This is a genomic window from Allobosea sp. CCNWLY174 (assembly GCF_037120455.1).
Taxonomy (GTDB): Bacteria; Pseudomonadota; Alphaproteobacteria; order Rhizobiales; family Beijerinckiaceae; genus Allobosea; species Allobosea lupini.
Map to the genome: position 1 here is coordinate 1 of NZ_JBBBBQ010000016.1, position 57671 is coordinate 57671.

Annotated in this window: 50 protein-coding genes and 1 pseudogene (1 of these 51 running past the window's edge); 24 read left to right on the plus strand and 27 right to left on the minus strand. The window is 65.2% G+C overall.

Translation table 11 applies throughout. The features are described from left to right. The coding region (locus V7S63_RS27505; protein ID WP_442896530.1) for an alpha/beta fold hydrolase at positions 1–263 on the plus strand (263 nt) is incomplete at its 5' end. Between the two features lie 158 nt (positions 264–421). Here V7S63_RS27505 and V7S63_RS27510 read toward each other — a convergent pair. Then, positions 422–2290, minus strand: coding sequence for a sigma 54-interacting transcriptional regulator (locus V7S63_RS27510; RefSeq protein ID WP_100962241.1), 1869 nt, complete (start codon positions 2288–2290; stop codon positions 422–424). Positions 2291–2473: 183 nt separating this feature from the next. On the opposite strand from V7S63_RS27510, the gene V7S63_RS27515 reads away from it, so the two are divergent. The 10 genes and pseudogenes from V7S63_RS27515 (at position 2474) to V7S63_RS27560 (ending at position 12420) form a co-directional block, all read left to right on the plus strand. Then, positions 2474–3850, plus strand: coding sequence for a CmpA/NrtA family ABC transporter substrate-binding protein (locus tag V7S63_RS27515; protein ID WP_100962363.1), 1377 nt, complete (start codon positions 2474–2476; stop codon positions 3848–3850). Between the two features lie 23 nt (positions 3851–3873). Further along, entirely contained in the window at positions 3874–4716 is an 843-nt protein-coding gene (ntrB, locus tag V7S63_RS27520; protein ID WP_091836883.1) for a nitrate ABC transporter permease, read from the plus strand. 8 nt (positions 4717–4724) lie between these two features. Next, complete coding sequence (locus tag V7S63_RS27525; protein WP_336532665.1) at positions 4725–5624, plus strand: ABC transporter ATP-binding protein; 900 nt, start codon at positions 4725–4727, stop codon at positions 5622–5624. 48 nt (positions 5625–5672) lie between these two features. Beyond that, the gene (cynS, locus tag V7S63_RS27530; RefSeq protein ID WP_091836888.1) at positions 5673–6161 is read left to right on the plus strand and encodes a cyanase; all 489 of its coding nucleotides are present in this window, start codon (positions 5673–5675) and stop codon (positions 6159–6161) included. A 4-nt stretch (positions 6162–6165) separates the two neighbouring features. Further along, positions 6166–6394, plus strand: a pseudogene (locus tag V7S63_RS27535) (DUF1348 family protein); the annotation flags it as partial. A 143-nt stretch (positions 6395–6537) separates the two neighbouring features. Beyond that, positions 6538–7536, plus strand: coding sequence for a BMP family protein (locus tag V7S63_RS27540; RefSeq protein ID WP_336532666.1), 999 nt, complete (start codon positions 6538–6540; stop codon positions 7534–7536). Beyond that, on the plus strand, positions 7533–9086 hold the full coding sequence (locus V7S63_RS27545) for an ABC transporter ATP-binding protein (protein ID WP_336532667.1): 1554 nt from the start codon (positions 7533–7535) through the stop codon (positions 9084–9086). The genes V7S63_RS27540 and V7S63_RS27545 overlap by 4 nt, the downstream gene beginning before the upstream one ends. Further along, the gene (locus V7S63_RS27550; RefSeq protein ID WP_336532668.1) at positions 9083–10144 is read left to right on the plus strand and encodes an ABC transporter permease; all 1062 of its coding nucleotides are present in this window, start codon (positions 9083–9085) and stop codon (positions 10142–10144) included. Before V7S63_RS27545 ends, V7S63_RS27550 begins: the two co-directional genes overlap by 4 nt. After that, positions 10141–11085 carry an ABC transporter permease gene (locus V7S63_RS27555; RefSeq protein WP_336532669.1) on the plus strand — a complete coding sequence of 315 codons (945 nt, stop codon included), beginning with the start codon at positions 10141–10143 and terminating at the stop codon, positions 11083–11085. The genes V7S63_RS27550 and V7S63_RS27555 overlap by 4 nt, the downstream gene beginning before the upstream one ends. 24 nt (positions 11086–11109) lie before the next feature. Next, entirely contained in the window at positions 11110–12420 is a 1311-nt protein-coding gene (locus V7S63_RS27560) for an amidohydrolase family protein (RefSeq protein WP_336532670.1), read from the plus strand. Between the two features lie 267 nt (positions 12421–12687). On the opposite strand, the gene V7S63_RS27565 is transcribed toward V7S63_RS27560, so the two are convergent. The 6 genes from V7S63_RS27565 to V7S63_RS27590 all read right to left on the minus strand — a co-directional run bounded on the left by V7S63_RS27565 (position 12688) and on the right by V7S63_RS27590 (position 20646). Then, positions 12688–14349 (minus strand): hydantoinase B/oxoprolinase family protein, encoded by a 1662-nt coding sequence (locus V7S63_RS27565; protein ID WP_336532671.1) that lies wholly within the window; start codon positions 14347–14349, stop codon positions 12688–12690. A gap of 12 nt (positions 14350–14361) precedes the next feature. Then, on the minus strand, positions 14362–16413 hold the full coding sequence (locus V7S63_RS27570; RefSeq protein ID WP_336532672.1) for a hydantoinase/oxoprolinase family protein: 2052 nt from the start codon (positions 16411–16413) through the stop codon (positions 14362–14364). A 52-nt stretch (positions 16414–16465) separates the two neighbouring features. Then, positions 16466–17824 (minus strand): TRAP transporter large permease, encoded by a 1359-nt coding sequence (locus V7S63_RS27575; protein WP_336532673.1) that lies wholly within the window; start codon positions 17822–17824, stop codon positions 16466–16468. Continuing rightward, positions 17821–18450: a TRAP transporter small permease subunit gene (locus V7S63_RS27580; RefSeq protein ID WP_336532703.1), complete on the minus strand. Its 630-nt coding sequence runs from the start codon at positions 18448–18450 to the stop codon at positions 17821–17823. Before V7S63_RS27580 ends, V7S63_RS27575 begins: the two co-directional genes overlap by 4 nt. Positions 18451–18455: 5 nt before the next feature. Beyond that, on the minus strand, positions 18456–19520 hold the full coding sequence (locus V7S63_RS27585) for a TRAP transporter substrate-binding protein (RefSeq protein ID WP_336532674.1): 1065 nt from the start codon (positions 19518–19520) through the stop codon (positions 18456–18458). 145 nt (positions 19521–19665) lie between these two features. Beyond that, a complete protein-coding gene (locus V7S63_RS27590) occupies positions 19666–20646 on the minus strand; it encodes a LysR family transcriptional regulator (RefSeq protein ID WP_336532675.1) in 981 nt (326 codons plus the stop codon). A 606-nt stretch (positions 20647–21252) separates the two neighbouring features. Here V7S63_RS27590 and V7S63_RS27595 point away from each other — a divergent pair. The 5 genes from V7S63_RS27595 to V7S63_RS27615 all read left to right on the plus strand — a co-directional run bounded on the left by V7S63_RS27595 (position 21253) and on the right by V7S63_RS27615 (position 27618). Then, on the plus strand, positions 21253–22356 hold the full coding sequence (locus V7S63_RS27595) for an ROK family protein (protein WP_336532676.1): 1104 nt from the start codon (positions 21253–21255) through the stop codon (positions 22354–22356). A 12-nt stretch (positions 22357–22368) separates the two neighbouring features. Further along, positions 22369–23934 carry an ABC transporter substrate-binding protein gene (locus V7S63_RS27600; RefSeq protein WP_336532677.1) on the plus strand — a complete coding sequence of 522 codons (1566 nt, stop codon included), beginning with the start codon at positions 22369–22371 and terminating at the stop codon, positions 23932–23934. Between the two features lie 107 nt (positions 23935–24041). After that, the gene (locus tag V7S63_RS27605) at positions 24042–25532 is read left to right on the plus strand and encodes a carboxylesterase/lipase family protein (RefSeq protein WP_336532678.1); all 1491 of its coding nucleotides are present in this window, start codon (positions 24042–24044) and stop codon (positions 25530–25532) included. 275 nt (positions 25533–25807) lie between these two features. Further along, positions 25808–26818, plus strand: coding sequence for an ornithine cyclodeaminase family protein (locus V7S63_RS27610; protein WP_336532679.1), 1011 nt, complete (start codon positions 25808–25810; stop codon positions 26816–26818). Then, on the plus strand, positions 26815–27618 hold the full coding sequence (locus tag V7S63_RS27615; protein ID WP_336532680.1) for a phosphate/phosphite/phosphonate ABC transporter substrate-binding protein: 804 nt from the start codon (positions 26815–26817) through the stop codon (positions 27616–27618). Before V7S63_RS27610 ends, V7S63_RS27615 begins: the two co-directional genes overlap by 4 nt. A gap of 20 nt (positions 27619–27638) precedes the next feature. Here V7S63_RS27615 and V7S63_RS27620 read toward each other — a convergent pair whose 3' ends face one another. The 7 genes from V7S63_RS27620 to V7S63_RS27650 all read right to left on the minus strand — a co-directional run bounded on the left by V7S63_RS27620 (position 27639) and on the right by V7S63_RS27650 (position 33632). Continuing rightward, positions 27639–28592, minus strand: a complete 954-nt coding sequence (locus V7S63_RS27620; protein ID WP_336532681.1) for an ABC transporter ATP-binding protein — start codon at positions 28590–28592, stop codon at positions 27639–27641. Continuing rightward, positions 28589–29224 carry an ABC transporter permease gene (locus V7S63_RS27625; protein WP_091836925.1) on the minus strand — a complete coding sequence of 212 codons (636 nt, stop codon included), beginning with the start codon at positions 29222–29224 and terminating at the stop codon, positions 28589–28591. Before V7S63_RS27625 ends, V7S63_RS27620 begins: the two co-directional genes overlap by 4 nt. Next, the gene (locus V7S63_RS27630; protein WP_100962224.1) at positions 29224–29853 is read right to left on the minus strand and encodes an ABC transporter permease; all 630 of its coding nucleotides are present in this window, start codon (positions 29851–29853) and stop codon (positions 29224–29226) included. The genes V7S63_RS27625 and V7S63_RS27630 overlap by 1 nt, the downstream gene beginning before the upstream one ends. Further along, the gene (locus V7S63_RS27635; RefSeq protein WP_336532682.1) at positions 29850–31397 is read right to left on the minus strand and encodes an HAL/PAL/TAL family ammonia-lyase; all 1548 of its coding nucleotides are present in this window, start codon (positions 31395–31397) and stop codon (positions 29850–29852) included. The genes V7S63_RS27630 and V7S63_RS27635 overlap by 4 nt, the downstream gene beginning before the upstream one ends. Before the next feature lie 22 nt (positions 31398–31419). Then, a complete protein-coding gene (locus V7S63_RS27640) occupies positions 31420–32298 on the minus strand; it encodes a glycine betaine ABC transporter substrate-binding protein (protein WP_336532683.1) in 879 nt (292 codons plus the stop codon). Positions 32299–32425: 127 nt separating this feature from the next. Further along, the gene (locus V7S63_RS27645) at positions 32426–33094 is read right to left on the minus strand and encodes a DUF1684 domain-containing protein (RefSeq protein ID WP_336532684.1); all 669 of its coding nucleotides are present in this window, start codon (positions 33092–33094) and stop codon (positions 32426–32428) included. Positions 33095–33251: 157 nt separating this feature from the next. Beyond that, positions 33252–33632: a DUF427 domain-containing protein gene (locus tag V7S63_RS27650; protein ID WP_336532685.1), complete on the minus strand. Its 381-nt coding sequence runs from the start codon at positions 33630–33632 to the stop codon at positions 33252–33254. 936 nt (positions 33633–34568) lie between these two features. Between V7S63_RS27650 and V7S63_RS27655 the strand changes: the two genes are divergently transcribed. Both V7S63_RS27655 and V7S63_RS27660 read left to right on the plus strand, forming a co-directional pair. After that, positions 34569–34733: a DUF2256 domain-containing protein gene (locus tag V7S63_RS27655; RefSeq protein WP_199777459.1), complete on the plus strand. Its 165-nt coding sequence runs from the start codon at positions 34569–34571 to the stop codon at positions 34731–34733. Next, the gene (locus V7S63_RS27660; RefSeq protein ID WP_336532686.1) at positions 34679–36295 is read left to right on the plus strand and encodes a cryptochrome/photolyase family protein; all 1617 of its coding nucleotides are present in this window, start codon (positions 34679–34681) and stop codon (positions 36293–36295) included. The genes V7S63_RS27655 and V7S63_RS27660 overlap by 55 nt, the downstream gene beginning before the upstream one ends. Before the next feature lie 24 nt (positions 36296–36319). Here the strand turns inward: V7S63_RS27660 and V7S63_RS27665 are convergent, their stop codons facing one another. The 7 genes from V7S63_RS27665 to V7S63_RS27695 form a co-directional block, all read right to left on the minus strand. Then, positions 36320–37036, minus strand: coding sequence for an SDR family NAD(P)-dependent oxidoreductase (locus V7S63_RS27665; RefSeq protein WP_336532687.1), 717 nt, complete (start codon positions 37034–37036; stop codon positions 36320–36322). Between the two features lie 36 nt (positions 37037–37072). Beyond that, positions 37073–37588 carry a 2'-5' RNA ligase family protein gene (locus tag V7S63_RS27670; protein ID WP_336532688.1) on the minus strand — a complete coding sequence of 172 codons (516 nt, stop codon included), beginning with the start codon at positions 37586–37588 and terminating at the stop codon, positions 37073–37075. Positions 37589–37718: 130 nt separating this feature from the next. Then, the gene (locus tag V7S63_RS27675; protein WP_336532689.1) at positions 37719–39482 is read right to left on the minus strand and encodes a glycoside hydrolase family 2 protein; all 1764 of its coding nucleotides are present in this window, start codon (positions 39480–39482) and stop codon (positions 37719–37721) included. Then, positions 39482–40618, minus strand: a complete 1137-nt coding sequence (locus V7S63_RS27680; RefSeq protein WP_336532690.1) for a hypothetical protein — start codon at positions 40616–40618, stop codon at positions 39482–39484. Before V7S63_RS27680 ends, V7S63_RS27675 begins: the two co-directional genes overlap by 1 nt. Positions 40619–40623: 5 nt before the next feature. Then, on the minus strand, positions 40624–41478 hold the full coding sequence (locus V7S63_RS27685) for a carbohydrate ABC transporter permease (protein WP_336532691.1): 855 nt from the start codon (positions 41476–41478) through the stop codon (positions 40624–40626). Further along, the gene (locus V7S63_RS27690) at positions 41475–42365 is read right to left on the minus strand and encodes a carbohydrate ABC transporter permease (protein WP_336532692.1); all 891 of its coding nucleotides are present in this window, start codon (positions 42363–42365) and stop codon (positions 41475–41477) included. The genes V7S63_RS27685 and V7S63_RS27690 overlap by 4 nt, the downstream gene beginning before the upstream one ends. 74 nt (positions 42366–42439) lie before the next feature. Continuing rightward, positions 42440–43723 (minus strand): ABC transporter substrate-binding protein, encoded by a 1284-nt coding sequence (locus V7S63_RS27695; RefSeq protein WP_100962211.1) that lies wholly within the window; start codon positions 43721–43723, stop codon positions 42440–42442. Between the two features lie 84 nt (positions 43724–43807). Between V7S63_RS27695 and V7S63_RS27700 the strand changes: the two genes are divergently transcribed. From V7S63_RS27700 to V7S63_RS27720, 5 genes are all read left to right on the plus strand, one after another. Beyond that, positions 43808–44890 (plus strand): LacI family DNA-binding transcriptional regulator, encoded by a 1083-nt coding sequence (locus V7S63_RS27700; RefSeq protein WP_336532693.1) that lies wholly within the window; start codon positions 43808–43810, stop codon positions 44888–44890. Between the two features lie 192 nt (positions 44891–45082). Next, positions 45083–46588 carry an ABC transporter substrate-binding protein gene (locus V7S63_RS27705; RefSeq protein ID WP_336532694.1) on the plus strand — a complete coding sequence of 502 codons (1506 nt, stop codon included), beginning with the start codon at positions 45083–45085 and terminating at the stop codon, positions 46586–46588. Between the two features lie 2 nt (positions 46589–46590). Beyond that, positions 46591–47526, plus strand: a complete 936-nt coding sequence (locus V7S63_RS27710) for an ABC transporter permease (RefSeq protein ID WP_336532695.1) — start codon at positions 46591–46593, stop codon at positions 47524–47526. Then, a complete protein-coding gene (locus V7S63_RS27715; RefSeq protein ID WP_336532696.1) occupies positions 47523–48350 on the plus strand; it encodes an ABC transporter permease in 828 nt (275 codons plus the stop codon). Before V7S63_RS27710 ends, V7S63_RS27715 begins: the two co-directional genes overlap by 4 nt. Next, positions 48347–49756 (plus strand): ABC transporter ATP-binding protein, encoded by a 1410-nt coding sequence (locus tag V7S63_RS27720; RefSeq protein ID WP_336532697.1) that lies wholly within the window; start codon positions 48347–48349, stop codon positions 49754–49756. Before V7S63_RS27715 ends, V7S63_RS27720 begins: the two co-directional genes overlap by 4 nt. A 450-nt stretch (positions 49757–50206) precedes the next feature. Here V7S63_RS27720 and V7S63_RS27725 read toward each other — a convergent pair whose 3' ends face one another. The 6 genes from V7S63_RS27725 to V7S63_RS27750 form a co-directional block, all read right to left on the minus strand. Then, on the minus strand, positions 50207–51214 hold the full coding sequence (locus V7S63_RS27725) for an HAD family hydrolase (protein WP_336532698.1): 1008 nt from the start codon (positions 51212–51214) through the stop codon (positions 50207–50209). Between the two features lie 66 nt (positions 51215–51280). Further along, positions 51281–52975 (minus strand): arylsulfatase, encoded by a 1695-nt coding sequence (locus V7S63_RS27730; protein WP_336532699.1) that lies wholly within the window; start codon positions 52973–52975, stop codon positions 51281–51283. 238 nt (positions 52976–53213) lie between these two features. Next, a complete protein-coding gene (locus tag V7S63_RS27735) occupies positions 53214–54128 on the minus strand; it encodes a formylglycine-generating enzyme family protein (protein WP_100962741.1) in 915 nt (304 codons plus the stop codon). Positions 54129–54239: 111 nt separating this feature from the next. Continuing rightward, entirely contained in the window at positions 54240–55649 is a 1410-nt protein-coding gene (locus V7S63_RS27740) for a DUF1254 domain-containing protein (protein WP_100962513.1), read from the minus strand. Positions 55650–55674: 25 nt separating this feature from the next. Beyond that, positions 55675–56610 (minus strand): HlyD family secretion protein, encoded by a 936-nt coding sequence (locus tag V7S63_RS27745; protein ID WP_100962512.1) that lies wholly within the window; start codon positions 56608–56610, stop codon positions 55675–55677. Then, complete coding sequence (locus V7S63_RS27750) at positions 56607–56912, minus strand: DUF3302 domain-containing protein (protein WP_336532700.1); 306 nt, start codon at positions 56910–56912, stop codon at positions 56607–56609. Before V7S63_RS27750 ends, V7S63_RS27745 begins: the two co-directional genes overlap by 4 nt. Before the next feature lie 56 nt (positions 56913–56968). On the opposite strand from V7S63_RS27750, the gene V7S63_RS27755 reads away from it, so the two are divergent. Further along, positions 56969–57671 carry the 5' portion of an AraC family transcriptional regulator gene (locus tag V7S63_RS27755; protein ID WP_336532701.1) on the plus strand. It continues 368 nt past the right edge of the window, so the window shows 703 of its 1071 coding nt (coding positions 1–703); its start codon is at positions 56969–56971; its stop codon lies off the right edge, out of view.

Genomic DNA, 57671 nt, shown 5'->3' on the forward strand with positions numbered 1-57671 from the left:
TCGTGAGGGGCGCATCGTCCGTCTCCGTGAGTGACGGACTCTACTCCAATCTGGAGGAAGATCAGGATCTCAGGTCACGCGGTGCTACCGATCATGTCAGGCAAATCGAGTGTCCCGAGAAGTCGTTCGGCGCCGCGATGGCGGCGGTGATGCGGGCTGCAGCGAGCCACGTGACCGAAGGCGTCATCCCCGATTCCGGCCACTGGATCATGGCAGAGAAACCGGCTGCCACGGTGGCCACGATCCGCGCCTTCCTCGACTAGGGACGATAGTCGTGCCTCGTCCGAGGCGGATTGACGGGACTGCCTCGGGAGGCTCGGACGCCAATCCCGCGCCATGAGCGCTGGGGTCGGCGTGCGCTATCGGACGGGGCGCCAAAGTCGGCGAATGGCGCGAATGGCCCAAATTGACGCTGGTCGCATCACTCGATACGCCTTCTGACAATTCCAAGCGCCTTCATTCTCGACGCGAGTGTAGTAGGCCTTATCCCCAAAAGCTCGGCAGCCCCGAGCTTTCCGCTAACCTGCCAACCCGTCATGCTCAACGCAGTCAAGATGGCTTGACGATCGCGGTGCACACGCTCGGCCTCGGTCATGATCAAGGTGTTCGTGGAGGCTTCGGCTGGAACCAGGGGCGATCGCGGTTTAGAAGAAGGGAGATCGATCACAAGGCGGCCATTGCGTGCCAGAATGGTCGCGCGCTCGATGACATTCTGCAGTTCGCGAACATTGCCGGGCCAGCCATAGGCCAGCAGTCGGGCGACATCTCCCTCGCTCAACGTCAGGCCTTCGACCTTAAGTTTGCGTCGTGCGCCTTCAAGGAAATGCATGGCCAGGAGCGGGATGTCGTCCGGCCTGTCACGCAGCGGGGTCGAGGCGATCGGAAAGACGTCGAGACGGAAATACAGGTCCTCTCGGAAACGACGGGCATCGACCTCTCGCCGCAGATCCTTGTTGGTCGCCGCGATGATGCGGACATCGACCCGCCTCGTCCGCTCTTCTCCGACACGTTCGAACTGTCCCTCCTGCAGGATGCGCAGCAACTTGCCCTGCAGTTCGATCGGGATCTCGCCGACCTCGTCCAGGAACAGCGTGCCGCCATCGGCCAGCTCGAACCGCCCGACCCGGTCCCGCAGGGCGCCGGTAAAGGCGCCTTTGGCATGGCCGAAGAACTCGCTCTCGAACAGCTCTCGCGGGATCGCGGCACAATTGACGCGGATGAGGGGCCTCGCGCTGCGTCGGCTCGCCTCGTGGATGGCATTGGCGATCAGCTCTTTCCCGGTGCCGGATTCGCCCGTGATCAGCACGGCCGCATCCGTCTTGGCGACGAGCTCGACCTGGCTGAGCACGCGCCGGATCGCGGCCGAGCGGCCGATGACGCCGCCATGGTTGCGCTCGATGCGCATCTCCTCCTGCAGATAGGCGTTTTCATGCTGCAGCCTTTCGCGCAGCGTATCCACCTCGGCCAGGGCGGCGCGCAGCCGCTCGTCGGCGGCATGGCGCTCGCTGACGTCGCGGAAAATGATCACGGCCCCAACGAGGCGGCCGCGGTCGCGGATCGGGGTCGAGGTGTATTCCACCCAGAACCCGGACCCGTCCTTGCGAAAGAACATCTCGTTCTCGACATGGTGGACGGCGCCGTCCCGGAAGGCGGCGTAGATCGGGCATTCTTCATGGGGGTAATGACTGCCGTCCGGGCGGTGGTGATGCACCATCGCATGCATGTCGCGCCCGACGAGGTCTCCGGTATCCCAGCCGAGCATCTTTTCCGCTGCCGGATTGACGAAAGTGGTCTTTCCATCGGTGCTGACGCCGAAGATTCCTTCTCCCGCCGCGCGCAGGATCAGCTGGTTGCCGCGCTCGATATCTTGAAACAGGCGCTCGCTGCGCAGCCATTCCGACAGCCCGCCGCGCTGATAGGCCTCCGCTTCCGCATCGAGGTCGCGTTTGTGGCGCGCCTCCAGGTCGAACAGGGTCAGCAGCATCACCGGCGGAGATGTCAGGGCCAGCATCGTCCCGGCGCATTCCACAGCCAACCGGCGGCCGGATGGATGCGCCGGGACGAGATCGCGCGTCCACCACTGCTTCTGCGCCGATACGGCGTCGCTGAAGACGGTGACCGCCGGCCGCTGGTCGACGAAGACATCGAATATGCCGAGGGTGCAGAGCGATGGAACGCTCCGCCCCAGCAACTGTGCCGCCCCCCGGTTCGCAGCCAGGATCGCCCCGGAGCCGAGATCGATCTGGAGGAGCGCTTCGGGGAAGGTATCGAACACCGGATTCTGCCCCACTCTATCCGCTCCGGATTCACGAAATTTCGTCACAGGCGCACGATATTTCGTAATTCACGATATATCGTCAAACCTCATCAGGCTGCAAGCCGCTGATTTCATTGCATCGAGCCTCATGGCCGGAGTTGGCCCGAAGGTTGCTGGATCGACACTGAAGATCCAATCCAGCCGGAGGGCATGCAGATGGCTTTGTTCAAGGACGCTTTCGACGCGACGCGCCGACTGGTCCGCGGCTGCGCCTGCGGGCGGCATGACAGCGAGGCGGCTCACAATCAGGCGATGCGCGCCGAGACTGTCGCCGCGCCTTCGGAAGAGACGACCTATCGCCGCGTCGTCGAGAACGCGCTGATGAGAGCGGTTTTCCCGCAGGACGAGGCTAGAAGGCTGTTCATCAAGACGCTGGGCGCCTCCACCGCCGCCGCCGCGATCGCCTCCGTCTTTCCGATCGGGTTCGCCACGGAGGCGCTCGCCCAGACCGGCGGCATCGAAAAGAAGGACCTCAAGGTCGGGTTCATTCCGATCACCTGCGCGACCCCGATCATCATGGCCTCGCCGATGGGCTTCTACGCCAAGCACGGGCTGAACGTCGAGGTCATCAAGACCGCCGGATGGGCCGTCATCCGCGACAAGACCATCAACAAGGAATACGACGCCGCCCATATGCTGGCGCCGATGCCGCTGGCGATCTCGATGGGCGCGGGATCCAATCCGATCCCGTACACGATGCCGGCCGTCGAGAACATCAACGGCCAGGCGATCACGCTGTCGATGAAGCACAAGGACAAGCGCGATCCGAAGAGCTGGAAGGGCTTCAAATTCGCGGTGCCCTTCGACTATTCGATGCACAACTACCTGCTGCGCTATTATCTGGCCGAGCATGGGCTCGACCCCGATACCGACGTCCAGATCCGCGCCGTGCCGCCGCCGGAGATGGTCGCCAATCTCCGCGCCGACAACATCGACGGGTTCCTGGGGCCGGACCCCTTCAACCAGCGTGCGGTCTTCGACGGCGTGGGCTTCATCCATCTGCTGACCAAGGAGCTGTGGAACGGCCATCCCTGCTGCGGCTTCGCGGCCAGCCAGGAGTTCGTCACCAGCCAGCCCAACACCTATCGCGCCCTGCTCAAGGCGATCATCGACGCGACCGCCTTCGCCTCGAAGCAGGAGAACCGGAAGTCGATCGCCGAGGCCATCGCGCCGGCGAACTATCTCAACCAGCCGGTGACGGTGCTGGAACAGATCCTGACGGGCACCTATGCGGACGGGCTGGGGCAGGTGAAGCGCGACGCCAACCGCATCGACTTCGATCCGTTTCCCTATGACAGCTTCGCCGTCTGGATGCTGACGCAGATGAAGCGCTGGGGCCAGATCAAGGGCGACGTCGATTATGCCGGCATCGCCTCCAAGGTCTATCTCGCAACCGATACCGCCAAGCTGATGCAAGAGGTCGGGCTGACCCCGCCGGCTCCGGGTTCGAAGACCATCGTGATGATGGGCAAGACCTTCGACGCCGCAAAGCCCGAGGACTACCTCAAAAGCTTCCCGATCAAGCGCAGCTGACGCGTTGGCGACGGAGCCTTAGCATGACGATCAGCCCCAATCTTCGCGCCTCGGTCCTGTCGCTGACGATTCTCCTCGTCTTCCTGGCCGCCTGGCAGATCGCCACGCTGGGCGGGAGCGGGCCAGCGTCCAACATCGATCCGGAATACGCCAAGCTGATGGGCCAGCAGGTCACGCAGGGCAAGTCCGCGATGCCCGGACCGCTCGATGTCGCCAAGACGATCTGGGGGCATCTGAAGGACCCCTTCTACGACAAGGGTCCCAACGACAAGGGGCTCGGAATCCAGCTCGCCTATTCGCTCGGACGGGTGCTGCTCGGCTATGCGCTGGCGGTTCTGCTGGCGATCCCGCTCGGCTTCCTGATCGGCATGTCGCCGCTGATCTCGAAGGCGCTCGACCCTTTCATCCAGGTGCTGAAGCCGATCTCGCCTTTGGCCTGGATGCCGCTGGCGCTCTACACGATCAAGGACTCTGGCATTTCGGCGATCTTCGTCATCTTCATCTGCTCGGTCTGGCCGATGCTGCTGAACACCGCCTTCGGCGTATCGGCCGTGCGGAAGGAATGGCTGAACGTGGCGCGCACCCTCGAGGTCGGCCCGGTCAGGCGCGCCTTCACCGTCATCCTGCCGGCCGCGGCCCCGACGATCCTGACCGGCATGCGGATATCGATCGGCATCGCCTGGCTCGTCATCGTGGCAGCCGAGATGCTCGTGGGTGGCACCGGCATCGGCTACTTCGTCTGGAACGAGTGGAACAACCTTTCGATCACCAATGTGATCGTCGCCATCTTCGTCATCGGCGTGATGGGCATGCTCCTCGACCAGACCCTGGCGCGGTTCCAGCGCGCCGTCACCTATCCGGATTGAGCGGCGCCATGCAGGATCTGTCGGCCAACCCCAAATTCATTTCGATCGAGGGCATTTCCCGGCGCTATCCGAAGAGCGGGGGCGGAACCACGACGATCTTCGAAGATCTCTGGTTTTCGATGAGAAAGGGCGAGTTCGCCTGCGTCATCGGCCACTCCGGCTGCGGCAAGACCACGGTCCTCAACATCCTGAACGGGCTCGATGCGCCCGATGACGGCGCAGCGATCGTCGACGGCAAGGCGATCGAAGGCCCGTCGCTGGATCGCGCCGTGATCTTCCAGGGCCACTCCCTGCTGCCGTGGCGCACCGTGCTCGGAAACGTCGCCTATGCAGTCGCGGCCCGGCACCGCGACTGGCCGAGGGCGAAGGTGCAGGCCCATGCGATGGCCTTCATCGAGAAGGTCGGCCTCAAGGGGTCCGAACTGAAAAAGCCGTCCGAGCTTTCGGGCGGGATGAAGCAGCGCGTCGGCATCGCACGCGCACTGTCGATCGAACCCAAGATGATGCTGATGGACGAGCCCTTTTCGGCGCTTGATGCCCTGACACGCGGAACGCTGCAGGACGAGGTCCGGCGCATCTGCCTGGAGACCGGTCAGACCGCCTTCATGATCACCCACGACGTCGACGAGGCGATCTATCTCGCCGACCGCATCGTGCTGATGACCAACGGACCGCAGGCGATGGTGGCCGAGATCGTCGAGAACCCCCTCCCGCGCAACCGCGTGCGTACCGAGATCCATCATCACCCCGACTATTACGCCATCCGCAACCACTTGATCGACTTCCTGGTCTTCCGCTCGAAGACGTTCAAGGACGCGATCCCGGCGGGTTACGACCGCAGACACCCCCCCGTGGTGCGGCCGGCCGCCAGCGGAAGCACGGCTCCCTCAGGCTCGCGCGCGGCCTGAGCTCTCCCCAGGCGCCAAAGATCGATCTTTATCGAGAGGATGCAGACCATGAAACGTGAAGAGCTGACCGAGAAGATCCTCGACATCAAGCGCGAGAAGGGCTGGACCTGGAAGCATATCACCTCGGAGATCGGCGGGATGTCCGAGGTGCTGATCGTCGGGGCGCTGCTGGGCCAGATGAAGCTGGTCAAGCCGCTCGCCAGGGCCGCGGCCGAGCTGTTCGGCCTGACCGAGATGGAAGAGCGCATGCTCAACGAAGTGCCTTATCGCGGCACGGGCACGCCGATGCCGCCGACCGACCCGCTGATCTATCGCTTCTACGAGATGGTGATGGTCAACGGGCCGGCCTGGAAGGCGCTGATCGAGGAAGAGTTCGGCGACGGCATCATGTCGGCCATCGACTTCAACATCTCCTTCGAGCGCGAGCCGAACCCGAAGGGCGACCGCGTCAAGATCGGGATGTCGGGCAAGTTCCTGCCGTACAAATACTACGGCAACGGGCAGGGCATCCCGGAATACGGCTTCAAGGAAGCCTGAGCCGATCACGCGGCCGCCGCTGCCGCCGTTCACACGCGTTCTCCACCATCCAGAAAGTCCGGATGGCGGAGAACGCTTGGAACCAGCGTTCTCCGGAGCGCGTCGCTCTCGCCTATCCGCCGGACAGTATCTGGCGGAACCGCTCGCAGTTCTTCCCAGGGCGCGAGGCCATCGTCGCGTTCCTGGCGCGCAAATGGGAGCGGCAGCTGGAATACCGGCTCATGAAGGAACTGGCGCCGGGGTAACGTGGCGATCACCGGTCGACAGTCCCGTGACCGAGCCGCTAGTCAGGTTGTCGACCGCGCTGGCACAACCTTTGCTCAGCCTTCCGCGTAAGCCTAAGCTCATGACGAACATGTTGTCGGGGAGGAGATCGATGGTGCTGATGGTGAACCGGCGCAGGGCGCTCGGACTGGGTGTGGGTCTCGCTTCGACGGCGCTCGCGCAGGGCGGCTTCGCTCAGGGCAAGAGACCGTTGAGCGTAGCCGCCATCTATACGGTCCCGGTCGAGCAGCAATGGGTCTCACGCATCCACAAAGCGCTCAACGCTGCCAAGGAGCGCGGCGACATCACCTATAAATTCTCCGAAAACGTCACCAATACCGACTACGAGCGCGTCATGCGCCAATATTCGACCGAAGGCGCCGACCTCGTCGTCGGCGAGGTCTTCGGCGTAGAGCGCGCGGCGCGCAAGGTCGCGACCGACTTCCCCAAGGCCGCCTATCTGATGGGCTCCTCGTTCCAGCCCTCAAAGCCGAATTTCTCGGTCTTCGACAACTTCATCCACGAACCCTCGTTCCTGACCGGCATGGTGGCAGGCAAGGCGACCAAGTCAAACGTCATCGGCCTCGTCGGCGGCTATGCCATTCCGGAGGTCAACCGGCTGATGAACGCCTTCATGGAAGGCGCGCTTTCGGTCAATCCGCAGGCGAAGTTCCTCGTGACCTTCATCAACTCCTGGTACGACCCGCCGAAGGCCAAGGAAGCCGCCTTCGCGATGATCGACAAGAAGGCGGACGTTCTCTACGCCGAGCGCTTCGGCGTCACGGACGCGGCCAAGGAGCGCGGCGTCAAGGCGATCGGCAACGTCATCGACACGGCCTCCCAGTATCCGGGCGTGGTCCTGGCCTCGGCGCTTTGGCACATGGAGCCTACGATCGACCGGGTCATCAAGAACGTCGCCAGCGGCACCTACGAGCCTGCCGATTACGGCGTCTACAGTTACATGGCCCATGGCGGCGCGAGCCTGTCCCCGCTCGATCCCAAGCTCGTGCCCCAGGACGTCATCGACGCCGTGAAGGCAAAGGAGAAGGACATTCTCGACGGCGCCTTCCGCGTGAACGTCAACGACGCAGAGCCGAAGTCGACCGCTTGAGCGCCGAGGGGCCAGCCTTCGCGCCCGTCCTGGCGCTGCGCGGCATCACCAAGCGCTTCGGCGCGCTGACGGCGAACGACGCGGTCGATCTCACTTTGCACGGCGGCGAGATCGTCGCGTTGCTCGGCGAGAACGGCGCGGGCAAGACCACGCTGATGAACATCCTCTTGGGCCATTATCTGGCCGACCAGGGGGAGGTCTCGGTCGCTTCCCCCGAAGGCGAGCTGCGGCCGCTGCCGCAGGGCTCGCCGCTGGCGGCGCTCAACGCCGGCATCGGCATGGTGCACCAGCATTTCACCCTGGCCGAGAACCTGACCGGGTTCGAGAACATCGTGCTCGGGCTCGAACCGCTGTTTGGGCTGGCGCGCGGGCGGCGCGCCATGCGCCGCACCGTCGAGGCCCTGATGGCGCGCACGGGACTTGTCGTGCGGCTCGACCTTCGCGTCGCGGAGCTCGGCGTCGGCGAACGCCAGCGCATCGAAATCCTCAAGGCGCTCTCGCGCCGCACCCGCATCCTCGTGCTCGACGAGCCCACGGCCGTGCTGACCCCGCAGGAGGCAGAAGGTCTCTTCGCGGCGCTGCGGGCCTTGGCTGCCGACGGGCTGGGCATCGTGTTCATCAGCCACAAGCTCGACGAGGTGCTGGCACTGTCGCAGCGGCTCGTCGTGCTGCGCGCCGGCCGCAAGGTCGCCGACCGGCCGACCGTGGGCGCCGATCGGGCCCTGATCGCACAGCTGATGGTCGGCGAAGAGGTCGAGGTCGAGCGCCCGGCGCCCGCCCAACTCGGCCCGGCCGCACTGGAGCTCCAGCGCGTCTCGGCGGGCTCCGGCCGCACGCGGCTGATCGAGGCCACACTGATCTTGCGACAGGGTGAGATCGTCGGCATCGCCGGCGTGTCCGGCAACGGTCAGTCGAGCCTTGCCGGGCTGGTCGCGGGCCTGCTCGGACCCGACAGCGGCATCATGACGGTCTTGGGCCGGCAGGGCGGTGCTAGCCCGGCCGAGCGGCGGCGCGACGGCGTCGGGCGGCTCGCCGAAGACCGCCATCGCGACGGCATGGTCGGCGACATGACGGTCGCGGAGAATCTCGTGATCGAGCGGCGCGGCGAACTGCCGTTCAGCCATCTCGGCCTGTTGCGGCCGAAGGCGATCCGCGCGGCGGCGCAGGACGCCATCGCCTCCTACGACATCCGCTGCCCCGGCCCGGATGCCCCGCTTCGGCTGCTCTCGGGCGGCAATATCCAGAAGCTGCTGCTGGCGCGGGTGCTGGCGGGCGCACCCCGCCTCATCCTCGCCAACCAGCCGACGCGCGGCCTGGATATCGGCGCGACGGTCAGCGTCCATCGCCGGCTGCGCGAGGCGGCGGAGGCCGGTGCGGCCGTGCTGCTGATTTCGGAGGATCTCGACGAGCTTTTCGCGCTGAGCCATCGCATTGCGGTGATCCATGGCGGACGGCTGACGCCCACAGCCGACGCCGAGCGGCTGAGCGCGGCCGAGATCGGGCTCGCCATGGCAGGCGAAGCCTTCTCCGCCTTCGGAGCCGCGGCATGATCCGCTTCGAGCCGCGCGCGCAGCCTTCCCTGCTGCTCAGGATCGCGATCCCAATTGCCTCGGCGCTGTCCGCGCTGCTGCTGTCGCTCGTCATCCTGGCGCTGACCGGCACCCCGGCCTCCCGTGCCATCGGCCTGCTGCTCGCTGGCGCCGCAGGTTCGGTCTTCGCGCTCACGGAGACATTGACGCGGGCGACGCCGCTGATCCTCACCGGGCTCGCCGCAGCCATCGCCTTTCGCTCGCGGCTCTGGAATATCGGCGCGGAGGGGCAGCTCTATGCCGGAGCGCTCGCGGCCGTCGCCATCGGTTCCGGGGCGATTGAAGGGCCGCCCTGGCTGATGCTGCCGCTGGTCTGCCTGGCCGGAGCGCTGGCGGGCGGGCTCCTGATGCTCGGGCCGGCGCTGCTGAAGGCGAAGCTCTCGGTCGACGAGGTGGTAACGACCCTTCTCCTCAACTTCGTTGTGCTGCTCTTCGTGCAGATGATGCTGGAAGGACCACTCAAGGATCCGATGGGCATGGGCTGGCCGCAGTCGGCGCCTATCGTCGACGAGGCGGCCCTGCCAAAGCTGGTCGCGCAGATGCGGCTGCATGCCGGGCTGATCATCGCGCTCGTCGCGGCCCTGCTCGTCGCCTTCCTGCAGCGTGCGACGGTGCTGGGTTTCGAGATGCGGGCGGTCGGCGGCAATGCCAGCGCCGCCGGCTTCGCCGGCATCCCGGTCGCGGCGACGCTGGTCAAGACCGGCTTCATCTCCGGCGCGCTCGCAGGCCTCGCCGGGGCCGGCGAGGTGGCGGGGCTGAAGGGCTATCTGACCAGCGACCTCTCGCCCGGCTTCGGCTATGCCGGCATCGTCGTCGCCATGCTGGCGGCGCTGGAGCCGCTGGCCGTGGTCCCGGCCGCGATATTCATCGCCGGCATCTTCGTCGGCGCCGACACGATGAGCCGCAGCCTCGGCGTCTCCAACTATTTCGCCGATCTGGTCGTGGCGCTCTCGCTGCTCTGCGTCCTCGTCGGCTCGCTGTTCCTGCGCTATCGGCTGCGCCGGGTGGAGACGGCATGAGCGAGGCATTCGAGATTCTGCTGCAGGCCAATTTCTGGGCGGCGGCGATCCGGATCGCGACGCCGCTGATCTTCGGCGTGCTCGGCGCGCTGATCTGCGAGCGGGCGGGCGTGCTCAATCTCGGCATCGAGGGCATCTTCGTCGCCGGGGCCATGGCGGGCTGGCTTTCGGTCTATCTTGGCCTGCCGCTTTGGCTCGGCGTCACTGTGGCGGCGATGGCGGGGGCGTGCCTCGGCCTGCTGCATGGCTGCCTGACCGTGGTCCTCGGCCTCTCCCAGCATGTCGCCGGCATCGGCATCACGCTGTTCGCGACGAGCGCCGCTTATTTCGGCTACCGCGTCGCCTTTCCCGCCGTGACGACGCCGCCGCGCATCGAACCCTTCCAGCCGCTCGGCCTCGGCTTCCTCGACTCCGTGCCGATCCTCGGCCCTGCCCTGTCGCAGCAGACGGCGCTGACATGGCTCGCCTTCGCGGCCGTCGGCCTCACCGCCTTCGTGCTGGCGAAGACGCCGCTCGGTCTCGCGATCCGCGCCGTCGGCGACAATCCGGCTTCGGTCGACGCACAAGGGCTTTCCGTCGCCGGGCTGCGGATGGGCGCGCTGGCTGCCGGCTCGGCGCTGATGGCGATCGGCGGCGCCTTCCTGACCATGTCGGCGTTCAACGCCTTCTTCTTCGGCATGATCAACGGGCGCGGCTGGGTCTGCATCGCCCTCACCGTCTTCGCTTCCTGGCGGCCGGGCAAGGCGCTGCTCGGCGCGCTGCTCTTTGGCGCCTTCGACGCCTATCAGCTCAGGCTCCAGACGCTCGCCGGCGGCGTGGTGCCGAGCCAGCTCTTCCTGATGCTTCCCTATCTGCTCTCGATCGCGGCCTTGATCCTGGTCGCACGCAAGGCTGACTATCCGCGCGCCCTGATGAAGCCCTACATCAAGGGCGAACGCTGATCCTTTCGCGAGCGACGACCTGCCATGCAACCCGATTTGCTCATTCGCCAGGCCAATCTTCCCGAGGGCGGTGCACCGGTCGACATCGCCATTGCGGATGGGACTATCGTAGAGATCGCGCAGCGCATCACGATAGAGGCACGCGAGACCATCGATGCGACCGACCGGCTGGTCAGCCCACCCTTCGTCGACCCGCATTTCCATATGGATGCGACGCTTTCGCTCGGCCTGCCGCGGCTGAACCGCTCGGGCACGTTGCTGGAAGGCATCGCGCTGTGGGGCGAGCTCAAACCGCTGCTGACCCATGAAGCCGTGATCGAGCGTGCCTTGCGCTATTGCGACCTCGCAGCGTCGCAGGGGCTGCTGGCCATCCGCAGCCATGTCGACATCTGCGACGATCGGCTGCTGGCCGTCGAGGCGTTGCTGGAGGTGAAGAAGCGCATAGCGCCCTATATCACGCTGCAGCTCGTCGCCTTCCCGCAGGATGGCTATCTGCGCAGCCCCGGCGCCGTCGACAATTTGAAGCGCGCGCTCGATCTCGGCGTCGACATCGTCGGCGGCATCCCGCATTTCGAGCGCAGCATGGCCGATGGCGCAGAATCCGTGCGCCAGCTTTGCCGCATCGCGGCCGAGCGCGGCCTGCCTGTCGACATGCATTGCGATGAGACTGACGATCCGATGTCGCGCCATGTCGAGACGCTTGTGCAGGAGACGTTGCGCCATGGCTTGCAGGGTCGCGTCGCCGGCTCGCACCTGACCTCGATGCACTCGATGGACAACTACTACGTCTCGAAACTCATCCCGCTGATCGCAGAGGCGAAGCTTCACGCCATCGCCAACCCGCTTATCAACATCTGCATTCAGGGCCGGCACGACACCTACCCCAAACGCCGAGGCCTCACACGCGTACCCGAATTGATGGCGGCCGGCGTCAACGTCGCCTTCGGCATGGATTGCGTGATGGACCCCTGGTACTCCCTCGGCGCGGCCGACCCGCTCGATGCCGCCCATATGGCGGTGCATGTCGGGCAGATGACCTCACTGGCCGCGATGAAGCAATGCTTCGACGCGGTAACGGTCAATGCCGCCGCCGCGATGGGGTTGGCGGATTACGGTATCGCCGTCGGCAAGCCGGCCGATCTCGTGGTGCTCGATGCGCGCGATCCGATCGAGGCCATTCGCCTGCGACCACCACGGCTCGCAGTCCTCAAGGGCGGGCGAGTGATCGCGAAGGCCAGGCCACGCGAGAGCATGCTCGAAATCGCGGGCCGGCCGAGCAGTGTAGCGGCAGCCCACTACGCGCCGCGTCCCCCGAAGGGTGGAGCTGTGGCGTGAGCCCCATTGCCGTGCGCGACCGAAGGCGCGGAACGGCACTGCGACCGGATGTGCCACATCGACAGGTCGAACACATTGCCGGACCGACCAGCATTGCCGCAATCCAACTGAACCCTTGCCAACGGAGAGCCGTCCACACATGGCGCGAAGTGGATGAAGCCAGGCCGACCAAGAGGCAAGCGCCTTAGGAGAGCCGGACCTTCCGCATGAAATACGAGCCAGAACTCACCGGAGAATCGCCGAGACGTTCGCGCTCGATACTCGCGATCAGCAGGCGTAGCGACAGAGCCGGTCATGGTCTACCGCTGACGGCATTCGCTCCTCCACCGCGCCATAGCCGCCACCGCCGGAGGTTTCCAGCCGGATGATGTCGCCCTTCACCAGCGGCAGATTGTTGATCTTGGAGCCGAGCGCCTGCCGCTCGCCGTCGCGGATGAGGTAGAGATGTCCCTCGCGGCCGGGCTCGCCGCCTTCCAGCCCATAGGGCTTGAACTTGAAGCGTTCCAGATTGGCGGTAAACACCGCCGCAGGACTGTCGACGCGCCATTCGCGGAACAGGCCGAGCCCACCGCGCTGGCGTCCAGCGCCGCCCGAGCCGTCGATCAGACCGTAAGCGGTGATCGTCAAAGGCACGTCAGCCTCGATCATCTCGATCGGGATCGAGGCGTTGTTGTGCATGCCGTAGGAATAGGCGTTGAGCCCGTCCTGGTCGTCGTAGGCGCCGGTGCCGCCGATCTCGATCTCGACAAGTACGCCGCGCTCGCCCTGCTCGCCGATGGTCTGGAAGGAGCAGACATAGGAGACGCCGTAGTAGGCCGCCGGCACGCGCCCGGGCACCGCCTGATGCAGTGCGCCGAACATGGTGGTGGCGAGCCGGTGCCCGACCGCGACCCGGTTCGCCACCGGAGCGGGATGACGCGGATTGACGATCAGCCCTTCCGGCACGATCAGCGAGACCGGCCGGTAGCAGCCGGCATTGGCAGGGATCTCCTTGTCGGCGATCGCCATCACCGCATAGTAGACCGCCGAGCCGGAAGAGGCGACGGTGGCGTTGATCGGCCCCGACGCCTGCTTGCCGCAGCCGGAGAGGTCGACGACCATCTCCTCGCCCTTGACCTCGATTTGCGCATGGATGCGGATCGGATCGGGCAGGATGCCGTCGTCGTCGAGGAAATCCTCGAAGGAATAGCACCCGTCGGGAATCCGCCCGATCATCGCGCGCATCGCCCGCTCGGAGCCGTCGAGCAGCCGCGTGCAGGCCTCGACGATGGTATCGGCGCCGAAACGCGTCGCGAGACGCTGCATCGTGCCGTGGCCGACGGCGAGCGAGGCGAGCTGTGCCTGCAGATCGCCCAGCAGCATGTCGGGCCGGCGCACGTTCTGCAGCATCATCGCCAGGACGTCGTCGTTCATCACGCCGCCGCGCAAGAGCTTCAGCGGCGGGATGCGCAGGCCCTCCTGGAAAATTTCGGTGGCACTCGCGGCATAGGAGCCTGCCGCCATGCCGCCCATGTCGAGATGGTGGCAGAGCGTGCCGACGATCGCGATGCGCCGCCCCTCGGCATAGACGGGTCGGTAGGCGAGGATGTCGGGGATGTGCTGACCGCCGCAATAGGGGTCGTTGGTGATGACGACGTCGCCCTCCTGCCATTGGTCGAGCGGCAGGAAGTCACGGACGATGGTGATCAGGCCAGCGCTCATCGAGTTGAGGTGCCCCGGAATGCGGGCCGACTGCGCGACATTGTAGCCGTCCCGGTCGAAAACGGCGGTGGAATAGTCGAGCATCTCGCGCACGATAGTCGAGCGGCTGGTGCGCCAGACCGTGACGTCCATCTCATTGGCGGTGGCTGTGAAGGCGTTGCGTAGCACTTCGAGCGTGACGGGGCCGAGATCGGTCTTCGCTGCTGCGGTTCTTGTCATGGCGGTCATGGTTCGTCTCGCTCAAATCTTGCGGGCGATCAGCGCGCCCATCGGGCCGGGCGCGCAGGCCCAGCCTGCGGTGAGCAGGATCGTGGTGTATTCCTCCTCGACGAGCGCCGGCCCGGCGATCTCGCCGGCGAGCGCCGGGCGCCGATAGACCGGCACCTCCGCGAAGGCGCCGTCGAGCAGGACGGGCCGCGATTCCATCGGCTCGCTCTTGCCACCGGCCGACGTCGCCGCGGCCGTCGCGGTGCCGGTCGACAGCACGCCGACCGCCGCGAGCCGCAGCGCCACCAACTCCACCGCCGCCTTCGGATCGGAATAGGAGAAGCGCTGGGCGTGGCCGGCGTGGAAATCGGCCACGACGCGGGCAAGCGCCTCCGGCGTCGCGCTCGCCTCGGTCCAGGGCACCACCAGCTCCGAGGCTTGGCCGCGATAGCGCAAATCGGCCGAGACGAGGTAGCGCCGGCTGGAAGCCGGCACGCCGTCCTCGTCCAGCAGCGCAGCGCCCTGCGCCATCAGCTCCGCGAGCATCGTCCTGACATGCGGCAGGTTGGCATCGGTCGTCGGCATCACTCTGCTGCGGGCGAGATCGTGGACGATGTCGGAATGCAGGATGCCGTAGGCCGAGAAGGTCGAGGCGTCGGCAGGGAAGATCACCTCCGACACGCCGAGTTCCTCCGCGACGGGGATGGCGTGAAGTCCGCCCGCCCCGCCGAAGGAGACGAGGCTGAAGTCGCGCGGGTCGAGGCCCTTCTCGAACAGGCTCAAGCGCGCGGCGGCGGCGAGGCTCGTATTGGTCACGGTCATCATGCCGTCGACCGCTGCTTCCATGGACAAACCCAGCGGCGCGCCGACTTTTCCGAGGATGGCCGCGCGCGAGGCGTCGAGATCGAGCTTCATCGCGCCGCCGAGAAAATAGCGCGGGTCGAGCCGGCCCATGACCAGATTGGCGTCGGTGACGGTCGGCTCGGTGCCGCCGCGCCCGTAGCAGACCGGCCCCGGCCGCGAGCCGGCGCTGCGCGGGCCGACGCGCAGGCGCCGGGCCTCGTCGATCGAGGCGATCGAACCGCCGCCCGAGCCAATGGTGCGGATCTCGATCATCGGCAGGCGCACCGGCAGTTCGTCGATCTCGCCCTGGGTCATCTGCGTGACTGTTCCCTCGCGCACCACGCAGACGTCGAAGCTGGTGCCGCCCATGTCGACGCCGAGCAGGTTCGGCCGCGCCAGCGCCTGCGCCATGCGCAGAGTCGCGAGCGCTCCGCCCGACGGACCGGAGAGCAGTAGCCGCGCCGGCTGGCGCTTCGCCACCTCGGCGCTGCAGACGCCGCCATTGGACTGGACGAGCAGCAATCGCGCGGCGACGCCGGCCTCGGCCAGGCGCGTCCTCAACCGGTCGAGATAGGTGCCGACCGCGGGCAGCAGCAGGGCGTTGAGAACGGTTGTCGAGGTCCGCTCGAATTCGCGGATCTCGGGGCTGATATCGGATGAGAGCGAGATCGGGATGTCGGGAAAGCGCTGGCCCAGCCATTCGGCCAGCGCCTTCTCGTGCCGGTCGCTGCGATAGGCGTTGAGCAGCGAAACGGCGATAGCACCGGGGGCGGCTGCCGCGATCTTCTCCGCCAGCGGCTCCAGCGCCGCAACATCGAGCGGCGTCTCGACGCTGCCATCGGCGCGCATGCGCTCGACGACGCCGAAGCGCCGTTCGCGGCCGACCAGCGGAGCCTGCCGCTTCTGCCGGGCGCTGTAGATGTCGCGGCGATTGTGTCGGCCGATCTCCAGCACGTCCTCGAAACCGGCCGTGGTCAGCAGAACGCCCTTCGCCAGCTTGCGCTCCAGCACCGCATTGGTCGCGATCGTGGTGCCGTGCAGGAGGATCCGGATATCGGCCAGCGCGAAACCGTAGCGCTCCCCGGCCTCGCGCAGGCCCGTCAGCAGGCCGATCGAGGGATCCTCGGGCGTGGTCGGGGTCTTGAGGCTGGAGAGGCCTTGGGTCTTTTCGTTCAGGATCTGGAGATCGGTGAAGGTGCCGCCGATGTCGATGCCGATGCGGATGAAAGGAACGGAAGTCACGAAAGCTCCGGTCGTCGTCTCGAAGGTGGGAAATGTGATGAAGTTCGCGGGCTCAGCGCATCAGGGCCGGCAGCCACAGTGCCGTCTCCGGCCAGAGCAGCAGCACGCCGACCGCCAGGAGATAGGCGAACAGGAAGGGCATCACGCCGGCGAAGACGTCGGTGATCGGCCCGCCTTTGGGTCGCATGCCCTGGAGGACATACATCACAGTGCCGTCCGGCGGGCTGATCTGCGCGATCTCGACCAGCATGGTGACGATCACGCCGAACCAGATCGGATCGTAGCCGAGCCCGACGACGATGGGGAAAACCACCGGCACCGTCGTGATGATCATGGAGAAGCCTTCCATGAAGGTGCCGAGCGCGAAATACATGCCGATGATCGCGAGCATGATCGCCCAGGGCGGGATCGGCAGATGCGCGATCATCTCGGCGACCGCCTGCGGCACGTTGATCAGCGTCAGCACATAGTTGAGCAGATAGGCGCCCATGATGATGAGGCCGAGCAGCGCCGTGTTGCGCGCCGTCGTCAGGGCCGAGGCGTGCAGCATGGCGAGGGAGAAGCGACGCTCGATCACCGCGAAGACGGCGGACCCGACGACGCCGAGCGCGGCGGCCTCCGTCGGCGTGGCGAAGCCGGCATAGATCGAGCCGAGCACGAGCACGATCAGGACGAGCGTCGGCACGAGATCCCACAGCGCCCTGATCTTGGTCATCAACGGGGCCGGCGGAGGCTTCTCCATCGGATGGCGCAGGCCATGCGCCACGATGATCGCGATGAAGAAGGCCGTGACGATGACGCTGGGAATGATCGCTGCGATATAGAGCGCGCCGACAGACGTCTCGGTGATCAGGCCGTAGACGATGAAGGTGATGCCCGGCGGAATCAGATTGCCCATGGCGCCGCCGGCGGCGAGCGAACCCAGCACCATGCGCTGGTTGTATTTCGTGCCCTCGAAATAGGGCAGCGCGACCGATCCCATCGTCGCGGCGGTGGCGACCGACGAGCCGGAGATCGCGGAGAATAGCGCGCAGGAGGCGATGTTGGTGTGTAGCAGCCCGCCCGGCATCCGGTTCAGCCAGACGTTGAGCGCCTTGTAGAGGCGCTCGGACAGGCCCGCCCGCAGCAGGATTTCGCCCATCAGCAGGAAGAGCGGCACCGCGATCAGCACGAAATTGCTGGACGGTCCCCAGAAGGTCTGGCCGGCGAAGGCCCAGAACGGCCTGTCCGAGAACATGAAGCCGGTGAGCAAGGCGAGGATGCCGAGCACGGCCGCGACATGCACGCCCGCGCCGAAGAACACGGCGAAGATCGCGACGAGCGCCAGGATTTCCGCGACGGGGAGCGCCTGGGCTCCGGCCGCGAAGACCACGACGCCCATCATGACGAGGAGGAAGGCGACCGCGATCATGCCCCGGTCTCCCGGCGCGCCATGGCGACGGCTTCGAGCGCTTCCTCTGCCTCGTCGTCGATGCTGCGCGAGCCGAGCAGCGCGGCGATCTCGTCATAGCGGCCGCAGAACAGCCCGAGCAAGGCTTCCAGCAGGAGGGCCGCGATCATCACCAGGAAGGCGCCGAGCCCGAAAGCCCATATGCCCTGCGGCCATGCCATCGGAATGTGCAGGGCGCTGTTGTCATGGGCGTCGAACATCACGGATTCATCCAGAAGCTGCCACCCTGCCCAAGCGAGAAAGGCGGCGAAAAGCCCGAGCAGAACGAGCGCGAAGAGATGCAGGAACGCGCGGATCTTCAGCGGCATGCGGTTGATCAGCACGTCGACCCTGATATGCGCCCGCTCCGCCAGCGTATGCGCCAGCAACCAGGAGATGCCGCAGGCGAGCATGTAGCCGCTGATCTCGACGGTGGCGGCGCTGGACACACCGAAGAAGGAGCGGCCGACGATGTCGGTGGTGATGAAGAGCGCGCAGAGCACGTAGTTCCAGCCCGCCGCATAGGCCATCCAGCTGGCTGCCCCCTCGATCATCCGGCGCAGTGTCCGGGCGATCCGCAGCGCAGCCGGGGCGTCGGCCCCGGCCACGGGGCTCAAGGCTTGAACTCCACCTTGGAGATCGGGGCGATGACGTCGTTGTAGACCGTGCCGCAACGCGCGCCGCAGCGCTTGACGAAGCCAGGCAGCACCGTGCTCTGCATGATCTGCCGCACCAGCGCCTTGTCAGCCTCGGTCGCCTTGGCCTCGGTCATCGGCTTGGCGGCGAGCGAGTGGATCTTGCAGGCGTCCTTTGCCCCGATATTGCAGTCGATGCCATCGCGCGTCGCGGCGTCGCCGAGCTTCCAAAGCGCATCGGTCATGTCGGCGAAGGTCTTCTCCAGCAGGCCCTTGGTGCCGGCATCGAGCTTGTTCCACCAGGCGAGGTTGACCATGTAGCCGGCGACCGCCCAGGAGAGCGGCAGGTCGGAGATGTGGCTCGCCACTTCCGGCCAGCGCGCTGCCGCGCCCGAACCCGTGCCGGTGACGGCACAGTCGACGACACCGCGTTCCAAGGCGCTGTAGACCTCCGGGAAGCCGATCGAGACCGGCTGGCCGCCGATGGTCTGGACGAGATCGACCAGCGAGTTGCCGAAGGTGCGGATCTTGCGGCCCTTGAGATCGGACAGGCTGGCGAAGGGCTGGCGGCAGAACAGCACCTGCGCCGGGAACGGGTAGGTGACGACGAGGCGGGTGTTGAAGCGCTCGAGTTCCTTGTTGGCGACCGGCAACATCGCATCGGCGATCTTGCGGGCCATGCCGATGTCGGGGCTCAGGCCCGAAAGGTCGATGCCGTCTAGCAGCGGTACGTCGCCCGACAATGTCGAGAGCGTGCCGGCGCCGATATCGACCTGACCGGAGCGGACGAGGCGGACGATCTCGTTGCCGCCGAGATTGCGCTCGCTGTGGGAGCTGAGCTGGACGGTGATCTGCCCGTTGGACGCTTTCGGCAGGCCCTCGCGGAGAAATGGAACGTCGACGAGCGTGAACTGGGCGCTGGTCGGCAGCGGCTGCGTCACCGCCGAGATGGTCTGCTTCGGGATCGGCGCCTGCGCGGACGCGACACCGGATGCGGCCAGTGCTGCAAGCAGCGCCGTGCCGGCCGTAATGCACTTGATCATCGCTTTGAGCCTCGGTTGTTCGTGTTCCCCTTGGTGGCCCTCGCGTTGCGGCTGTTTCCTCCGTCCGCCGTGATCGACGGCTTCTATCGTTTCTCGACACTCCTTCTGACGTCTTTTCCTGCGACAGGCCTTTGGCCGCCGGCCTTCAGGGCTGAAATTCAAGGCGATCGGGCGCCCGGTGTCGAATTGTGTTTTTGGATCGGGCCGATCGGGATTCCTGATCGGGCCGCGCCTCGTGTTCGAGCACCCTGCCGATTTGGCAGGCATGGCGCGCGACCAGCGCCGCGAGGAAATTGTTCGATTTTCGCAGATATGAGATCTGGAAGCCGTTGGGTGGTAACGTCACCCCTTCGACCGAAAGCCGCCGCAGGCGGCCGCAAGCCAGATCCTCCCGCACGAGCGCCAGCGGTAGGATGCAGCTTCCCATGCCGTCGAGGGCCATGCGGGTCATGATCGTCAGCGAGGCGCTGCCCCAGAGGCGGACTTGCTCGCGCCCCTCTCCCCCGAGCGCGCGCTTGATCTCCTCCGCCAGCGGGCTGCCATGAGAGAAGCTGATGATTGGCCACTGTGCCAGCCGGGCCAGCGTCAGCGGCTCATCGCCCAGCGGCAGCTCCGGGCTCGCAACCCAGCCGAGCGGCAGGTGACACAGGCGCTGGTTGACCGCGCGCGGGTCGGCGACAGGGCCAACCTGCATGCCGACATCGATCTGCCCGCGCAGCAGATGCTCGGTCAGGACGTTCGTCGTATCGACGATCATGTCGACCACGAGGTCGGGATAGCTGGTGTTGATGACCTCGATCAGCCGCGGCATCAGGCTGTGCACCAGCGTCTCGGCCACGCCGAGCCGCAGCACGCCGCGCACCGCATCGGCCCGCGAGACGACGGTGCGCGCCTCCGTCATCGTCGCGAGGATGCGCTCGGCGTATTCGAGAAGGACGGTGCCTTCGCGGGTCAGCGTGCTGCGCTTCAGAGGCGGGCCAAACAGCGTCACGCCAAAATGCTGCTCGAGCTGGTCGATGCGGGCGGAGATTGACGGCTGCGTCGTGTTGAGCTGGGCGGCGGCGGCCCGGAACCCGCCCAGCCGCGCCACCCACACGAAGGTCTCCAGGCATTTCAGATCGTTCAAACGCCGCTCCGTCGCCCCAACACTGTCATGCGCACCGAAGACCTCGGACGAACGCGGCCGCCGGAACGAGCGAGATCTGCGATATGTCGGCACCGTTATGCAGGATCCGGCAAGCATCAACCGTGCCGCTGCTGAATCAGACGGCCGCAATGGCCTTTGCGGTTCTTGGGCCGTTGAACTTGGCTGAGCGCCAAGACCGCTGTTCAGCCCATCATCGCCATGTCTGCGTCCTCGCCATCGACCAGAGTCGGCTTCTGGCGCCGAGGGAACGAGCCCGGTCGATGGCGATGCGCCTCGGTCACGCAGAGATGGAAAGCCTGTAGACGCTGGCAACTTGCCCGGACGAGTCATCGGCGCATTTGGTGCAACCGGGACCCACCAGCGCGGCTGACCAAACTATTCCCGAGCCTTTAACGATTGCTCTGAACTGACAGGGCGATGGCGGACCCCGTCTGACGTGTTGACAGGCCTGCCGCCTCGGATCAGGATTATTACATAAAGTAAAAATAGGAGGGCGGGGACGTGGGAGCACCAAGAAGTCGGCGGGAGACGCGATCAGCGATCCTGCGCCATCTCTGGTGCACCGGCGGCTCATTTCGTCCGACTTTGTCCAGCAAAACGGGCCTTACGGACGCGAGCATCTCGCGCATCGTCGCGGACCTGAAAGCCGAAAATCTGGTCCAGGAGACAAGACTTACAGCGCCCTACCAAGGCGGGCCGAGCGCATTTCTAACTCTTAGCAAAGATCGCCATGTCGGCGCGGTCGAGTTCTCCAGCGGCCGGGTGCATGTCGGCGTCGGATCGCTGACCGGCGAGATCCGTTTCTCCGAATGGTTGGATCTGCGCGACGATGCCGACCTCGAAACCGTCAGGGCTACCTATCGCCGCGCCCTGCTCCAACTCACTGACTATGTTCATCGGGCTGGGATTCAGCTTCGCCAGATTGCGGTATCGATCCCGGGCTATCACGAGGATCTCCGGATCAACCCGATCATCGCCATTGATCCGGCGAACATCCTCGCGGATATCCAGACGGCACAGCCGGGCGTTGCGCTGCTCGCCGCCAATTCGATCATGACTAGGGCCGTCGCCCACCAGCTGAAACTGGGCGTCGCCCTTGCCGATGGCCCCTATCTCTACGTCTTCGTCGGTCACGGCGTTGCCGCGGCTCTGATTGACGACTTCGCCGCGAGCGGCGACGTCTCGCCCTGCGAGATCGGCCATATGGTGCTTGATCCGCGCGGGCCTCGCTGCCGGTGCGGCCATTCGGGTTGCCTCGAGGCCTATGTCTCGACGGCGGCCGTCGCGCAGGCCATCGGCCTACGCGAGCAGGATCTGCTGTCGATGGGCGGGCGGCAGGCGGGCCGGCTCAAGCTGTCGGCGCGCGCCCGTGGCGACCTCGCGACACGCCTGGTCAGATTGGGGCACGCGCTTGGCAATGCCCTGAATTTCACGCCGGTCCGGCGCGTGGTGGTGGCCGGCTGGCCGGCCGAGCTCGGCGATCAGGCGCATGGCGTGGTGCTCGGCGGGATCGACGCCAGCCTGTTCGGCGGGGCGACGACGGTGAACCTCGCCTTCTCGAACGCGGAATTGGGACGAGAACCCGCCGCCGGCCTGGCGCTCGCCACCTACGCCTACCTGCAACGGGGTGCGATGCGAGCAGAGGAGCTGGCCGCCGACATCGTCACAGACAACCCAGCCCAACGATAAAGGGGAGGAATCATGGATATCAGAGCAATTGCGGCAGCGCTTCTGGGTGGTGCCATGCTCGTCGCCGCCGGGCCGGTCAAAGCCGAGAGCCTGCTCAAGGTCAAGCCGTCTGGGGACGTCAAGATTCTGGATCCGATGCTCGGCTCGGATTCGATGGCCCGCAATTTCGGCTACATGATCTACGACACGCTGTTCGCGGTCGACGACAAACTGGCGATCAAGCCGCAGATGGTCGAGGCCTGGGAGACGTCGGCGGACGGCAAGGTCTGGACCTTCGTGCTTCGCGGCGGGCTCACCTTCAGCGACGGCCAGCCCCTGACGGCGGACGACGTGATCGCCTCGCTGAAGCGCTGGAGCGTCAATGACAGCCTTGGACAGCAACTCAACCAGCGCGGTGCCGCCTGGCAGGCGGTGGATGCCAGGACGTTCCGCCTGACGCTGACATCGCCTTGGGGAATGGTGCTCGATGCTCTCGGCAAGCCTGGCGCTCCGGTGCCGTTCATCATGCCCGCACGCATCGCCTCGACAACGCCACCCAACCAGCCTGTCACCGACCACACCGGCTCCGGACCCTTCGTCTTCAAGAAGGACGAATGGATGGCAGGCGCGCGACTGGTCTTCACCAAGAACCCCGCCTATGTCCCCCGCGCCGAGGCGCCCGCCGGATTCTCTGGCGGCAAGGTCGCCAAGGTCGACCGCGTCGAATGGCTGATCATTCCGGACCAGCAGACGGCGCTCAACGCCCTCCTGAAGGGCGAGATCGACATCAGCGAGGAGCTGTCCGGCGACCTCATTCCGCTTGCCAAGAAGTCGAAGGAGATCGTGCTCGCACGCCAGGACGAGATCGGCGTGGCCCAGCAGATCCGGATCAACTCGATCCAGCCGCCGTTCGACAACCCGAAGCTGCGGCAGGCCCTGCTCCACGCTGTGGACGGTGCGGATTTCCTCGCCGCCGTCATCGATGATCCAGACCTCGGCAGACCATGCCGCTCGTTCTATGTCTGCTCGTCGCCCTATTTCACCGAGGCCGGATTCCCCAAATTCGACCTCGCCAAAGCCAAGGCACTCTTAAGGGAGGCCGGCTATGACGGAACGCCGGTGGTGCTGCTCGATGCTGCCGAGAACCCGAACATCCATGCCTTCACGACCGTCGCCGACGAACTGCTGAAGAGCATCGGCTTCAAGACCGATCTGCAGGCGATGGACTGGGCAACGGTCGTCGCCCGTCGGGCCAGCAAAGAGCCGGTCGGCAAGGGTGGCTGGTCCATCTTCATCTCGGGCCCCGGCGGCCTCGATATGATGGAGCCGGTAAGCCATCTCGGCCTGCGCTCGAATTGCGAGAAGGCCTGGTTCGGCTGGCCCTGCGATGCGGAGATCGAGACGATGCGCACAGCCTTCGCCGACCTTTCCGACAAGGAGCAACGGCAGGCGCTTGCAGCGAAGATCCAGGCCCGCGCCGCGGAGACCGTGCCCTATGTGCCGATCGGCGTGCAGTACCAGATCCGCGCCCATCGGGCGAACCTGACCGGGCTGCTCACGCCCCCGGCGCCCGTCTATTGGAACATCGCACGCCGGTGACTGAGCGACGGCTGCGCGTGCCGCCGCTCCCGGCTCTGCCCGCGTAGCCGACGCGATCGCGGGCGCTCCGACCGGAGCCGGACCCGTTATCCTCGAGACCGTACCTGATGTTCCACAATGCGTCCCGCAACGCGGCGCCCAACGAGCCCATTATCGTGGACACGCCTTTTGGGCGGCTGCGTGGTGTGCGCGTGGGCGACCTCCGGTGCTTCAAGGGCGTTCCCTACGCCGCCCCGCCGGTCGGCGCGCTGCGCTTCCGCCCGCCACAGCCGCTACCGCCATGGGCTGGAACGCGCGAGGCGCTGGGTTTTGCGCCGGTCGCGCCGCAACCGGCTGATCCGGGCTTCTATCCCGGTGATCCCGACGCCATGCCGCGGGTCCCGGCAAGCGAGGATTGTCTGTACCTCAACGTGTGGACGCCGGCGGCAGCCGGACCTCATCCGGTACTCGTCTGGCTCCATGGCGGCAGCCAGATCGTCGGCGGCACCAGCCGCCCGGTCTATGACGGCGCAGCCTTCGCGCGTGCCGGCATCACATGCGTTACGGTCGGCCATCGGCTCGGGCTGCTCGGGTTTCTCGAAGGCGGGCGCATCTTCGGCGAGCGTTTCCGCGGCAGCGGCAACAACGCGTTGCGCGACGTCGTGGCGGCGCTGTGCTGGGTTCGGCAGGCGATCGCTGCCTTTGGCGGCGATCCCGGTCGGGTCACGATCGGCGGCGAGTCGGCCGGGGCAAAGAATGTCGCCGCGCTTCTGGCTGCGCCGTCGGCGACAGGCCTTTTCCATGCGGCGTTCTCGAGCTCCGGCGGCGGCGACACGATCGATGCGCTGGATGATGCGGACGCCGTCGCCGGGCGCGCCCTGGCGCTCGCGGGCGGCGACGGACAGCGTCTCCTGACGATGCCGGTTGCCGACCTCATCGCCCTGCAGACGCAGCTGCGCGGCGAAGAGGTGCGGCGGCAGCCTTTTCGGGCCGTGCTGGACGGCGCATTCCTGCCCGAGACGCCGCAGCGACTGCTACCCCGCCAGCCGGTCCCGCTGCTGATCGGCACCGCGCGCGATGAGATGGCCGCCTTTTTCGGCAGCTTCCAGGGCGGAAGCGCGATAGCGCCGCAAGACTGGGACGGTCGACAGCTGACGCATCTGTCGCCCAGCCTCATGGCGGAAGCGGAAGCGCGTGCCTTGCGCGTTTGGCCTGCCCTGCCTGCAGACACTCGCCGCCAGCGGCTGCTGACGGCGGAGGAATACGAATGGCCCTCGATCCGACTGGCCGAAGCTCATGCCGCGGCCGGAGGGCCGAGCTGGGTCTACCGCAATGACCGCCCCCTTGCCGCCGGCCCCTTCGCCGGCCTCGCGCCTCATGTCGCCGATCTCGGCCTCATCTGGAACCAGCCGGGGCCGTATGGCACGCCAACCGCACTCGGCGGCAGCAATATGCACGACGCCGTAGCGACCTTCGTCCGGACCGGATCCGCTCCCTGGACGCAATACGATGCCGAGAGGCGAGCGACGCAGGTTTTCGGCCTTGGCGGCAGCGCGCAGCTTCAAATGGACCCGTCAAACGACCTGCGCCGCATCTTCGATGGCTTGTTCCATCGTTAGCGACCGGTCTCCCCGCTCCTTCAAATCCGGAACGTCAGCCTTCAAGCAAGGTCCCAACTTTCGTTAATGGCGGGATCGGGCCATCCAAGAGAGAACGAAAAAGCTCGCAGTCTTAAGCATTGCAATTCGGTGGACGACAACGACCGCCAGAACTGGTCCAATGACGACTCGGGCGCTAATTCTCGGCTCGCTGAGAGCTTGCTGGCAGCACGCGATCACGGGTATCAGGTTGGTATACTCAGACGCTGAGGCCCAGAAGTCGGAGCCACGACCGGATGACCCATGCTCCGCTCTATATCGATTACCTGAATGCGCTGGACGTCGAAGCTCTGGCGCTGACCGACGCCGAGATCATCGCCGCCGTCGAGGCCGGACTTTCCGCGCAAGGCCGCAAGCAGACCGAGATCGAACCGCGTGTGCACTTGATGCCGAAGGCCGGCGCCAACGGCCATTTCAACGTGCTGCGCGGCGCCTTTCGAGCGCCGATCGAGCGGGCTGGCGTCAAGGTCATCGGCGACTTTGTCGACAATTACAAGCTTGGCCTGCCCTCCGAGATGGGCCTGCTGCTGCTGATGGACCCGATGACCGGTGTCCCGACAGCCATCGTCGATGGCAGCCACCTCACCGATATGCGTACCGGCGCAATCACCGCGATCGGCGCGAAATATCTCGCGTCCAAGAACTCCAGGGTGCTCGGCCATATCGGCGCGCGCGGCACGGCCTACTGGAACGTCCGCCTGCTCGATTCTCTGTTCGATTTCGATGAGATCCGGGTGCATTCACGCCGGCCCGAAAGCCGCGAGGCCTTTGGCGCGAAGCTCTCCGCCGATCTCGGCAAGAAGATCGTCGTGACCGAGGACTGGCAGAGTTGCGTCGAGGGCGCAGACATCGTCGTCGAGGCCTCGCGCTTGAGCGAGCCGGCCCCGATGCTGAAGACGAACTGGATCAAGCCGGGCGCCTTCGTCGTGCCTTATGGCACGATGAGCGCGGTCGAGCTGTCGCTGACCGACATCATGAGCAAGCTCGTGGTCGATGACTGGGGCCAGTGCAAGGGCGGCCCTTTCGGCTCGCTGCGCGCCCATGTCGAGGCTGGAAAGCTCTCGGAGGAAACGCTGCACGCCGAGATGGGCGAAATCGTCGCGGGGCTGAAACCCGGCCGCGAGCGAGAGGATGAGACGATCCTGTTCTGGCATCGCGGCCTCTCGCTCTCGGATATCGCGCTGGGCCATTTCATGCTGGAGAAGGCGAAGACCATGGGCCTCGGCCAGCGGCTGCGCTACGCGTGAACCTCGTTGCCAGCGCGCGCATGTATGCCGTCGATAATGCGACGATCGCCGCGTGGTCAGCCCTGTTTTCCCGGATCGCGGCGCTGAGCGGCGTTCCGCTCGACATCATCGCCCATGCCGCACCGGCGCCGCTCGAAGATCTCTGGCGACGCGACGATCTGGGGCTCGCCTTCATGTGCGGTTACCCCTTTGCAAGCGGTCCTTTCAGCGTGAGGCCGGTCGCCGCACCCGTTCCGGCCTCCGGCGATGGCATGCCGTTTTACGCGACGCATCTGGTCGTCAGGGCCAGAAGCGACATAGCGACCCTGCAGGACAGTTTCGGCCACCGCATCGGCTGGACGGTGGCGCATTCGCAATCGGGCTTCAACGCCATCCGGACGCATCTGCTAGGCGATTGGCGTGAACGCGGACTGCTTTATCGCGAGAGCATCGGCCCGCTACTGACACCGCGTCGCGTCGTGGAGGCGCTGCTCGCTGAGCGGATCGATATCGGCCCACTCGATTCCTATTTCTACGATCTGTTGCTGGTGGCCGAACCCGAGACGGCGGCACGCCTGCGCATCGTTGCGACGACGACACCCAGGCCGATGCCGCTGCTGGTCGCCTCGCAAGCGGTCGAGAACGAGGTGGTCGCGAGCTTGCAGCAGGCCCTGCTGGCCATCGCCGACGATCCGGCCGGACGCGAAATCCTGGCGCATCTGCGGCTGACGGGCTTCCAGGTGGTCGAGGCGGAAAGCTATCGGATACTGGTCCGCGAGGCGCAGGCTGCGGACGCTGCGGGCTACATGCAGCCCGGGTGACAGGCCGCTCTTGGTGACCATCAGGAGACGGCAGTCCCGGCGCCTCTGGCCCTGATCGCTGCCAGCGTGATCCGGCCGAGCGGCTGACCATCCTCACTCAGGATGGTCGCGGCTTCGCGGCCTTCGGCGAGCAGGGCCGACAGGACGGAACGCATGGAAAGGCTTCCGGGCAGGCTGAAGCCATCGCTCGCGCCACCGGGCTCGACGGCATCCGCCGCCCGCACCAACGAGAGCCGGCGCAGTGCCCGGTCGGCGCCCACGAAATCGGCGACGAATTCGTTGGCGGGTGCGGCGAGTATTCGGTCGGGCGTATCGTATTGCACGAGCTTGCCGTCGCGCATGATCGCGACGACGTCGCCCATATGGATCGCCTCGTCGATGTCGTGCGTCACCAGGATGACGGTTTTGCTCAGCCGCTTCAGGATGCTGAGGAATTCCTCCTGCAGCCGCCCCCGCACGATCGGATCGACTGCGCCGAAGGGCTCGTCCATCAGCATCACCGGCGGGTCGGCTGCGAGTGCGCGGGCCACCCCGATGCGTTGGCGCTGTCCGCCCGAGAGATGGCGTGGATAGCGTGAAAGATAGAGTTTTGGATCCAGCCCGACCAGATCAAGCATCTCTTCGCTGCGCGCCTTGATCCGCGCGACATCCCAGCCAAGCAGCTTCGGCACTGTTGCGACGTTCTGCGCGATCGTCATGTGGGGGAATAAGCCGATCTGCTGGATGACGTAACCGATGTGGCGGCGCAGCTCGACCGGATCGGCCTTGGTCACATCCCTCTCACCGACGAAGATGCGTCCCGATGTCGGCTCGATCAGCCGGTTGACCATGCGCATCGTCGTGGTCTTGCCGCAGCCCGATGGCCCGATCAGCACGCAGACCTGCCCCTTCTCGATCGTCAGGTCGAGCGCATCGACGGCCGGGCGTGCGACGCCGGAAAAGACCTTGGTCACGGCTTCCAGGCGGATCGTCATGCTGCCCCCATCCGCACTTGCCGTGTCAGAAGTCGCTCGACCGCGGCAAAGCCGACCTCGACGACGAGCGCCAGGGCCGCGACCGCGACCGCTCCCGCGACGAGCTGCGGGAAGTTGAAATTCGCCATGCCGGCCGTGATGAGCTCGCCTAGCCCTCCACCTCCGATGAAGGCCGCGAGAGTCGCGGCCGAAACGATCTGTACGGCAGCCGTGCGGATGCCAGCGAAGATCACCGGCAGCGCCAGAGGGATTTCGATTTTCATCATCACCTGGCGATCCGAAAAGCCCTGGCCGCGCGCAGCTTCGACGATGTCGGCGTCGACCTGGGTAAGGCCGGTATAGGTATTGAGCAGCAGCGCCGGCAGGCCATAGAGCGTCAACGCCACCACGGAGGGCAGGAAGCCCGTGCCGAGCAGCGGCAGCATGATCACGAGCAGAGCCAGTGAGGGCACCGTTCGCAGAATGTTGACGATCGCGATGGCAGCATTGGCGAGGCCGCGTTGACGAGTCAGGACGAGGCCCAGCGGCAGCGCGATCAGCAGAACGGCCACCAGCGCGATGCCGCTGAGCCAGAGATGGTTCTGCAGCGCCACGACGAAGATCTGGGGATTGGCGGCGATCCATCCGGCCATCAGGCGTGCTCCGCCTGGTTCGCGCGCATCCAGTTCTCGACCCGGCGCAAGCTCTCGTCGCAGAAGATGGCGAGCGCCGAGGTCACCACCGCGCCAACCACGACCTTCTCGCCGAAATCCTGGGTGATGCCTTGGAAAATGATATCGCCGAGCCCGCCCGCATTGATGAACGCGGCCACCGTCGCGACCGAGACTTGCGTGACCACCGCGATGCGGACGCCAGCGATGATCACCGGCAACGCCAGCGGCAGCTCGATGGCGAACAGCCGGCGCCAGCTGCCATAACCCATGCCGTTGGCGGCATCGAGGATATCCGGAGAGATTTCGCGCAAGCCGGTCGCCACGTTGCGGATAATGATCAGCAGCGCATAGGCGACGAGCGCGACAATCGCCGGCCAGAAGCCAAGGCCGAGATAGGGGATCAGCAGAGCGAAGATCGCCAGAGCCGGCACAGTGTAGAGCGCCCCCGAAACCAGTAGCACGACGAGCGCAAAGCGCGGGCGCCTTGCCGAAAGCACACCGAGCGGCACGCCGATCACCAGCGCGATCAGCAGGCCGACGCCGACGAGCTGGATGTGCTCCCACAGCGCCAGCAACAATCGATCGTAGTTCTCGATCGCCCAGGTCACGGGGCGACACCGTTGTCGGCCGCGATGTCTGTCGGCATGAGATCGCCAGCCTCGATCGCGCGCGCCAGCGCCTCGTATTCACGGCCCATCGGCCGGTCGTCGCCGAGGCGCGGAACGAGACTGCGCACAAACGCATGCGCGGCACCGGTGCCGCTCCCTAGCCTGATCGGGCCGCGCAGATCGACGGCTTCTGCCGCCACGACCAATTCGATCGCAGCCAATCGCGTCAGACGCCTGGCGATGGCATGCGTCTTCTCGACGATACGCGGCGTCATCGGCGCATAATCCTCGACGCCGTCGGCAACCGGCAGCGTCAGTGCCCCGAGCGGCAAGGCGAGATGCCGGATTTCGGCTTCCAGCGCGGAGGCCGTCTTCTGGCTCGTCGCAAAACCGGAATGCGACCCGCCATGTCGGGTCAGGAAGCGAGGCAGGTCGCTGGCCGCCGGCGACATCAGCTTCACGATCCGCGCCGCCGAGATCGCTGCCACATGCGACATGGCGAGGCCCGCGGCTTCGAGCGTCAGCGCCAGCTCTGTGGTGTCAAAATTGACGCTGGAGAGCATCGCATCGCGCTCGATCAGCACCATCGGGCTGTCAGGTGCGCTCGCCAGCTCCGCCTCGACGGCCAGCCGCACGGCGGAACTGGCGCGGGCGGCGTGACCCGCGACCGGAGCCAGGCAGCGGAACGACAGTGGATCCTGCACCCGCCGGGCCGCGCCAGGCGCCCAGAGATCACTGCCGGCGAGCACGGCCGTCAGTTGCCTGACGCCTTCGGCATGGCCCGACGTTCCGCGCAACCGATCGAGCTCGGCATCAAGCGGTGAGAGATTGGCGCGGAAGGCTTCAAGCGACAGGGCGCCTGCGAGCAAAGCGGAATCGAGGGCTCGCTGCATGTCGGCGACCGCCAACGCTGCCAGGCCAATGCTCTGGGCGTTGGCATTGAGGAGAGCAAGACCGTCCTTAGGGCCGAGTGCCGGCAGGGCGATGCCGGCTGCGGCCAGCGCGTCGCCGCCGGGCATCGTGCGGCCCCCGATCTGCGCCTCGCCGGCACCGACGAGCGGCAGGAATGCCTGCGCCAGCGGCGACAGGTCGGCCTCGCCGAGCGAGCCGATCCGTCGCACGACCGGATGAACGCCGGCGTTGAGCATAGCGGCGATAGCCTCGGCCAAATCGGGCGAAATCCCTGAGGTGCCATGGCAGATCGCGGCGAGTCTCGCCGCCAGCATTGCCCGAACCTCCTCCGTCGTCATGATATCGCCGACGCCGACCGCCCGCGCCTGAATCGCGCGCCCCTGGAAGGCCAGGATCGCCTCGTCGGCAAGTCGGGTGTCGACGGCCGCGCCGAGCCCGGTGGTCAGGCCATAGACGGTGTCGCCGCGTGCGAGAGCGCGCATGACCACCGCCCGCGCCGCTTCCAGTCGCGGGCGGACCGACCCGTGCAGCCGAGCCGGCGTCATGTCCCGTGCAATGGCGACAATCGCCTCGATCCCGACTGCGCCTTGGCCCAGGACGACGTTCCCGTCAGGTATCTTCGCTGCCCGCACCGGTGCGGTCGCGACGTTCAGCTCAGAGACCCTTCGCCTTAAGGAAGTTCACCGCGACGGTACGCGGCTCCTTCTTGTCGACCTCGACCTGACGGTTGAGCTCCTGCATGGTCGGGTTGTCGAGCGCAGCGCCAACCTTCTCCAGGATCGCGACGATCTTGGCGTCGTTGGCTATTTCGGGGCGCACGACCGGGCACAGGTAATAGGGCGGGAACAACGATTTATCGTCGTCGAGCGCGACGAACTTCTCGGCCGCGATCTGCCAGTCGGTCGAGAAGCCGTTGGCGACCTCGATCTGCTTCTGGTTCAGGGCTTCGTAACGCAGTCGCAAGGCTGCAAACTGCTTGAACTCGGCGAATTGCGCGCCGTAGACCTCTTTCAAGCCGGCGATGCCGTCGCGGCGATCGACGAACTCGGTGCCGGCGCCGAGCCGGAGCTTGGACGAGGCCTTGCCGAGATCGCTCAGGGTCTTGAGGTTGAATTCTTTGGCGGTCTCGGGCCTGACCACGATCGCATAGCCGTTATTGATGTTGGATGCCTTCAGCCAAGTCAGGTTGAACTCCTTCTCGTAGAAGGCCTTGACCATGCCGCGGACCTTTTCGGGATCGGTCTCGGTCACACCTTGCGCCTTCATGACGGCGTTGAGGCCGGTGCCGGTGTATTCCGGATAGAGATCGATCGCGCCGCTCTTCAGCGCTTCATGCGCAACGAGCGTACCGCCGAGATTGATTTTGCGCTCAACCTTGAAGCCGGCCTGTTCGAGCGCGGCGGCATAGAGTTCCGCCACCACGAACTGCTCGGTGAAGTTCTTGGAGCCGATCTTGATGGTCTGGGCCGAGGCGGAGGAAAGACTGACCGCCAACATCGCGGCAGCTGCGAAGACCGTTCTGATAAGGCGCATGGATGGGGCTCCTCGAGGTCCGATGAGAAAGGCTAGCAAGTAGGGGCGCCGATGCAAGGAGCCGACCACACAAAGATCAGTGAAGCGCCATAGCCCGCGCGTTCTGCTGAGATGGAATGCAGTGCTTTTAGGGTATGGCGTTGCGCTCACCGCCCCGGATCGGCACCGGCAGCCTATTTTCCGTCGGTGCAAGGGGACAGACCCATGCTTCTGAGTAGGCGCAGGATGGATAATAGGCGAAGTTGAAATCGAGGATCAGCTCGCCGTCGTCACTGCTGCCGAGATCCGCGCTCTTGATCGTGTCGAGCAGATAGCGCCCGCCAGCAAAACTCTCCTGACCATTCGTCGAGTCGCCAAAGGGCAGGAAGACGCCGCCGCCATAGCCTTCGATCCAGTAGAGCGTCAGTTCCTTGCCCAGCGCGGAATCGAGCCCCTGGGTGATGGCAAAGGGGACAAGTGTCATCAGACCATCTTTACCCGCTTCGAGCCTGATGATCTCCCGATCGATGGCGGCGCCCAAGCCAACCTTGAATCGTATGGCTGGATCGTAGGGAAAATAATCAATTCCGCGAAATTGCGCGCGGCGCGCGGAGGCAAGCGGAGATTGCAGATGTTCCCGGAAGAGCCTGTCGCGAGCGCTTCGCCAGTACATCCAGCCGTCGCGACCGGGCATGGCCCGCACAGCGGCATAGAGATCGGCGACCTGGCAGCGCCAATCATGCAAGCTCGAATATTTCTCTAACGCCGTGCTCTGGGCGAGCGTCGCCTCGTCACGCTTCAAGATCTGATCAGCCATGGTATTTCGCCCGAGCGATCTCGTGAGGAGGGACATGGTCGAGTGCGTCAACGCACCAAACCTCTCCGGGTTGCAACGGTGAGTGATCGTCAGCTTTCGGGCAGTCAGTCGATGTCAGCAGCGACCGAGCTCCCAGCAACCACTGACCAGTTCGGCTTCAGATCGGGCGTTGCTCGATCGCATCGACACGATCCGGATAGAAGGCGACATAGGCTTTTATCGCGTCCACGGCATCGTAAGGCGTCTCGTACGTCCAAACGGCGTCAACCGAGCGTCCTCCCCCATTCGGGATGCTGAAATACGACGCCTCACCCTTATAGGGGCAGTACGAATGGGTTTCCGATCGGTTGAGCGCTGTCATGTCGACATCGGCGCGTGGAATATAGTGGACTGCCGGATATGCAGCCTCTTGTAGTATCAGGGCGTTGACGCTGTCGGCGACAACCCGTCCGCCAACGCTCACGACGATGCGGCTGTGGCTGGGCGTGATCGTGATCGGATGGTCGGGGCCGGGAATTTTTACGATCCTCGGATCCATTTCCTCTTCCTTCAGCCCAGTCTGCCGGAGCAGCGAATGTCGAACATGGGCAGTCCGCTGACCGAATTGGCTATCGCCGCCTAGTCCTGCAAGACGTGCGAATGCTCAGCCAATCGGGCGGCCCCATTTCGCAGGATATCGACGGCGATCGATCGAGACGGCCGAGCTTGGATCGAACAAGCCGTCTTGACCCAGCGGATTTGAGCGCTGTTCTGGATGTCCTTATCGGCTGGAGAGCCGATAGCGGGCAAGCGCGGCATCTGAGCCTTGAAACTCTCACGATAGCTCAGGGCCGCTTGCAGCCCCATCGCTGTTCCCCGCGCGCGGGCCTCGCACACAGCACGCCCGAACTGCGACCCGTCAGCCGACTAAGGGTCAGGCTTCAAGTCTCCTGGAACGGTCGGGATCAGTTCCGAGACGGTCGGGTGGATCGGAACCGCCCCTTGCAGCACGGGATAGGATGCTCCGGTATGCATCATGTCCAGGATGATCACGATGGTGTCGAGGAACTATGTCATGGCAAAGGGCTTCGCGATGAGCGCAACACCGGGCAACTGCGTCGACCGCCAGATTTAATTTCGTCATGCTTCCGAGCGACCGCGGAGCGCCGCCGGCCGCGTTCGCGACTTCTGGCTCCGGCCACGTCTGTCCAGTCAGTATGGGCTTCGCTCATGCGGGAACCTAAGGAGGCCGCCGCCGTTTGAGGCCGAGTGAACGAGAGAGGCGACGACATGATCAGGCTTATTCTTGCGGGTGCAGCAGGCTACATGTTGTGGCGCAGGCCGGAGTTGCGAGAACGCGTTTTCGGATTGACGCGAGATGTTCTCGACCGTCTTACGGCGTCACCCCCGCGCAGGTGACACAGGGAAGATACGCTCACGGCGCGCGCTGAGAACCTGCTTTCGTCCTTGCGCGACGATGGAAGCGGAATTGCGAATGCCGAAGATGCGACGGAAGGCCGATCTGCCGACGAAGATCTGCGTGTCCTGTGGTCGGCCGTTCGCATGGCGCAAAAAATGGGAGCGTGTTTGGGAGACGATCGCGACATGCTCGGACCGCTGCCGCGAAGCGGCACGGCGGGACCGTCGAGTCACGGATTGACCCTCGTTTTCGTCCTGGGCGATCAGCTCACCCGCGATCTGTCCGCGCTGGATGGCCTGGCGCCTGGCGACGTCGTTCTGATGGTCGAGGTCGCCGACGAAACGACCTATGTCCGTCATCACAAGCAGAAGATCGCGCTCGTCCTGTCAGCCATGCGGCATTTCGCGGCGGAACTGCGAGCCGAGGGGATCACCGTCGACTATGTCGGGCTCGACGCGACAGGGAATACGGGTGCGTTTGGCACCGAACTCGTCCGAGCCGTAGCGAGGCATCGGCCCGACAGGATCGTCGTCACCGAGCCGGGCGAATGGCGCGTGCGCCGCATGATGGACGATTGGCCGGCGCTGACCGGTGTCCCCGTCGAGATCCGCGACGATGACCGCTTCCTCTGTTCTCGCGCCGAATTTCGGCACTGGGCCGGCGATCGGCGCAGCTATCGGATGGAGTTCTTCTATCGCGAGATGCGCCGCCGGACCGGCATTTTGATGGATGGAGACGTGCCCGCTGGAGGACGCTGGAATTTTGATGCCGAGAACCGGAAGCGGTTGCCGAAGGGGATGCGCTCGCCGCCACGGCCGGTGTTCGAGCGTGACGCGATCACGAGCCGCGTGCTTGACCTGGTAGCGTCGCGTTTCGCGGATCATTTCGGCGATCTGGACGCATTCGATTGGCCAGTCACGCGCAGGGATGCTGTGAACGCGCTCGACTGGTTCATTGCGCAGGCGCTGCCGCGCTTCGGCGACTATCAGGACGCCATGGCAGAAGACGATCCGCGTCTTTTCCACGCGCTTCTCTCGCCTTCTCTCAACCTCGGCCTGTTGACGGCGCGAGAGGTCTGCGTCGCGGCCGAGCAGGCCTATCGGAGAGGCGATGCGCCACTGAATGCGGCTGAAGGCTTCATCCGGCAGATCCTCGGCTGGCGCGAATATGTGCGCGGCGTCTATTGGCTGGAGATGCCGGCCTATGCCGAGACCAACGCGCTTGAGGCGGAGCGGCCTTTGCCATGGTTCTACTGGTCTGGCGAGACCGAGATGAACTGCCTGGCCCGTGCCATCTCGGACACGAGGCGCCGCGCCTATGCCCATCATATCCAGCGGCTGATGGTGACGGGCAATTTCGCGCTGCTCGCCGGCATCAGACCAGCCGACATCGAGGAATGGTATCTGATCGTCTATGCCGATGCCTATGACTGGGTCGAGCTGCCGAATGTGCACGGTATGGTCGCCTTCGCGGATGGCGGCATGCTGGCCTCCAAGCCCTACGCCGCCTCTGGCGCCTATATCGATCGGATGTCCGATTACTGCGGCCGCTGCGTCTACAGCCCGCAGATCAAGACCGGCAAGGGCGCCTGCCCGTTCAACCTGCTGTACTGGAATTTCCTGATGAGGAACCGCCAAAAGCTGGAACAGCTGCCCAGAATGGCGATGCCCTACCGCACGCTCGATCGCATGGACTCGTCCCGCCGCGAGACGATTCGCAGCGAGGCCCGTGCTTTCCTCGAAGGCTTGGCAGAGCCTGGCACGAAGATGCATGTCGCGACACAGGGTGACCTGTTCGGCTGAAGGCGGCATCCCCGCAACCAGACATCAATATGGAATTCGCGCGCCATCCCAGGCCAGCAATGCGCCGGATTGCTCGCTGGTCGCGTTCTCCAGCACGTTGAGCAGGTTCGCCGCGGCATCCTCGGGCGCGAACAGCCCGGCATGGGCCTCGTTGCTCCGGAAGGGCTTCGACAGGCGCGTCGTGACCGTGCCGGGGTGCAGCGACAGCGCTATGGCCTCGGGGCGCGTCCGCTTCAGCTCGATCGCGAGCGTCCGGATCACCTGATTGAGCGCTGCCTTTGAGGCGCGGTAGGCGTACCAGCCGCCGAGCCGGTTGTCCTCGATCGATCCCACGCGCGCCGACAAGACGGCGAAGATCGATCGGCCCTGTCGCGGCAGCAGCGGAATGAAATGCTTGGCGATGACGGCAGGTCCGATGGCGTTGACCGCGAAGAGTCGCGCCATCGCGGCCGGGTCGATCATCTTCAGCGCTTTCTCGGGATGGATGTCGGTGTCGTGGAGAAGGCCGCTCGCAACGATGACGAGGCTGACCGGTCCTGCCGACCCGATCGATCCCGCGATCCGTTCGATGCTGGCCTCGTCGGTGATGTCCGCGGTGTGAAAACGGATGACCTCGTGAGGCGCACAGGACGTGCGCGAGATCCCGTGGACCATCGAATACCGGCCCGAAGCGGCGATAGCCTCGGCGAGCGCGCCGCCGATCCCGCCAGAGGCACCGATGATCACCGCTGCATCTGGCACGGGCGGATGCCTCCCACACGATCTGTCACGACGGCGTCATCCCTCGAACCCGAATTCACCGGCTGCTTCCCACGGACCTCCACGATAGCGCCAGAGTTGCAGGGCTGTCCCAGTCACGTCGAATGGTTTGAACGCCTCCGACAACCGTCGGTAAAGCGCTTTGGCGGCATCGGCCGGCACCTTGTTCTGGATCGTCACATGCGGGCGGAAGGCCTGCGCATCTTGTGGTGTCAGATGAGCACACCAGCGTCGCGCGATCATCTCCCTAACGTCGATCAACTCGCTGCCGCTGACATTGTAGGCCACGCCATTGCCCAGGAACCGAAGCGAAGGAATCGATAGCTTCAGCGCGCCGGTTCGGCCTGCCACCGATGCCAACTGCCCAGCGATTTCACTGCAGTGATCGCCGGGCAGATGATGAAACATCGTCAAATGTGCCGGAACGAGGTTGCGGCTCGGCGGAAAGTGACGCTCGCGCTCGGAATTGAATCGCACAAAGCTCTGCTGATCCAGACGCAACGTCACGATAAGTGGCGAATCGTCCCTCACCATCGAGGTCTCCCCTACGCCAAGCGCCATCGGCTTTTTTGGAGGCTGAGGGTCCGGCAGCGTCAGATGCAATGGCCTCGATTCCGAGGACAGGCAACCCTCTCCTGTTGGTGCCTTGCGGTGCTGGTCCGGCTCACCATTCGGCAAAGAGCTCCGTGAGCACTGCGAAGGCCAGCTTTCGGGTCGTCTTGTCCTCGGCGATCAGGCCTTTCCGGTTGAAGCCCTTCTGAAAGCCGGTCTGGCGGCGCTCGGTCCGGAAATCGTAGAGCAGCCAGGCGGCGATCCCGGCGACGTAGGGTGTCGCTGCCAGCCTTCTCACCTGCTGGCGATAGAACTCGGCCTGCCAGTCCTCCGTGAACAGGACACGGCCGGCGCCCCGGTGGCCGGGCAAGGCATCGGCGCCGGTCTCCGAGACGATCACCGGCTTGTTGGGGGCCGAATTGGCGAGCAGGCGGTCGAGCCCGGAGAAATCCGGTTCGTACCAGCCGAAATATTCGTTGAGGCCGATGACATCGAGATGCTCGGCAAGCCGATCCTCGATGGCGAAGGTCTCGCGATTGATCAGGCAAGCGGCGCCGATCAGCCGGGTCGGGTCCGCCTTCCTGGCGGCCTGCGCGAGCCGCGCCATGAAGGATAGGCGCGAATCGGTGTCGGCATTCTCGTTGCCGACACCCCAGAGGATGACGCTGGCCCGGTTGATGTCGCGGGCGATCAGCTCGCGCAGCTGGTTCTCGGCATCGGCATAGGTATCGGGGTTGTCGAAGGCGATCGCCCAGTACACCGGGATCTCGGCCCAGAGCAGCAGGCCCATCTCGTCGGCGATCCGCGCGACGTGCTCATGGTGTGGGTAGTGCGACAGGCGCAGGAAGTTGCCGCCGAGTTCCTTGACGTGGCGGAAACGGCGGCGGACATCGTCCTCCGTCGAGACCTTGCCGAGCGCCAGATCATCCTCATGGACGCAGACGCCCTTGAGCCAGATCTTCTCGCCATTGAGCAGGATGTCGGTGCCACGGGCCTCGATCGTGCGAAAGCCGAGGCGCTCGGTGATGCGATCCTCGCCGCAGGAAAACACGGCATCGTAGAGCCGGGGCGCTTCTGGAGACCATGCTTGTCCCGTGAATGGCGTCGTCACCTCGCCCTCGCCATCCCTGACGGCAATGGAGAGCGACAGGCCGAGCTCGGGGATGTCGACCCTGGCGGTCACGTCGACCGTCTCGGATAGCGCGATCGAGAACCGAATCTGTCGCCCATCGGGCAGCAACGCGGCGCGTGCCTCGCGGATGAACACCGCCGGCAGGCGCATCAGCGAGATCTCGCGGTAAAGCCCGCCATAGTTGAACCAGTCGATATGCTGCATCGGCACGCGGACTGGGGAGCGCCGGTTCTCGACCATGACCTGCAGGCGATTGCGGCCATTCCGCAAGGCATCGGTCACATCGAGGCTGAACGGCGTCGAGCCGCCGCGATGGCCGCCGACATGGATGCCGTTGACGAACACGAGCGCCGCATAATTCGCCGCTCCGATATTGAGGATCGCCCGTTCGCCAGCCGGGCCGCTTTGCCAGTCGAGATGGCGCGTGTACCAGGCGGCGCCCTCGAAATAGGTCCATTCCGGCTTCAGCAGGTTCCAGCACGACGGAACGGGCACGAGCTCCCCCGCCTCGATCTCGTAATCGCGCGGCTGCGACCATTGCGACGGCGGCGTCTCGTCGAGCGCGAACCATTTTTGCCGCAGGCCCTCGTCGAAGAGGTCGAGCGTCAATCGCCAGTCGCCGGCCAGCGACAGCACCGGCCGGCCGTTGACCGGCACATAGGTCGCGGCGCCGGCGAGCCCGGCGAGATAGGGCCGGGCGTAGTCCTCGTCATGGAGATGATGGAAAGGATCGTCGGCCGCCATCATCGCGCTCCGAGCCGGTAGCCGATGCCGATCGTCCGGCGGAAGCGCCAGTTCCAGCGGCCGGGGAACAGCATATCGGCGATCATCGCGATCGCGATCCAGCGGAACCAGGTCGCGAAGCCGTTGGAAATCCCTTGCGGCTCCTCATAGCCCTTGACCCAGCCATCCTGCCGGCGGACGCCGGTGCGGACATCGCAGAAGCCGCCATCCGCGTTCTGGTCGGCAAGCAGCGCGTCGAGCAGGGTGGAGAGCCATTGGCGGCTCTCGTCACGGCGATGGTCGAGCAAGGCGAGGCCGTGGACGAGGACATCGACCGCGTCCACGTCGATGCAGGCGGAATCGACGCGCGGCGGCAGCGAGAGCACGTAGTCCACCGAGCGGTCGAAGGCGGCAGGGATGCGGCCTTCGTGATACCAGATATGGAAATTGTGCATCGAGCCGGCGAAGGCGTGCAGCAGGCGCGTCGGGTCGGAGAGCTGGCCGACGCCCCAGAAGCCGGTGCTGGGCTCGCGGTTGCGGTCGTGCCAGCCATAAAGAATCTCGAGCGCGGCATCGACGCGTGCCCGCATCGCGGCATCCCCGTCCCGCCGCAGGAGCAGGAAGAAGCCCGCCAGGTTGACGATGTTGTTGCCCTCCTGCCAGGGGTCGTTGAGGTCGCGATCGGCCAGCCAGGCCTTGAGTTTCAGCGGATCGAGGAAGGGCTTGGCGAAAGCCAGGTTCGGCCGCCGGCCCGGCTCCAGGGCATCGATGGCACCGAGCGTGTAATTGGTGACGTGGAAGTCGATATAGCGCCAGGTCTCGTCCCGATCGGGCTTCTTGAACACGGCTTCGCCGGTCATGCCGGGCACGCGGACGATGCCGTCGAGGCGGCGGTGCCCTTCGAGCCAGGTGACGAGCGCGGCCCTCTCGCCCTCGGAATAGCCGCCGAGCCCGCCGATCAGGTCGAGGCACATGATGCCGTTATAGGTGCCGTAGAGGCTGACGCCCGGCCAGTCCGCGGGATCCTGCGCGGCCGAAATGCGCATGACGCCGCGCGGCGCACCCGGCACCTGCATCGTGGCGAACCAGTCGAGCGAGCGCCGCCTCGCGGCCTCGATCGCGGCCGTGCGGCTGGTCTGCGATATCGCATCGTACATCAGGCTCATCCCTTGACTGCCCCGCTCGCCATGCCCGCCATCACCCGTTTCTGGGCGAGCAGGAACAGCCCGGCCACCGGCAGGGTGGTAATCACGGCGAGCGCCATGATTCCCTGGAAATTGGCCCCCAGCTCAGTGTTCATCGACAGGAGCGCCACCGGGAGCGTGTAGGTGTCGGGTGTCTTCGAGATCACCAGCACCGGGAACCACTGGGCCCAATTGAGCAGGAAGGTGATCAGCGCGACCGTCGCCGTGATCGAGGACGCCATCGGCAGGACGATGCGAAACAGGATCTGCGCCTCGTTGGCGCCATCGATGATCGCGGCCTCGATGACCTCGCCCGGAATCTTCCGGAAGAACTGCTCGAACAGGAAGAACTGGATCGGGCCGAGCGCCAGAAAGAGCACGATGCCGGCATAGGAGCCGAGCAGGCCGAGCTTGAACATCACCAGATAGACCGGGATCAGCAGCAGCATGTAGGGGTACATGATCGTGACGAGGAAGCCGTAGCGCAGCGCGGTGAACCCGGGCAGCTGCGGCTTGCGCGTCAGCGCATAGGCGCCGAGCGCGGTGACGACGACGCTCAGCACCGTCGAGGCCGTGGTGATCGCCAGCGAATTGGCGATGTAGCGCACCAGCGAGACGCCGCCGAGGCTGGCGATCTCCGTGAAGATCGAGAAGTCCAGTGTCTCGGGCAGCAGTCGCAGCGGATCGTCCATGATCGCCCGCGTCGAGCGGAAGGCGCTGACCAGCATCCACCAGTAGGGGTAGAGGAAAGCCAGGCCGACCAGTCCGGCGAAGACGTAGGCGACGATCTGGAGCGGCCGGCTGACCCGCGCCATCTGCACAGCGGCACTCATCGCGCGGCCTCCCTGTCACCCAGGCGATAGATCGTCAGCGAGATACCGATCACGATCAGGAAGAGGACGCTCGCCATCGCCGTCGCCTCGCCATAGCGGCCCTGATCGAAGAGCTGATAGGCGTAGTAGGAGACGAAGTTGGTCGCCTCGTTCGGCCCGCCCTTGGTCATCACCACGACGACGGTGAAGGTCTTCAGGAACTGGATCAGCGCATAGACGGTGTTGATGATGAAGGCGGGCTTGAGCTGCGGCAGGATCACATAGCGCCAGCGCTGCCAGGCCGTGGCGCCGTCGACATGCGCGGCCTCCTCGAGCGCCCGGTCGCGGATGGCGAGGTTGGCGTGGAAGATCAGCATGTAGAAGCCGGCATGATGCCAGAGCTCGGCGATCAGGAGGGAGAGCATCGCCGTCGGGCCGGTGGTCAGCCCGGCGAAGGCCGGCAGGCCGATGGTGTCGAGCAGCGCGTTGATCGCGCCGAAGGAGCGGTCGTAGAGCCAGCGCCAGACGACGTAGCCGGCGACGTCCGGCGTCACCACCGGCAGGAACAGCGCCAGGCGCAGGAGCAGGCCACCGCGTTTCAGGAGCGGCGAATCGATCAGGGCCGCCATGCCGAAGGCGAAGCCGACATTCGCCGCGACCGCCACCGCCGTATAGAGGAAGGTGCGCAGCAGCGAGGCCAGGAAGGCCGGATCGGCGAAGATCGCGGCGTAATTGGCGAAGCCGACATAGGTCGGGTTCGGCCGCAGCGCCGTCGCCGATGCGGTGAACGACACCATGATCGACAGCACGATCGGCCAGACGCCGAACAGGATCGTGAGCACCGCAAAGGGCAGGACGAAGAGATAGAAGATCCGGTTATGCCAGACCGTTTCAAGGGTCGTGGTCATGCTTGTCTGCCCTTCGGAAGGAGGTTCGGCCGCGGGCCGCGCGAAGCGGCCCGCAATCGCGAGGTCGGCTAAGGCTATTTGGCCTTCAGCTTCGCCGCGAGCTCGCGCATTTCCTTTGCCGTCTCGGCGATGAACGGCTTCCAGTCCGCCGGCGGCTTTGCGATGCCGGAAAGCAGCTTCTTGTGGAAGGCCGCCTCCAGCTCCGGATAGAAGGAATGCACCGCCTCGGGGAAATCATAGGCGATGAGCGGCGCCTCGGCCTTGGCGAAGTATTGCGAGCGAGGCGACAGTGCGGCGACGTCGAGATCGGCACGCACGGCGGCGCCGACATTGTCCAGCGAGGCCTGTTGGGCCGCCTTGGTCAGCATGAACTGCGCGAACTCCTGCGCCAGTGCCTTGTTCGGCGCGTTCTCGGGGATGGCGATGCCGCGCATGCCGCCGATGACGACGTAGTTGGTCTCGCCGGCTGCGAATTTCGGCCATTTGCCGACGATGAAGTCGCCGTTGAGGACCTTCTCCCCGTCCCATTTCTTCACATTCCAGTCGCCCACGCGGAACATGCCGCCGCGGCCGCCCTCGATGACCTGGTACATCTCGGTGAAGGAGTGGTTGATCGTGTCCGGCGCGACGAACTTGTAGCTCGTATAGGTCTTGAGGAACTCCTCGAGCACCGCCGCATGGCGCGGCTCGTCGATGGTGATGTTGCCTGCGGGGTCGATCAGCGTGTGGCGCAGGCCGGTGCCGAAGCTGAAGAGATCGAGGATGTGGATGAGGTCGCGCGGCTTGGCCGCCTCGAGCGCAAAGCCGAAGGTGTCGGCCTTGCCGTTACCGTCGGGGTCGTTGTCGCGGAACTTGACCGCGACGCGCTTGGCATCCTCCCAGGTCTCGGGGAAGGTCTCGCCGACCTTGTCGAGCCAGCTCTTGCGCACGCCGAAGCCCATCTGCACGCGCTGGATCGGGATGATGATCTGCCGGTCCTTGTAGGTCGCGACCTTGAGATCGTCCTCGGTGAGGAAGGCCTTGTCGGTGACCTTGCCAAGCACCGGCTTGAGGTCCGAGACCTTGCCGGTCTGATCCTGGATGCGAATGACGCGCTCGTAATTGTTGTAGATCAGGTCCGGCGCCGAATCGGTGTTCAGCGCGCTGATGACGCGGCCGAACCACTGGTCGGTCGGGTAGCTGAGCGACTTCACCGTCACGCCCGGCCGCTGCTTGGCGAATTCGGCGGACATCGCCTCGAACCATTTCAGGCCGTTGTCGCCGAGATCGTGCCAGACGGTCAGCGTCTGCGCGGCCGAGGGCAGCGCACCCGCCATCACGATACCCGCGGCGGCGGCAATCCGTTTCAAGAACCTCATCGCTTCCTCCCGTGAACGCTATTTGGCTGCGCTCTTCTGCTGTGCTGTCTTGTTGAGGGTAAACGTTTACCCTTGCTGTACCCTATGACCTCTCGCTATAAAAGCGCAAGTGTTTTTGTGGCCCTGGACCGAATGACGGCGATGACGATGCGGCGCACGGCGCTCAAGCCGGCCGATGCCCAGCAGGCATCGATCGCCAATGTGGCCGAGCGGGCCGGTGTCTCGATCGCGACCGTCTCCCGGGTCCTGAACGGCATCGCGAACAAGGCCTCTGCCGAGACGGTCGCCAGGGTCAGGCAGGCCGTGGCCGAACTCGACTATCGCCCTTCGAGTGCCGGCAAATCACTGCGGCAGAGGCAAAGCCGGCTGGTTGCCGTGCTGGCGGCCAACCTCGCCAACCCGACCATGGCGGCGATCGCCGCCTCGACCGAAGTGGCGCTGCGCGAGCAGGGGCTGGTCATGGTTCTCTGCGACACGCATGACGATCCCATGCTGCAGGACGAATACCTGCGCGAGATGCGGGCGCAGCAGGCTCGCGCCATCGTTTTCCTAGGAGCAGTTGCGAGTCCGATGCTTGACCTGGTGCGGGGTGGCCCAACGCCCCTCATCTTCGTCAATCGCCGTGACCCCGGCGAGCCAAATTGCGACTTCGTCGGCATCGACAATGCGCAGGCGGGTCATGACGTGGCCGCGCACGCATTGGCGCAGGGTATCAGACGACCGGCACTGATCCACGCACCGCTTGCCTCATCGGCGACGCGGGCGCGGGTGGAAGCCATTATCGGGAGTTTTGCCGCGGCAGGCTTTCCGATTCCGCCCTCGCTGGTTCTCGGACCGGCGGAGAAGGAGCACCTGGCGCTTGGTTATGCTGCTGCCAACCTGTTGGAGCGCGGTGGCGCCGACCACGACGCGCTGATCTGCACCGGCGACCTGATCGCCTTCGGCGCGCACCGCTTCATCGAGGAGAGCCCCCATTCGGCTTCCCTGCCCATCTACGGTTTCGACGACAATCCGCTCAACGACTGGGTCGCTCCCTGGTTGTCCTCAGTTCTCATCCCCTATGGCACCTTCGGCCGGGCGGTAGCCGAACTCATCACGGACGATCGAGAGGGGGCCGACCGCCAGCGCGTCCTGCCACACCGACTGATCGAGCGAAGGCGGTCATAGGTAACGCTTCGCCTTTGTGAATGCAGCCGCGCATTTCACGCCGACATCGCGCCTCATGAAGATGGAAGGGGACTATCGTGATTGCCGGCGGCGGATGAATTTTCCGAGCGCCTGCCGATTTGATCTTGCACGGCGGTCTCCGCGCAGCTAACTGCGTAACACTATAACGTTTCATGTAGCGGAGTTGTGCCGGTGAAGCTGGTTTCGATCGCCGTCGCGGTGCTGGCCATGACGGGCGTCGCCACGGCGAAGCCACTGAAGGTCGTGGGCCCCTGGGAGATCGCCGGCATAGACCCGGCGCAGTCCGGCTTTGTTTTCAGTCGCATGCAGGTGGCAGAAACGCTCGTCTCGGTCGATTCCGCTGGCAACCTGACCGCCGGCCTCGCCACCTTCTGGTCAACGAGCGAGGATGGATTGACCTGGCGTTTCCGGCTGCGCGACGGCGCTCGCTTCCATGACGGAAGCGCGGTGACTGCCGCAATCGCAGCCGAGACCTTGCGCAAGGTTCATGGCGGCGCCGGCGTGTTCAGCCAGGTTCCGGTTGCAGGCGTCGAGGCCGACGGCCAGGACGTGGTCCTCCGCCTGTCGAAACCCTTCGCTGCGCTGCCGGCCTATCTCGTCAACTTCACCACCATCATCCTCGCGCCGTCCTCCGTGGGGGCGTCGGGCAAGGTCGAGCGCATCGTCGGCTCGGGTCCGTATCGCGTGAAGAGCCTGACGCCGCCGCTCAACATGCAGCTGGAAGCGGCTGCGGAATGGACTGGCATGAAGCCGGGCATCGCCGAGATCGACTATCAGGCGGTCGGCCAAGGCGAGATCCGCGCCCTGATGGCAGAAAGCGGCGAGGCCGATCTCGTCTTCTCGATGCTGCCGGTTTCGGTCGAGCGCCTCAAGCGCAACCAGAATCTTGATGTCCGCATCGCCACGATCCCGCGCACGCGCTCGCTCAAGGTCAACGCCGCCTCGCCGCTTTTCAGCGATGTCAGGGTCAGGCGTGCGATCAGCGCCGCACTCGACCGCGAGGGCACGACGCGCGTCATCCTGCGCAACGCCGATCTCGCGGCGACCCAGCTCTTCCCCAAGGCGTTGGCCGGTTGGAACGACCCGGAGCTTCCTCCGCTGAAGCGCGATCTGGCCGCCGCCAAGGCGCTCCTCGCCGAAGCCGGATGGACGCCCGGCGCCGACGGCATCCTGCAGAAGGACGGCAGGCCGTTCTCCTTCACGCTGCTGACCTATGCCAGCTGGCCCGAGCTTCCGCCCATCGCTACCGCGATCCAGGCGCAGCTCAAGCAAGTCGGCATTGACGCCAAGGTCTCGGTCGGCAACAGCTCCGAGATCCCGGCGCGCCATAAGGATGGCACGCTGGAAATGGGGCTCGTCTCGCGCCTGTATTCGATCGTGCCCGACGCCATTGGCACGCTCCGCGACGACTACAAGTCCGGGGGCAGCGACTGGGGGGCGACCGGCTGGTCCAATGACGAACTGAACGCGCTGGTCGAGACAATGGCGCAGACCAGCGACCCCGCCGCACGCGCGCCGATGCAGAAGCGGGCGATCGCGATCCTCCAGAGCGAGCTGCCGAGCATCCCGGTCACCTGGTCGGAGCTTGCCATCGTCGCCAACAAGCGCGTCACTGGCCTGCGCATCGACCCGCTCGAAGTGAACTACGGGCTCGCCTCGGTCCGCTGGGTCCAATAGGCATGAAGCGCCTCGTTCTTGCCCGGCTGCTCCAAGCCGGGCTGGTGTTGCTCGTCGTCGGCATCCTCTGCTTCGTGCTGGTGCGGGCCCTGCCGGGCGATCCTGCCATGCGCATCGCAGCCGGGCGCTATGGGCCCGACGCCAACATCACGGAAGCGGCCGAGGCGGTCCGGCGCGAACTCGGCCTCGACCAGCCGCTCCTCGTCCAGCTCGGCGCTTCGCTCGGGCAGTTGGCGCGGCTCGATCTCGGCCACTCCGTCGTCACCGGCCTGCCGATCACGAAGGAGTTGCGTATCCAGCTCGGCGCCACCCTCTGGCTCTCGGGATCGGCGCTCATGCTGTCGCTGCTGCTCGGTCCGCCGATCGGGCTGCTCGCAGGGCTGAGGCGCGGCGCCTGGGTCGACAACGCTTCGCTCGGCGGAGCGATCGTCCTGCGATCGCTCCCACCCTTCGTGCTCGGCTTGGTGCTGATCCTGGTGTTCGCCATGCTGCTCGGCCTGTTCCCGCCGGCGGGCTACGGCACCTGGCGCGATCTGGCGCTGCCGGCGTTCACGCTGGCGCTCGGCCTCGCGGCGGTCTCCAGCCGTGTCGCCCGCGACGCCGTCGCGGCGGTGGTGCGCACGCCCTATTTCGCCTTCGCGCGGCTGAAGGGACTGCCGGAGCCGGTGGTCGTGCGCCGGCATGTGCTGCGCAACGCCGCCATTCCCGTTGTCTCCTATCTCGCGTTGCAGGCGATCTACCTGATCGAAGGCGTCGTCGTCGTCGAGACGCTGTTCGGCATCCCCGGCATCGGCCACGCCCTGGTTCACGCCGTGATCGCGCGTGACGTGCCGATGGTGCAGGGCACCGCGCTCGCCATGGGCCTGCTCTTCGTCGTCATCGCAATGGCAGTCGATCTCGCCTGCCACTGGCTCGATCCCAGGCCGAAACGCACATGAGCATCGCCGACGCCACCCTCATTCCAACGACGAAGCGCGCCTGGTTGACGCCGGCCCGGACGACCGGGCTCGTTCTGCTCGGCCTGCTGGCGCTGTTCGCGCTGCTTGGGCCGCTGCTCGTCTCAGTCGATCCGACCGAACAGGATTTCGCGGCGAGTCTCGCATCGCCCGGCTCCGACTATTGGCTCGGCGCCGATCATTACGGCCGCAGCATGCTCGCGCGGCTCAGCCATGGGGCGCGCCTCTCCTTCGGCATGGCGCTGCTCACCGTCGCGACGGCGGCCGTACCCGGCATCCTGCTCGGGCTGCTCGCCGCCTGGCGCGGCGGCTGGCTCGAACGGTTGCTCGAACTGGTCTCGACCGTGCTGCTCGCGCTGCCGGGGTTGCTCCTGGTGCTGATCCTGCTCGCCTTCGCGCCCGGCACCTTCGGGCCGCTCTATCTCGGTCTCGCGCTTACGCTCTGGATCGAGTTCTACCGCGTGACCCGGGTCACGGCTGCCGGCGTGCTGAAGCAGACGCATGTTGAAGCGGCGCGGCTGCTCGGCTTCGGTACCGGCTATATCCTGCGCAGCCTGGTCCTACCCGAGATCCGGCCGATCCTGATCACGCTCGCCGCCTTCGCCATGTCGACGGCGATCATCGCAATCTCGACGCTCAGCGCGATCAGCGTGGGCCTGCGCCCGCCGACGCCGGAGCTCGGCGCGATGATCGTGGAGTTGCTGCCCTATTATGACGAGGCGCCGCTGCATGTGCTGATGCCCGGCATCCTCATCTTCCTGCTCGTGCTCGGGCTCCAACTCGCGACGCGGAGCGATCTGGGATGAACGCTCCGGTCCGCTTCCAGTCGCTGACGGTCTCCGGCCTCGAGATCCGCGCGGGCAACACGACCATCGTTCGCGACGTCGCCTTCACGCTCTCGCACGGCCGGCCCGTCACCTTGCTCGGCGCCAGCGGCTCCGGAAAATCGCTGGTCGCGCATGCCATCATGGGCAGTCTGCCGAGCGGTCTTTCGGCGCGAGGCATCGTCAAGCTGGACGACGAGGATCTTCTCGCCGGAAGCCCGACACAAACGCGAGCGCGCTGGGGGCGGACGATCGCCATCCTGCCGCAGGAGCCCTGGCTCGCGCTCGATCCGACCATGCGGATCGAAGGTCAGGTCGGCGAGATCCATCGCTACTTGCACGGCCTCGGTCCAGCGGAAGCCGGCAAGAGCCTGCGTGACGACCTGGCCGAGGTCGGGCTCGGCGACAGGACAAAGGCCTACCCCCACGAGCTCTCGGGCGGCATGTGCCAGCGCGTAGCGATCGCCGTGACGCATGCGGCCGGCGCCTCCCTCCTGATCGCCGACGAGCCGACCAAGGGACTCGACGCCGCGCTGCGCGACGGTGTCGTCGACAGGTTGCGCGAAGAGGTGGATCAAGGCCGCCTGCTGCTGACCATCACACATGACATCGAGGTCGCGGCCGCCCTCGGCGGCATGATCGGCGTCATGCTCGACGGATCACTCGTCGAGTTCGGCCCGGCTGACGAGGTCCTGGATAATCCCCAGCATGAATACGCCCGCGCGCTAATTGCGGCGAACCCGACGCGCTGGCCAGCGCTCGCCCTGGCGACAGCCGGCGAGCCGATCGTCTCCGCGACCGGGCTGTCGAAGCGCTTCGGAGAGAGGGTGCTGTTCGACGGCTTCGACATCGCGGTCCGGCGCGGCGAGATCGTCGCGATCGTGGGGCCTAGCGGTTGCGGCAAGACGACGATCGGAAACATTCTCCTCGGCCTCGTCAGACCCGACAGCGGCGAAGTTGAGCGCTCACCTGGCATTGCGGCGACCCGCTTTCAGAAGCTTTACCAGGACCCTCCAGCAGCCTTCGCCCCACATCAGACACTGCGGCAAAGCTTCGGCGACCTGCTGAGGCTGCACTGCCTCGCCTGGGCGCAGGCCGAGGCCAGCATGCGGTGCTTCGGCCTGGGGCAGGAGCTCCTTGATCGGCGCCCGGGCGAGGTATCCGGCGGCGAACTCCAGCGCTTCGCGATCCTGCGGGCGCTCCTGCTCGACCCGGTCTTCCTCTTCGCCGACGAAGCCACCTCGCGGCTGGATCCGGTCACCCAGAAGGAGGTGTTCGCAATCCTGATCGAAGCGGTCCGCGAGCGTGGCCTGGGCCTGCTGATGGTGACGCATGAGGCCGCACTTGCAGAGAAAATCGCATCGCGCATTCTGAAATTGCCGGCCTGATGGCTCCTGTGCGGCTTGCGACGATCTCAGTGTCTGGATTCGGGCGATCCGTGAATGTCTGGGCCTGGCGCATTGTGTCCTGACAACCGTCCAACGCATATGGCCCAATTCGGACATAGCGAACCATCGGTTATTGGATGTGATGCTGATCAAATCGCTGCGCCGCCAAACGCGATTTGCCGACCACTGCCGTCGCTCCGCTATTTATAGTCGGCGCCGAGTTGCAGTCGGTGTGGCGCGCGGAGCTGTTGCTCTAATGGCCGCGCCCAAGTCGCCCACAAACCGACCGAGAACTGAGTTGAAGCCGACACTCAAGCTAAACTTCGGCCGCCACGGTCGCAGGCCGCACGGCGCCGCGACAAGATAACGAGGGGTGCCAGGGGACAGTCCTAGAACGCCGGTGAGATAGCACCAGGCGAAGGCGACCACTCCCTTCATCGTGGCTGTCGATCATGGCACCTGTCGCTGGAAGGGAAACACCCATTTCCAATCTCGTCGCATGTCGATCACGGTCCAGCCCCTATCGTTCGCCTCGTCCAGCGCCTTGTCGAGGCGACCGATCTGCGACGTGCGATCATAGGCCCATTCGCGAATCGCGTCTGTGTGGTGGAGGATCGCCATAAGGCGCGGCCCTGAGCCGGCCGCGGTCCATTGCAGCATCTGATGGTCGCCATCAGAATTGCCGAAGGCGATGATCGGCCGGCGGCCGATAAAGCGGTTAATCCCGACAGGCTTGCCAGGCCCATCGTCGACGAATTCTACCTGCGCCTGCTTGACAAGCTCTGCTTTGCCATCCGTTGCCATCTGCAGCTTGACGACCACCGACGAGCCGACGACCTGCTCGGGCGGGACGCCATACGCCTTCTCGGCAAAGACGCGAATGAACTCGACGCCACCGCCCGAGACGATGAACGTCTTGAAGCCGCTGGCGCGTAGATGCGCCAGCAGTTCAAGCTGAGGCTGGTAGACCAGCTGGTCATAGGGCTGACCAAAGCGCGGATGACGTGCCGTCGCGAGCCACTCCGCCACGGTTCTGGCGAAGGCATCAGTGGTCATGCCGGCGTGGCTTATCGCCAATATCTCCTGGACGTCCTTGTGACTCAAGGCGGAGAGCGCTTTCGCGTCGCCCGCAACAATGGCTCTGAACGCGGGCCTGCCTTGCCAGGCCGGATTCTGGGGCGCGAGCGCCTTGGTCCGGTCGAGCGCGAACTGAAGCTGGAAATAGCTGGGCTGCTCGGCCCAGAGCGTGCCGTCATTGTCGAAAACCGCAATGCGTTCGGCTGGCGGCACATAATCCGGTCCGCCTTCGCGCGTCACGCGCGCGATGAACGCAAGCAGAGTGTGCTTGCCCAGCCCCTGGTTCCACGAAGGCAAAGGATCAGGCTGAGCCAGCGCCGCTGGAGCTGGCAGAAGTGTGGCGGACAAAGCGGCAAGGGCGAAGCGTCGGGTGAGGCTCATACGATGGCTCCTCAGGGCTGATGGCAATCGCCTCGCGGCAAAAAGCACAGCCGGCTGCGTTAGCGCCTAATGAGCGGGCTCCAGGCTCTTCTGCATCCGTTCGATCAGCTGATCGATGCTGAAACTCGCGGGGCGCTGGCTCGGCGGATACTCCTTAAACGTCGCTAGAAACGGCCCGACGATCGATTGCGACGCCAGAAACGGCGCCGGGTTCGAGGTAAACCAGTCATAGTAGGAGTTGGACGTGATGTCGGCGCGTTCGTATGGATCCGAGCGCAGATCGAAGAGTTTTGGCGTGCGAAGCTTCGTGAAGGGCTCGGCCCAGATCCGCAGCGTTCCGGTTGCGCGCTGCTCTTCGAAGACGATTTTCCAATTCTCGTAGCGCATCGCGACGAGATCACCGTCGTCATTGAAGTAGAAGAATTCCTTGCGTGCGCCGTGCGGCTGGCGGCCGGTCAGGTAAGGCAGCTGATCATAGCCGTCGAGATGGACCTTAAAGATCTTGCCGGTCGCCTGATGGCCCGTCAGCAGCTTGCTTTTGATGTCGGGTTCACCGGCGGCGGCGAGAAGGGTAGGCAGCCAATCCATTCCGCTCACAATGTCATTGGAGACGGATCCAGCCTGGATACGGCCGGGCCAGCGTATGAGGCACGGAACACGGAAGGCGCCTTCCCAGTTCGTATTCTTCTCGCTGCGGAACGGCGTCGTGCCGGCGTCAGGCCAGGAGTTCTGATGAGGACCGTTATCGGTGGTGTAGAGCACGATCGTATCGTTCGCGAGGCCGAGATCGTCGACCGCCTTGAGAACGGCTCCGACTTGCGCGTCATGTTCGATCATACCGTCGGCATACTCAGTCCTTGAGGTGAGGCCGGGCTGGTCGCGTCGGGCATCCTGCACATGAGTGCGAAAGTGCATCCGCGTAGTGTTGAACCAGCAAAAGAAAGGCCTGTTTGCCCTTGTCTGCCGTTGGATGAAGTCAATCGCGGCCGCCGAGGTTTCGTCGTCGATCGTCTCCATGCGCTTCTTGGTCAGCGGACCGGTATCTTCAATGACCTGGCGGCCGATGCGTCCCCAGCGAGGATGCTCGGTGGGATCGTCGCGCTCCGACGCCTTGCAACGCAAAACGCCGCGCGGGCCGAGAGTTTCACGGAAACGAGGGTCGCGCGGATAGGTTCGCGATTCCGGATCTTCCTCGGCGTTGAGGTGGTAAAGATTTCCGAAGAATTCGTCGAAGCCGTGGACGGTCGGGAGGTAGGCGTTGCGGTCGCCCAGATGGTTCTTGCCGAATTGACCGGTGGCGTAGCCGAGCGGCTTCAGCAGCTCGGCGATGGTGGCGTCCCTATCTTGAAGACCGACAGCCACGCCCGGCATGCCCACCTTGGAAAGACCGGTGCGCAGTGTGCATTGGCCGGTGAGGAACGAGGATCGGCCCGCGGTGCAGCTCTGCTCGGCATAGTAGTCGGTGAACATCATCCCTTCGCGGCCGATGCGGTCGATGTTCGGCGTGCGGTAGCCCATGACACCGTGCGAATAGAGGCTGAGGTTGGCCTGCCCGACATCATCGCCAAAGATCACCAGAATGTTCGGCCGACGACCTCCCGCAGAAGTGGTGGCGAGTGGCACCGGCGCTGGCTGCACCTGGGCTACCGCACTCCGCTCGGTCATGCCTGTTGCAGCCAGCGCAGTCCCGCCAAGGAGCATGTGCCGCCGGCTAGGGTGCCCCGCGGTGTTACCGTCTTTACGTTCGGATGCGTCGCTCATGGTGGTCTCCTCTCCGGGCTATCGTAGTGGCGAATAGGGACCGGTCGTCCCCATGCGGATCAGTGGGTGCCTTTTGACGCTGTCCTCGAACTCGCCGACCTGCTTGAGGACGGAGTACGACCCAGCTGGGCCGGCCGCTGGGGTTGCGTCTGCGCTGGCTGGGCCTGATCGAAGCACCTGCGCCGCAACCATGGCGGCGGTGCCGCCGAACAAATTTCTGCGATCCATCGCCATATCCTCAGGTTTTTCGAATGATGCAGCGAAATCCGACATGGCTTGTAGAGGTGTCTATTGGCTCTGCGTGGCGGGCGGCAGGGCGATAGCGGCGGCAGTAGTTCGGCGCACAAAGATGCGAGCCGCCCTTCAGCACTTTGCGCGGGATCATGATCTGCGGCTGATGCGGATCGTAGCTCTCTGATTCCCGGCCGCCGCGCGGGTTCTGCGGGACACAACAGGCTTTAGGCGCATCGGCCTGATGTCGCGCGGACCAGAAATCTGCGGTCCATTCCCAAACATTGCCGATCATGTCGTGGAGCCCATATCCGTTCGATGGAAAGGCCCGGACCGGGGAGGTGCGGGCCCAGCCATCCTCCCTGCTGTTCTCCTGAGGAAACGCGCCCTGCCAGATGTTGGCCATATGGCGGCCCTCCGGTGTGAGCTCATCACCCCAGGCAAACTCGCAGCCCTCGCGCCCGCCCCAGGCCGCAAACTCCCATTCGGCTTCGGTCGGTAATGCCTTGCCGGCCCAATTCGCATAGGCCTCGGCATCGAGATAAGCGACATGCACTACGGGATGATCGTCGAGGCCCTTGATCGAGGAGCCAGCGCCATAGGGCTTGCGCCACGTCGCGCCGAACTTGAATGTCCACCATTGCGACCAGTCACGCGTATCGACCGGATGGCATGGCGGATCGAACATGAGCGAGCCGGCCCGCAACATGTGCGGCAACGCACCCGGGTAGTCCCTGGGATCGGGAGCAATCTCGGCTGAGGTGACATGCCCGGTTGCATCGACGAAGGCGCCGAACTGGCGATTGGTCACCGGCGTCTGATCAATCCAGAAACCGTCGACGTTGACCTGGTGGCTCGGCGCTTCCTCGACATAGTGCCGGTCGGACCCCATGCGGAATACTCCGCCATTGATCCAGGTCATTCCGATCTTGCTGATGGCATCATCAAGTCGGGCAGAGGCTTCAGTCGGGATCGCGTTGCCGAGTGTCACGGGTGCGGTTCCTCCGACGCAGGATCGGGAGTGAGCGAGACGTCAGGGCGCGGCAACGCGCTCAATATCCGGGAGCCGCCAGGTCTTCTCGAACAAAGGCTTCTGCGGCCCATAGAAGCGCATCATCACCTCGAAGCCGCGCTGCGGGTCGGTCGGGACCCAGTTTCCTTCACCGCCGGCCGGCGCTTTCGGTCCAAAATGGATGTCGACCGAACCATCCGAATTCTTCTGCACTTCCGGGACATTCGAGCCTCGGCTCGACCGCGACATGTTCCGGATCAGAGCATGCGTCTCCCGGTCGTAGGCGGTGATCGACCAGTAGAGGTCGACCGGGGCGCTGGCCGGCACGGTCAGCCGGTAGGTCTCGGCGCCGCTGAATGGCTTGCCATCCCTGTCGCGGATCGCGACGAGGTAGAACTGCCCCGAGCCGAGATGCTTAACGCTAGAGAACGCGAAGGAGTAGAAGGCGCCACGGTCGTCGAGCGGATAGACGCCCGGCTTCGAGAAGTTGGTCGCCAGTCCCTCGACAACGTCCGGCGCGACTGGCAGTGCCCACCGTCCACCAGGATAGTACGGCGTGAATAGGTCCTCGTAGCGGACATCGAGCAGTGCCTTAGCTTCGGAGGCTGCCTGTTCGAGGACCTTTTGGCCGTCCGCGCTCGGCTTGAACGGCTTGCCCTGCTCGATGCCGACCGACTTCAGCTGGTCGATCATAGCCTTGTCTCGCTCCTGCCAGGGCTCCCGCTGGATGAAGCGGTCGAGTGCCTCGAAAAAGCGGATGTCGTAGGGAATGGTGCTGTCGTAGAGGACGTCCGTGGCGTCGACGAAGGTTGGCGGCGGCGGGTTCGCGGCGGCGGAGAGCGGATAGAGCTTGATCCGCTTGCCGTAGGCTACAGCGTTTGCGATGTCGGCGGCATTGCCGCCGAGCGCGTTGGAGCGGAGCAGCGGCCCGGCCATGTAGGTCGACGAGTGCACTACGATGTATCCGTTTGGTATTGGCGCGGTATGACGCGGCGGCAGAATGAGATATTTGCCTCCTTTACCCTTGTCGGCGCCGGCCGGCCCGACATCCTCCAGAGCGGTCTGCCAAGCGTCCGTGATCGTGCCGGTCAGGGAGCCGCCTTCTGCCGACGGAAGTTCCAGCACCATCGGACCCGCCTCCTTCGTGCTGATGAACGGCATGAAGTAGATTGTGCTCGGGTTAGGTGTCAGGGTCTGGTTCTTCCAGTCGAGAAAGCGCGACCAGTAGACAATCTGGTTGTCCTTGCCGCCGGCCTTGAGAGCCGCCTGCAACATGAGGTCGAAATTGACTGCCGGCATTCCCCAGACGACCGCCTCGACGGCTCGGCGATGGACGGTGCGCTGGCCCAGCTCCTCAGGGGACAGATTTTGAGCACTGGCAGGTGCTGCCGCGCAGATGAATGCCAGCAGTGCGAGACCAAAGTTCCTCATCGCTTCGTTTCCTGCAATCGCCCGTTCAGAACGGGTTGATGTAGTTGAGGATCGCAACCTGCCGCAGGATCACTCGGCGGATCATGTGGCTGGCCTTGACGTGGTCGGTGAAAATCGCGGCCGTCCCCGTGCTGCCTGCGGGCAGGCGCATCGCGGCTACCTGATCATCGAGCCTGATCCGCACCACGAAGGGGGCGGCGGAGATATCGCCTGGCAGGACGGCGCGCCCGCTCACCTCTGTCTGCCCCGACGCAATGGCTTGCAGCACCGCCTCAACCCGGCCGGTATGGACTTCGCCCGGCCGGATCTTGAAGGCGACCTCGACCGGCTGCCCGACCTCGATATAGCGCGCGTAGATCTGCGCGATCTCGACTCCTATGATGGTTTCGGAGCTGTCGATGAAGGCCATGACCGGCGCCTGCGCGGTGACGCGGGCGCCCTTGCGCAAGGCCAGGTTGGTGACATAGCCATCGGCCGGAGCCAGGACCGTTGTCTTATCGAGATTCCATTTCGCGGTGGCGAGCTGCGCCTGCAGCTGCTCGACCTCGGCCTGGCGCTGCTCGACGTCGAAATTGCGGCCCGCGCCGCGATCGTGCAGCGCCTCCATCTGCGAGCGCCGCAGCTCGGCGAACTTCAACTGCGCCGCCAGCGCGGCCGCCTGCGCCTCGTAAACCGTCGGGTCGATGCGAAGTAGCACGTCGCCCTGTTTCAGCGTCGCATTGGCACGCACCGGGACGTCGATCACCTCGCCGGCGACGGAAGGCACGATCTGCACGGCGTTGCGCGCCACCAGGACAGGCCCGGACGGCGCCCCCCAACCCATCGGAATGAACAGGCCGAGATTGAGGGCGACCAGGACCAGCAGCGGCGAGAACTTCCAGAAGGGACTCCAGGGGATCCAGCGCAGCCAGACGAAGAGACTCAGGATGGCGAAATAGCTCGCCATGAGGAAGACCATCATCTGGCGGTCTCCTTCATCGCGGGAGCATCCACATAGGCCCAGATCAGGACCAGCGGCCAGAAGACGAAGCCGAACAGAAGCGCCGCCCAGCTGCCGGCCGCGACGGCCTCCGGCCAGGGATGACCGCGCTGTCGCGCGATCCGCCCGGGCAGCATCCCGAGTCCTATGACCACAGCAAGGCAAAAGCCGGCGACAACTAGAAGAACGATCCAAGCAAAAAGGTCGATTGGCGCCATAAACCCTACCCCAAGGCTGGCTAGACGGCTTGTAGTCGCTTCGTATTCGGTTCGAGCATGCCGCATTCACTTGCTTCGATGAATAATCGAAGCGCATTCGGAATGAATTTTATTATAATTATATGCGAGAATCGATTGCCTGCCTGGTGTTTTTGCGTCTTACTGCTGGTTGTAGCGCATATCAATCCGGTTGTGATGCGCAGTTTGTGCCAAACACGGGAGGGAGGCCCATGGAGCAGGCTGCGCAAAAGCGGGAGCAGTCCGCCAACTTCGTGGCGCGCACCATTGCGATCGATTGCTTCGAGCGGCTGCAGCAGGCGACGCCAGCGACGCAATCCGAGATCATCCAAGTCGAACGCGGCCCGATGCGGGGCCAATTGCGCCATCTCGCCATTGAGGGGTTGGCGCTCGGGCTTGGCCGTTTCGATCGCGGGCTGATCTCGCAAGGTGTCTTCAGCCAGCGCGACATCACCTTTGGCATGTTGTTCGAGTGCGAGGGCGAGTTCGCCGGGCCGGCGCTGACCGATGGCCATGTCGGCGTTTGGTCGCCCGGCGCCGAGCATGTGCATCGCTATTCCGGCGGCGCCGCCTTCGGCGGAATTTGTGTCTCGGCTCAAGAGCTGGAGCGCTTCTTCGGCTCGGGCAGCGAGCTCGGCTGCCTGGAGGCCTGGAAGCGGCAGTCGAGTTTCCGCATAGAAGGTGGCCATGCCGCATCGATGGCGCGCGTGCTGCACGACATCGTGAGCCGGGTCGACGGCAGCATCCAGCTCGACTTGCATGAGATCGATTTTTGGAAGGACACGATCCTGGATGCGATCACCGGGG

Coding starts and splice junctions, on each gene's coding strand:
- V7S63_RS27515 (WP_100962363.1), top strand. CDS start 2,474: ATGGCTTTGTTCAAGGACGCTTTCGACGCGACGCGCCGACTGGTCCGC.
- ntrB (WP_091836883.1), top strand. CDS start 3,874: ATGACGATCAGCCCCAATCTTCGCGCCTCGGTCCTGTCGCTGACGATT.
- V7S63_RS27525 (WP_336532665.1), top strand. CDS start 4,725: ATGCAGGATCTGTCGGCCAACCCCAAATTCATTTCGATCGAGGGCATT.
- cynS (WP_091836888.1), top strand. CDS start 5,673: ATGAAACGTGAAGAGCTGACCGAGAAGATCCTCGACATCAAGCGCGAG.
- V7S63_RS27540 (WP_336532666.1), top strand. CDS start 6,538: ATGGTGCTGATGGTGAACCGGCGCAGGGCGCTCGGACTGGGTGTGGGT.
- V7S63_RS27550 (WP_336532668.1), top strand. CDS start 9,083: ATGATCCGCTTCGAGCCGCGCGCGCAGCCTTCCCTGCTGCTCAGGATC.
- V7S63_RS27555 (WP_336532669.1), top strand. CDS start 10,141: ATGAGCGAGGCATTCGAGATTCTGCTGCAGGCCAATTTCTGGGCGGCG.
- V7S63_RS27560 (WP_336532670.1), top strand. CDS start 11,110: ATGCAACCCGATTTGCTCATTCGCCAGGCCAATCTTCCCGAGGGCGGT.
- V7S63_RS27565 (WP_336532671.1), bottom strand. CDS start 14,349: ATGACCGCCATGACAAGAACCGCAGCAGCGAAGACCGATCTCGGCCCC.
- V7S63_RS27575 (WP_336532673.1), bottom strand. CDS start 17,824: ATGATCGCGGTCGCCTTCCTCCTCGTCATGATGGGCGTCGTGGTCTTC.
- V7S63_RS27585 (WP_336532674.1), bottom strand. CDS start 19,520: ATGATCAAGTGCATTACGGCCGGCACGGCGCTGCTTGCAGCACTGGCC.
- V7S63_RS27600 (WP_336532677.1), top strand. CDS start 22,369: ATGGATATCAGAGCAATTGCGGCAGCGCTTCTGGGTGGTGCCATGCTC.
- V7S63_RS27605 (WP_336532678.1), top strand. CDS start 24,042: ATGTTCCACAATGCGTCCCGCAACGCGGCGCCCAACGAGCCCATTATC.
- V7S63_RS27610 (WP_336532679.1), top strand. CDS start 25,808: ATGACCCATGCTCCGCTCTATATCGATTACCTGAATGCGCTGGACGTC.
- V7S63_RS27620 (WP_336532681.1), bottom strand. CDS start 28,592: ATGACGATCCGCCTGGAAGCCGTGACCAAGGTCTTTTCCGGCGTCGCA.
- V7S63_RS27625 (WP_091836925.1), bottom strand. CDS start 29,224: ATGGCCGGATGGATCGCCGCCAATCCCCAGATCTTCGTCGTGGCGCTG.
- V7S63_RS27640 (WP_336532683.1), bottom strand. CDS start 32,298: ATGCGCCTTATCAGAACGGTCTTCGCAGCTGCCGCGATGTTGGCGGTC.
- V7S63_RS27645 (WP_336532684.1), bottom strand. CDS start 33,094: ATGGCTGATCAGATCTTGAAGCGTGACGAGGCGACGCTCGCCCAGAGC.
- V7S63_RS27650 (WP_336532685.1), bottom strand. CDS start 33,632: ATGGATCCGAGGATCGTAAAAATTCCCGGCCCCGACCATCCGATCACG.
- V7S63_RS27655 (WP_199777459.1), top strand. CDS start 34,569: ATGCCGAAGATGCGACGGAAGGCCGATCTGCCGACGAAGATCTGCGTG.
- V7S63_RS27660 (WP_336532686.1), top strand. CDS start 34,679: ATGCTCGGACCGCTGCCGCGAAGCGGCACGGCGGGACCGTCGAGTCAC.
- V7S63_RS27670 (WP_336532688.1), bottom strand. CDS start 37,588: ATGGTGAGGGACGATTCGCCACTTATCGTGACGTTGCGTCTGGATCAG.
- V7S63_RS27675 (WP_336532689.1), bottom strand. CDS start 39,482: ATGGCGGCCGACGATCCTTTCCATCATCTCCATGACGAGGACTACGCC.
- V7S63_RS27680 (WP_336532690.1), bottom strand. CDS start 40,618: ATGTACGATGCGATATCGCAGACCAGCCGCACGGCCGCGATCGAGGCC.
- V7S63_RS27685 (WP_336532691.1), bottom strand. CDS start 41,478: ATGAGTGCCGCTGTGCAGATGGCGCGGGTCAGCCGGCCGCTCCAGATC.
- V7S63_RS27690 (WP_336532692.1), bottom strand. CDS start 42,365: ATGACCACGACCCTTGAAACGGTCTGGCATAACCGGATCTTCTATCTC.
- V7S63_RS27695 (WP_100962211.1), bottom strand. CDS start 43,723: ATGAGGTTCTTGAAACGGATTGCCGCCGCCGCGGGTATCGTGATGGCG.
- V7S63_RS27700 (WP_336532693.1), top strand. CDS start 43,808: ATGACCTCTCGCTATAAAAGCGCAAGTGTTTTTGTGGCCCTGGACCGA.
- V7S63_RS27710 (WP_336532695.1), top strand. CDS start 46,591: ATGAAGCGCCTCGTTCTTGCCCGGCTGCTCCAAGCCGGGCTGGTGTTG.
- V7S63_RS27715 (WP_336532696.1), top strand. CDS start 47,523: ATGAGCATCGCCGACGCCACCCTCATTCCAACGACGAAGCGCGCCTGG.
- V7S63_RS27720 (WP_336532697.1), top strand. CDS start 48,347: ATGAACGCTCCGGTCCGCTTCCAGTCGCTGACGGTCTCCGGCCTCGAG.
- V7S63_RS27725 (WP_336532698.1), bottom strand. CDS start 51,214: ATGAGCCTCACCCGACGCTTCGCCCTTGCCGCTTTGTCCGCCACACTT.
- V7S63_RS27730 (WP_336532699.1), bottom strand. CDS start 52,975: ATGAGCGACGCATCCGAACGTAAAGACGGTAACACCGCGGGGCACCCT.
- V7S63_RS27735 (WP_100962741.1), bottom strand. CDS start 54,128: ATGACCTGGATCAATGGCGGAGTATTCCGCATGGGGTCCGACCGGCAC.
- V7S63_RS27740 (WP_100962513.1), bottom strand. CDS start 55,649: ATGAGGAACTTTGGTCTCGCACTGCTGGCATTCATCTGCGCGGCAGCA.
- V7S63_RS27745 (WP_100962512.1), bottom strand. CDS start 56,610: ATGATGGTCTTCCTCATGGCGAGCTATTTCGCCATCCTGAGTCTCTTC.
- V7S63_RS27750 (WP_336532700.1), bottom strand. CDS start 56,912: ATGCGGCATGCTCGAACCGAATACGAAGCGACTACAAGCCGTCTAGCC.